Source organism: Burkholderia sp. L-4, assembly GCF_056856535.1.
Genome location: NZ_JBXEOX010000001.1, coordinates 1866610 through 1923016, shown reverse-complemented (window position 1 = coordinate 1923016; position 56407 = coordinate 1866610). Strand labels below are relative to the sequence as shown.

Sequence of the window (56407 nt, the reverse complement as noted above, 5' to 3'; positions counted from 1 at the left end):
GTTCAGGATGTGGCCGATTTCCCACGACGTCTTGCCGGCCGCATGCCAGCGCAGACACTCGACTTCCCGCCGGCTCAGCCGCGGCACGCTGTCGGGCGGTGCGTGGCACGGCGTGCCGGCGATCGCTTCGCACGCGACGTCGCGCAGCAGCGTCAGCGCCGCGAGGTGACGGTCGCAGCGCTCGCGCGTGGCGGCAAGATCGTCCGCGCTCGCGCACGACAGCATGCCGACCTCCCCTTTCGCGCCGCGCACGGGCAGCACGACGCCGCTGCGCATGCCGTACGCGGCCGCCGCTTCGTAGCACGGCCGCTGCCCGGGCTGCGCGAACAGCGCGTCGTCCCATACGAGCGGCAGTGCCGAACGGAAGCAATGCCGCAGCATCGGGTCGACGCGGTCGAACTGGCGCTGCCGATACAGCGCCGTCCAGCCCGGCACGCCGCTGCTCCACTTGCGCGCGAGATCGAACGACGCGCCGGTAAACGGCAACACGATCAGCACGACCTTGTCGAATCCCATTCCGGCGGCCGCGTCGGTCATCCGCTGCCATGACGCGTCCGTGTCGCCGGGTACCAACCATTTCAGACAATCCAGTCCTTTCATACAAGCCACCCCGTTTATTAGTTGGAATCTGCAGTCAGGCGGACTTGCGCAACCGGTTCGAGGCGTTGCGCGCGAACGGGCCGCGCTAGAGCGCCTCGGTCAGACGTCGCCGACCCGCGTGCTTCGCGTCGTCGAGCGAAGCCGTCACGTCGAACGGAATCCCGAACGCCTTTTCGATGCCGGACGCGTTCGCGATGGCCGCTTCGCGCTCGGTCGGGTCCGGTTCGACCGACACGAGCGCGCGGCAGACCGCGGCAAGCGCGGCACGGTTCTGCTTGAGCCACATGCCGCGTTCCTTGCGGTCGTCGTGCGGCTCGTCCGGGCGGGCCGGCGGAAAGATCATGACAAACGGCTCGCCGTGCCGCATCAGCGCGTGCATGTCGTCGAGCCAGCGCTGCGCGTAGCCGCCGGATGCGATCGCGTCGTTGCGCACGACGACGAGCGGAAATTCCGTGACGTCGAACACGGCGAGCGTCGCCAGTTCGGGCGGCGTGTTTCCAGCGTGAGAGGTAGGCATCGGGTCAATCTCCATCGAATTGAACAGCATGGGTCGGAACGGGCCGCGCAGCGCCCGCTTCATCGTTTCGCGGCCGCGCCGGGGCCGAACGGCGGGCGGGCGAGCCACACCACCGCGATCACGGCGAGATACACGCAGCCGAGCGCGAACGACACGTCGTTGAACGAGATCTGGTACGCCTGCGCATCGACCAGGTTGCCGAGCAGCGTCGCCGCGCGTTGCGGATCGCCGCCGCCGAGCCGTGCGACCTCGGCACGCACGGCCGGATCGAAACCGCTCAGGTGTTCGCTGAGCTGCGCGTGATGCAGGATGGCGCGCCGGTCCCACAGGAACGACGTGATCGACACCGCGAAGCTCGCGCCGAGCGTGCGCAGGAACGTCGACAGGCCGGAGCCCGCGGCGATTTCGTCCGGCTTCAGGTCGGACAGCAGGATGCTGTTGATCGGCATGATGAACAGCGCAAGGCCGAGGCCCTGCAGCAGCTGGATCAGCGCGATGTGCGTGAAGTCGATGTCGGGTACGAAGCCCGCGCGCAGGAACGACGACGTGCCGAGGATCGCGAACGCGCAGCACACGAGCACACGCATGTTGAAGCGCGGCGCGTACTTGCCCATGAACGGCGTCATCAGCACGGGGATCACGCCCATCGGCGCGACCGCCAGCCCGGCCCAGAACGCCGTGTAGCCGAGCGTGCGCTGCAGCCACTGCGGCACGATCACGTTGACCGCGAAGAAGGCCGAGTACGCGAGCACGAGCGTCAGCGTGCCGGCCGCGAAGTTGCGATGCGCGAACAGCCGCAGGTTCACGATCGGATTCGGTTCGTTGAGCTCCCAGATCAGGAACAGCGCGATCCCGAACGCGGCGACCACCGACATCACGACGATGAACGTCGAGTTGAACCAGTCGGCCTCGTTGCCCTTGTCGAGCACGATCTGCAGCGCGCCGACGCCGACGATGAGCGCGGCCAGCCCGACGTAGTCGACGCGCGCGGCGACCGTCGTCTCGACGCGCGCCCGCATCTGCGCGAACACGCACATCGCGGCGAACACGCCGATCGGCAGATTGATCAGGAACGCCCAGCGCCACGAGTAATGTTCCGTCACCCAGCCGCCGAACACGGGGCCCGCGATCGGCGCGACGACGGTGACCATCGCGATCATCGACAGCGCGAAGCCGCGCCGCTGCGGCGGGTAGATCGACAACATCAGCGCTTGCGTGGTCGGAATCATCGGCCCGGCCACGAGGCCCTGCAGCGCGCGGAACGCGACGAGCTGCGGCAGGTTCTGCGCGAGGCCGCACAGGAGCGACGCGAACGTAAACGCCAGCGTCGCCCATACGAACAGCCTCACCTGGCCGACGCGCTTGACGAGAAACCCGGTCAGCGGCAGCGCGATCGCATTGCTGACCGAGAACGTCGTGACGACCCAGGCGCTCTGCGTCGTGCTCACGCCGAAGTTGCCGGCGATGGTCGGCAGCGACACGTTCGCGACGGTGCCGTCGAGCACCTGCATGAAGACCGCGAGCGCGAGGCCGAACGTCGTCAGCGCGACGCTCGACGGACGAAAACCGGCATCGGCGGCCGGCATCGGGCCGCTCATTGCGCACGCTCCGTGCGTACCGCCGCCGGCAGGTTCGCGTGCACGACGTCGGCGATCAGGCCGTCGGCGCGCGCGAGTTCGTCGCGGTACACGTCGGTGCGGAACACCGGCGAACGCTGCTCGCGGCGCGACAGCATCGCGCCGCCGCGGTCGTGCTGGTCGACGCGCGCGTGCATCGACAGGCCGATGCGCAACGGATGCGCGTCGAGCTGCGCCGGATCCGTCAGTTCGATGCGCACCGGCAGCCGCTGGACGATCTTGATCCAGTTGCCGGTCGCGTTCTGCGCGGGCAGCAGCGAGAACGCGCTGCCGGTGCCGACGCCGAGGCTCTGCACGCGGCCCGTGTAGCGCACCGCGTCGCCGTACAGGTCGGCCGTCAGCTCGACCGGTTGCCCGATCCGCATGTGTTCGAGCTGCTTCTCGGTGAAGTTCGCGTCGACCCACAGCTCGCGCAGCGGCACGACCGCAAGCAACGGCACGCCGGGCGACACGCGCTGCCCGACCTGTACCGTGCGTTTCGCGACATAGCCGGTGACGGGCGCGACGATATCGGTGCGCGCGCGGGCGAGATACGCGGCGCGCAGCCGCGAGGCCGCGGCCTGGACATCGGGATGCGACGCGACCGCGGTATCGTCGACGAGCGCCTTGCTCGTCTGGTGCTGTTCGCTCAACGTGGCGAGCGCGCTTTGCGCGGCGGCATATGCGCTTTGCGCGGACGTCAGCGTGTCGAGCGCGTGCGCAAGCTCCTCGCGCGAGATCGCGCCGGAACGGCCGAGGTCCTCGCGGCGCCGGTAATCGGCCTTCGCCTTGTCGAGCGCGGTACGTCGCGCGTCGAGGTCGGCGCGTGCGCCGTCGATGCTGTTCGCGAGCCCGCGTTCATTGCTGTACAGGCCGCGCACCTTGCGGACCGTGGCCGCGAGATCGGCCTGCGCGGCCGCGAGCGCGATCTGCGCGTCGCTCGCGTCGAGACGGACGAGCGGCGTGCCGGCGCGCACGAGGTTGCCGTCGTCCGCGTCGATCGACACGACGGTGCCCGTTACCTGCGGCGTCAGCTCGACGACGTTGCCTTGCGCGTAGGCGTTGTCGGTGGCTTCGTACCAGCGGCCGACGAGCGCGTACCAGATGCCCCAGCCGACGATGCCGAACGCGAACACGCCGACGAGCGCGCGCACGAGGTGCTTGCGTCGCGCGGGCGGCGGCGTCGCCGGTGCGGCGCCGCCCGGCGACGGTTGCGCGCGGGCGTCCGGTGCGCCCGGCGCGCGCGGCGCACCGGTGTGGTCGGCCGCGGGTTGCTGGCGGGCACTGGCGGAATCGGCGGCTGCCGGTCGCGCGGGAGTCTGCAAGGTGTTGTCGCTGCTCATGGTTCGATGTCAAGGACGGTGGGAAGGAGTGGCGGCGAGCGCGACGTCGTCCGGCTCGGCGCGGAAGCCGCCGCCGAGCGCCGCGACGAGCTGCAGCGACTGGTCCGCGCGCTGGGCGCGCAGCGCGGCGACCTCGCGGCTCGCGATCAGCAGCTGCTGGCGCACGACGAGCGCATCGAGATAGCTGCCGACGCCGGCCCGGTAGCGCGCGTCCGCGAGCCGCCATGCATCGGCGGCGGAGTCGAACGCACGTTGCTGCGCATCGGCCTGCTGGGCGAGCGAACGCAGCCGGTGCAGATCGTCCGCCACCTCGCCGATCGCGCCGATCAGCGTCTTGTTGTAGCCGGCGACCGCGAGGTCGTATTGCGCGTCGCGCTTGCGCAGCACACCGCGCCGTTCGCCGCCGTCGAAGATCGGCAGGCTCACGGCCGGGTTGACGTTGTAGGTGCGCGAGGCGGCCTGGAACAGCGATGCGCCGCCGCGCGTCGCGAGCCCGATCAGCGCGGTGAGACTGACGTCGGGCAGAAAATCCGCGCGGGCGGCCGCGACGTTGCGGCTCGCGGCCTCCACGCGCCAGCGCGCGGCGACGAGGTCGGCGCGCCGGCCGAGCAGCGCGGCCGGCAGGTCGGCCGGCACCGCGAGCGCGGCGGTCGGCAGCGGCGCGGGCCGCGCGAGCGCGAGGCCGCGATCGGGGCCGGCGCCGAGCAGGATCGCGAGCGCGATGCGCGCGCTGTCGATCGCCTGCGCCGCGCGGGCCTGCTCGCGCGTCGCCGCCGCGACTTCGCTTTCCGCCTGGCGCTGCTGCGCGACGTTGTCGATGCCTTTCGTGACGCGCTGGCGCGTCAGCGACAGCGCTTCGTCGGCGCGGTCGAATTCGGCCTGCGCGACATCCTGCTGATCGAACGCATAGGCGAGATTCACGTAGGCGCGCGCGACGTTGACGGACAGCAGCACGCGCGCGGCCTGCGCATCGATCCGCGCCGCACGCGCTTCGCCGAGCGCGGCTTCCCACGTCGCCCGGCGGCCGCCCCACAGATCGAGATCCCAGCTCAGGCCGAGATTGATCTCGCGTGTGTGGCTGAAGACACCGCCGCCCTGGTCCGTCGAAAACTGCGTGCCGGACGTGCGTTCGCCCTTCGCGCTCGCGCGGCCGACGAGGTGCGGCAGTCGCGCGGCCTGCGCTTCGATCACCAGCGCCTGCGCCTCGCGCGCGCGCGCATCGGCGGTCGCGAGATCGGGATTGCCGGCCAGCGCTTCGTCGATCAATGCATCCAGCTGCGCATCGTGCAACGCAAGCCACCAGTCGGCGGCCGGCCAGTCGGCGATCGGTGCATGCGCGAGGCTGCGCGACGCGGCGAGCGTATCGGCGCCGCGCAGCGTGCCGGCGGGCGCGAGCCCGTCGCGGCTCGCGCAGGCGCCGAGCAGGGCGAGCGCCACGGCAACGGCCGTTCGCGACAGGACGCGCAGCGCGACGGCATCGCGTGGCGAGGGAGCAAGTGCTGCATGCATCGCATTCCTCTGCTTCGATTGGGTTTGAACACGACACGCATTGTTGGACGCTCCCGGGCAAAGCTGATAATGTTGTTTAGACAAAAAATAATGAATTCCGGCCATGCCCATCCGAGAAGCTTCTCCCTCCCGTGCCATGCCACGCGCCGACGCCGATCCGAGCGAACGCGCGGACGGCCCGTCGCTGATCGCTGTCTGGGGCGAGGACGACGGCAGCAACGCGTATCAGCTCGGCACGCGCGAGGTCGACTGGCACAGCCATCTGCGAGGCCAGGTGTTCTGCGTGGAAAGCGGTTTCGCGCACGTGCGCACGCCGCACGGTTCGTGGCTGCTGCCGCCGCATCGCGCGGGCTGGATTCCGCCGGGCGAGCAGCACAAGGTCAGCATCAGCGGTGCGTTGAGCGGCTGGAGCGTCGTGATCGCGCCGGCCGCGAGCCGCCGGATGCCGGATCAACCGTGCGTGATCGCGATCACCGACCTGATGCGCGCGCTCGTGCGGCGCGCGGTGTCGTGGGCCGACCAGGACCGGCTCGACATCGAACAGGCGCGCATCAGCGTCGTGCTGCTCGACGAGATGCGGCGCGCGCCGCACGAACCGCTGCACTTGCCGATGCCGCACGACCGGCGGTTGCTGCGCATCGCGAACGCGATCCTCGGGCAGCCGCACGACAGCCGCACGCTCGACGCGTGGGCCGAATGGGCCGGGTTGTCCGCCCGGACGCTGAGCCGGCTGTTCGTCGCGGAAACCGGCACGAGCTTCGCGCAGTGGCGGCAGCAGGCGCGGCTCACGCACGCGCTCGAACGGCTGGCGAACGGCGACAGCGTCGCCAACATCGCCGACGCGCTCGGCTATGCGACGCCGAGCAATTTCATCGCGATGTTCCGCCGCGCGTTCGGCGATTCGCCCGCGCACTACTTCGCGAAGCGCAAGCAGCCGTAACGCGGCGCGGAATCGCACGACGCCCTATCACCCCTGCCAGTACTGCGCGCGCGGCGACGTCGCTATAGTCGCCGTGCGACCGGCCGGTCGGTCGCTCAATGTGACCTGTGGAGGATGTCGATGTCGAATGCCGTCGGATCGGACAACACGCCGATCGTCTCCGAGCAGCAGCTCGCCGATCATCTGGCCGCCGGCTGCAAGCCGGCCGCGCGGTTCCGGATCGGCACCGAGCACGAGAAGTTCGTCGTGGCCCGCGCGACGCACGCGGCCGCGCGTTACGAGGGATCGTCCGGCATTGCCGCGGTGCTCGAGCGGCTGCGCGGCGACGGAACGCCGATCGTCGATGCCGGCCAGGTCGTCGGCGTGATCCAGCGCGACGGCGCGGCGATCTCGCTCGAGCCGGCCGGCCAGCTCGAACTGTCGGGCGCGCCGCTCGATACGCTGCACGACACGCACGCCGAACTGCATGCACACCTCGCCGCGGCCCGCGCGGCATGCGATCCGCTCGGCCTGCGCTGCGTGCCGCTCGGTTTTCACCCTCACCTGTCGCGCGAAGCGCTGCCGTGGATGCCGAAGCAGCGCTACGGGATCATGCGGCGCTACATGCCGCGCGTCGGCACGCGCGGGCTCGACATGATGCAGCGCACCTGCACCGTGCAGGTCAACCTCGATTTCGCGTCGGAAAGCGACATGGCGCGCAAGATGCGCGTGTCGCTCGCGCTGCAGCCGGTCGCGACCGCGCTGTTCGCGAATTCGCCGTTTCGCGACGGCCGCCCGTCGGGCCTGCTGTCGACGCGTGCGCACACGTGGCTCGACACCGACGAGGATCGTTGCGGCGCGCCGGCCCTGTTCCTGTCGCGCAGCTTCGGCTTCGAGCGCTACGTGAGCTGGCTGCTCGACAACGTGCCGATGTATTTCGTGCGGCGCGGCGATCGTTATGCGGAGGCGACCGGGCACACGTTCCGCGATTTCATGCGGCGGCGCATTCCGCATCTCGAAGGCGAGACGCCGACACTGGGGGATTTCGCGGACCACCTGACGACGGTGTTTACCGAGGTCCGGCTCAAGCGCTATCTCGAAATGCGCGGCGCCGATGCCGGCTCGCCCGACATGATGGTCGCGTTGTCCGCGTTCTGGACCGGCCTGCTGTACGATCCGGCCGCGCTGTCGGAGGCCGAGACGCTGGCGGCCGGGATCGACCGCGGCACGCTGCTCACGCTGCGTCGCGACGTGCCGCGTACCGGGCTCGACACGCGCGTCGACGGCCGTTCATTGCGCGCGCTGGCGGCCGACGCGCTTGCGATCGCGCATCGCGGCCTGCGTGCGCGGGCGCGCCGGGACGCGGCCGGCCACGACGAATCGAGGTATCTCGCCCCGCTCGACGCGATCGTCGCCGGCGCGCCGACCCAGGCCGAGCACTGGCTGGCCCGCTATCGCGACGCATGGGCCGGCGACGCGACGCGGATTCATGACGAAGCCGCCGTCTGAGCGCAGCGCGCCGGGCCGCTCACGCGCAGCACGCGAGCAGCGGCTCGTGTGCGAACTCGACGCCGGGCGGCAGCGCATGGCCGCGTCGCCGCGTACGCACGGCGTGAGCGAGCGTCTCGAAGAGCCGCGCGGTATCGGCGAACGACAGGCACGCGTCGGTGATGCTCTGCCCGTAGCGCAGCGGCACGCCGGGCACGAGGTCCTGCCGCCCTTCGATCAGGTTCGACTCGATCAGCACGCCGACGATGCGCGTATCGCCGGCCGCCACCTGCGCGGCGACTTCCGCGCCGACACCGAGCTGGTTGCGGTATTGGCGGCGGCTGTTGCCGTGACTGACGTCGATCATCACGCGCGGCGCGACCTGCGCGCCGGTCATGCGCTCGCATGCCGCATTCACGGCGGCCGCGTCGAAATTCGGCTCGCGCCCGCCGCGCAGCACGACGTGCGTGTGCGGATTGCCGGGCGACGCGGCCGCGCATAACCGGCCATCCGCATCGATCGACAGGAACCGGTGCGGATGCGCCGCCGCGCGCATCGCATCGACGGCCACCTGGACGTTGCCGTCGGTGCCGTTCTTGAAGCCGATCGGGATCGGCAGCGACGACGCCAGCTCGCGATGCACCTGCGACTCCACGGTGCGCGCGCCGATCGCGCCCCACGCAACCAGATCCGCGAGGTAGCGCGGCGACAGCGGATCGAGAAACTCGGTCGCCGCCGGCATCTCCGCACCGTTGATGTCGCACAGCAGCGCGCGGGCCGCCTGCAGCCCGGCATCGATCCGGTCGCTGCCGTCCAGCAGCGGATCGTTGATCAGCCCTTTCCAGCCGATGGTCGTGCGCGGCTTCTCGAAGTACACGCGCATCACGATTTCCAGCTCGTCGGCGAAGCGCGCGCGTTGCAGCGCGAGCCGTGCCGCGTAGTCGCGCGCGGCGGCCGGATCGTGCACCGAGCACGGACCGGCGATGACCACGAGCCGGTCGTCCGTGCCGTCGAGCACGTCGACGATCGCACGGCGGGTCGTATGAACGGTGCGCGACGCGCGCAAGGCCGGCGGCAGCGCGCGGGCCAGATCCGCAGGGGACGGCAAGCGCAGCACGGCGTCGCGGTTTGTCGTCCAGGCGTTTGCATGCATGGGGACTGCCCTCCTGTCGATAATGAACGGGACTTTTTACTACAGCGCGACTGTATTGAATGGCGCTTTTGGTGCGCAACTAACACATTTATCAGTTTCTAATTCATAACCTTATGAATGAGGGAAATAAGCGTCGAATTCGATAATTCCGGCATCTGTCGTGCTGGGTTGCAGGAGGCGAAGGCGGTCGGTCATTCGATTTTCATTTGGAAATCAGGGGAGCGATCCGGTTGAAGGGAAGTCTTGATTTTCCGGGGCTCCACGCGGGGTTGCTATTCGTTCTGATAGTGGCGGCCCGATAGTCGTTCGATTAATTTTCGGATGCCCGACAGGCCACTCGGGCAAGAAAATATAAATCAACCCAGTCATTGCGGAGAATCACCATGGCGAAGCGACATTACGAAACGCCCATTCACGTCAAGTATCGCGATACGGATTCGATGGGGCATGTGAGCAGTCCCGTCTATTACGACTATCTGCAGCATTCGTACCTCTGCTACATGTTCGACCTGCTCGGCCTGCCGCGCAGCGAGAAGCTGCCGCACATCATGGTGAAGACGCAATGCGAGTACCTCGCACCGGCGCAATTCGGCGACAACCTGACGATCCGCTCGAGCATCGTGCGCTTCGGCAGCAAGAGCTTCGATCTCGAACACCTGATGGAGCGCGACGACCAGACCATCGTCGCGCGCGGCGTGTCGACGCACGTGATGTTCGATTACGCGAACAACACGACGCTGGCCGTGCCCGACGAATTCAAGACGCGCGTGCTCGAATTCCAGGGTTCGCTGTGAGCCGCGCTCACGCGGTCGGGAGCGACACGTGAACTGCCCGGTGGCGCGCGCCCGGCGCCGGATCGGCGCGATCGTCGAGCGGCGTGACGATCGTGCGATCGTGATCGTCCGTCAGGCGGCGCAGGCGCTGCTCGAGCCGGCTGCGCTCGAGCGGCACCGTGTGCTCGCGTACCGCCACGAGGACGAGCTGGAGGTGCTGCTGCAGCCGTGCGGCGGCGCGCACGACGGCGTGCGGCCGCTGCTCGGCCGGTTGCGGGACGCCGGCGTGGCCGTCGCGCTCGACGCGGCGACGCTCGCGCACGATGCGTCGCTGCTCGAGTTCGCGAGCTGGGTCACACGGTGTACGACGCCGGACGGCCCGGCGGCGGCACGTGACGACACGGTCGTGCCTGGCGGTGCGCTGCTCTACGGGCTGGTCGTGCGATGGCGCGACCGGCACGGGCGACGGGGGGGCGGACCGCACGCCGCGGACCATTGCGGCGGAGGCGGCCGAACACCTCGCAGCGGGCAATCCCGACGAACAGGTGCTCGGCGCGCTGCTGGACGCCGACGACGCGTCGACCGGCGCGGCGCTCGATACGCTGTCGGACGCGGTGCGCACGCGGCGGATCTGCCTGGCGACGCGGGCCGGCTGGCCGCTCGCCCGGCGGCTATGAGCGCCGTCGTCGTGACGGCCGGTGCGCGTGCGCTGCCCGCTCGCGCGTTCCTGGTCGGCATGATGGGCGCGGGCAAGTCGACGCTCGGCCGTGCACTGGCGGCATCCCTCGGCTGGGGGTTCGCCGACAGCGACGACGAGATCGAGCGGCGCACGGGCCGCTCGGTCGCCGCGCTGTTCGACAGCGTCGGCGAACGCGGTTTCCGGCTGCTCGAAACGCATATCGTCGACGAACTGACGCAGCGCGCGAACGTGATCGTGGCGACCGGCGGGGGCGCGATCCTGAATCCGCGCACCCGCGCGCGCCTGAACGAACGCGGCTGCGTGGTCTACCTGCATGCGGATCCCGATGCGTTGTGGCGCCGGACCCGCGACGACACGCGGCGGCCGCTGCTGCAGGTGGCCGAACCGCGGCAAACGCTCGCCGCGCAATACCGGATGCGCGACCCGCTGTATCGCGAATGCGCGCATGCGCTGGTCGACACGACCGCTCACGGTGTCGCGCGGGCGACGGCGGACGTGCTGACGGTGCTGTTGGCGCGGCTGAACGCGCCGGATTGACGGCGCGTGTTCGCTGCCCTGCCCTGCGAGGTGACCCCCTGTTCGATGTCGGAAGCGTTTTTGAAGTGACGAGTTTGGATATTCAATCGTGGTGTTGTGATAAGAAAAGTTATCTCGCTGCCATCACTGAAATTCGCATCCCTCTCTCTGCCATCGCCGGCGCTAACCGGCCGCCGGCGCCGGAATCGGCGAATGTTTGCCGCTCGCGATGAAGCGCTGCAGTTGCTCCCACGCCTCTAGGTAGCGAAGCCAGTTGCTCGTCGTGCAGCACTAGCACGCGCTCGACCACCATCTGCTCGTGGTCGAGCAACAGGCAGGGCTGATCCTGCTCGATGCGCTTGATACACGCGTCGAGCGCGGCCTCGGCCTGGCGGTGAGTGGACATCATCGCCCGCCGCGGTCTCGCCCCGCATAAAGTACGCGAGGTAGACGACCCGGATCAGGCAACAAATCTGGCCGAAATCGCCGCGCCCGGCGCGAACCGTCGCCAGGGCGAGATGGTTTTCGAGCGACAGCGCGCGCACCTTGGTCGTTGCCAGCGGAAACAGCATTTCCTTCGTGCGCGGTGGCCGCGGGGGCCGGGATAAAGCTTGCTTGCTCATCGATCAAAACGATTCGTTCTTTCAATCCGCCCGGCATGGCCAGGCGCCCCGATACGTTACGCTTCAACGGCCATGATTTGCAACCGGCCGTTGCGGTCGGTCACCTTGCGTCGCATCGAGAACAGCCGCCCGCAACCCGCGCATGCCCACCCGCGACCATCGACCTGCTGCGCACTGCCGACGCGACCGCAAAACGGACACGGCGTCGCTGCTGTCGGTTCGACGCCCAACCGGATCCGCGCCGAAAGACTGCCACTCGGTTCGAGCCGATCCGCAAATTCGGTGAACATGTTGTGCCACTTCTGGACCATCCCATGGCTCGTGCCGACAAGGTCCGCCACCTGCATGACCGACAACGGCAGCGACAGGTGCCGAATGAACAGGCGCATGCGCTCGAGCGAGCTCATCTTCGTGTTGACGAACGGTGTGCCCCGGCGCCGAGTGAATTTGGTTCCGCAATTTGCGCATTTGAACCGCGGGAAGGCGCCGTTCGGGCATTCATCGAAACGCGTCTGGTGACTGCCGCAGTCCGGACAACGCGGGGGCCAATGGCTGAGCGAATTCAGTTCGTCGAATTCGCGCGTCAGACGGGCCGTCAAGGCGAGGTCTTCGCATGCGCCGATTTCGGTGAAGGCCAGTGGCGCAGGTTCCAGTTCGGTGGGGCGGCCACCGAGCTTCACGCGGCGCTCCCACTTGCCGCTCGGGTCGAGCCGCAACAGCCACGCGCGCCAGGCCGCCACACGTTGGCTGATGTCATTCGACAGGCTGCCCATGCGTTCACCCGCATCCGTGCACGAGATCGGCTGCGACAGCAGGGACACGAACAAATCGAGCTTCTTGAGGTGCTTCTCGCCGAGCGGGGTGTTGGCGGTGCGGCTAAAGTAACGCCGGCAAGTCTTGCACTCGAACATCGGTAGCCGACCGATGGGCCGCGTTCGAAATCCCGCGCTGGTGATGTGGCCGCCGCCACAGCGCGGACAGCGGGGACGCGGTTCGTGACTCGCGGACAAGATCTTGTCGAGCTGGGCGGTCAGAAATGCCGTCAGTTCCTTGTCCTCGCCAGCGGTATCGGATCGGCGAAGTGTCGGGTGGCTCGATCGGGCGTTCATCAGAACTGGGCGGTTAGCTGGAATCCGAGCGTGACCCGGTTCGTCGGAAAACCGGAGGGCTTGTACACCGGCGTGCCGGCAAACAGGTCATAGCCGTACCCGCCGAAACGCGTCGCGACGCTGCCCTTCACGCCGATCACCGCGCCCGCCAGTTGCGTGCCGACCAGCGCGACCGGCTGCGGGCCCCATACGCGACCATAGTCGAGTCCCGCATAAACTGCCTGCCCCGTCTGCCCGATCGGCGCCTGCAATTCGTTGCGCCAGTAGAATCCGCGTGCTGCGGCGAGCATCGTCTCGCCATCGAACCCGCGCACCGTATAGCGACTGCCAATCGTCAAGTCATCAATGTAGTAAAGCGTGTTTCCGGTGTACTGACCGTGGAATGTGCCGACATAGCGAAATGGCTGCTTGCAGATGGCAAACGGCATCGACAAGTTCGCGTCGAGCACCGCCATTTTGAAGCGATAGGCCGGCCCGCCACCCGCCGCCAACGTATCGCCCTGAGCGCCCAATCCACCGACACCTTGACGATATGCAAGTGAGCCGTCGAACTGCGCGCCGCCGAAGTAGTGGCGATCGGTCAGGCCGAGTTCGATCATCGTGTTATTGCGGCGCTGCTGCGAGATCTCGGTGTCTTCGATAAAGCTTTGTCCAAAACGGCGCGACAGGCGAGCGTAGGCGCCGAACACGTCGTTCTGGCTGCGCGCCAATACGCGGGCAAGCTTGAAATCGACCGTCTTCGAATTGCCGCTCGCGACGAATGTCTGATTCACGCCAGCAATCTGCTGGTAGTACGTGTTCGTGTAAGCGGACAGCGTGGCCGTCCAGTAGCCCCACGGAATTGAATAGAAGCCGTTCCAGCCGTGCGAGCCGAGGCGCTTGTCACCAAATTCCAGATCCTGGCTCACGCCGACGTTGAAAATGTCGTTCAGGCCGAGCGGATTGTCGATGCCGAGCGACAGATTGCCCTGCAGCTTGCCAGTCGCACGCGTGCCGGAGTTGTCTACGGACGCAACGACGGTCCACGGTTTGCCGCGCTTCACGTCGAGTACGACATCACTTTCGCCTGGCAGCTCGGCCGGCACGATCTGCATCGAGACGTCCTGGCTCGACACGCGTTTCATTTGCTCAAGGCCTTGTTCGAGATCGCGAACGTTCAGCAGTTCACCGTCGTCCGTTGGAAACGCGGTCTTCCACGTGCCGCGCAGTTTCTCGTCGGCGAAGCGCACGTGGCGGATCACCCCGGGGATCAGCGAAAACTTGAGGGTGCCGGTCGAAAGATCTTGTTCTGGCAGCAGCACGCGCGTCGTGACATACCCGCGCGCCAGGATCGCTTGCGACAGGCCTTTGACCAACATGTCGAGCCCCTGTTTGCCGACACACTGGCCGGTGTAGTGCTCAAGCCATTCGCGCGCGAAGGCGAAGCGGTCCATCGGCAACGTCGACGCGCCCTGCGCCTTCGCTGCGCTGGGCAGCGCGTCCGGTACGTCGAGAGCAAACCGGTCAACGCGAAAACACGGAGTTTCGGCCGGAATCGCGGGATATGCTTCGATGCGCGGCACCTCAGAACGAACCGAAGGCGCATGCACCGCGGCGTCGCGCTGCTGCGCATCGCGTTGCTGTTGCGCCTGGCGCTCCTGCTCCGCATTCGCGCGCGCAGCAGCGGCTTGGTCTGTCGGCGTCGGGGCTTGCTGCGCCTGCACGGCCACCACCATTAAGGCGACGAAGGGTACGGCCGCCAGCTGTCTGGTTATTGTCATTTGATGGTTAGTTTTTTACTGGCCCTATACCGTGGCTATTTGGCCACTTTGCCGATCTCAATCGTAAACACAAGGCCTTCAAAATCCGGATCACCCATCCCGTCGCTGCAATGGAATGTGATATGCCGATCGTCTTTTTTCACCAACATTCCAGCATTTGCATTCCATGCATGCGAAACGTCATCACATTTCAAAACATTCCAAACTTTAAGGACGGCCTTCCCACCACTCTTAATCATGACATTCATCGGAATATGTTTCGGGCCATGATCCGCCCATATAACAAAATCCGTCAGAATTTGATTGTTAATCTCAATGCCACAATTCGACGCCTTTATATTTGTCGTTTTTTATAAAAATCAAGGGGCAGCACTGTTTCACCAGAAGATTCATCGATCTCATACAAACCGTATATCTCCCGACCGTCAACTTCAATTTTGGGTGCTCTAGCTTCTTGGAAACGCTGAGCTAATGAGAGGTTCGTCATGTCAATATCCCGGTCTGCGATACGGATCTACTTTTGCACGGTCTTGCGGCCACCGAGGCACGAATTCTTTCCCACCATCACGGGCGGGGACGGGCTCGTGACTCGGTTCGATCGGAATGTCGTTCAAGACATCGATTGGCTCTCCATCACCTCTATTGAAGTTGCGACCCCGAAAATACAAACATAGCCTTACAGCCATCTTCTACGGCAAGGTACTTCACCATCATTTGCCTCATCTAATACCCTACTCACTCAATAGGATTTTCTTCCAAATATCTTTTAATATCAATTTCTGAAATTCCAGGCGCACCCGCGCTTAACCACCTATCGAATTCGTCAGGATATGATCTATACACCCTGCCGCCAGACGATTGAATCGATACATCACCTCCGAATTCTGCTAAAAAACGCAGATGATGTACCACCATAATCCAAATTCGCTTGAGTTCAGGATCCTGCGGCACGCCGCCAGACGCTTCGGAAAGATAACGCGACTCGCCCTCAACGAAGTCCAACATATCCTTTGCCCTTCCAGCGCTCAGCATTAGCCTTATAATTTCCACCTTTCCCATGATCATCTACCGATAGAATTTAACGTTATACCCATTGATCTCAACACCTTTAAATCCGAGAGAGTTCATCGATTTCCCTAGCGGAGTAGCCCAAACTGCTTGAGCCGGCGAAATCCCAGAAGAGGTCGCCGAATTGTAAGCATCACGGTTTGCATTACCCAACTGAGCAGACACTGTTTTCACCTTACCTGCTCCAACGGATTCTATTGCCTTGGAAATCATATCTGTTCCAACACCTCGCCCAGACACCGTAGTCCCGTACCAGTCTATGTGAAAATTCCCATCTGGAGAGTAACGACCAATCAGATCACTTTGCGCAAACTTGCTGTCAACAACGGAGCCATTTTTATCAAACTTCTGTCTGGCGGATAACTCGACATCTACATAACCGCCATCCTTGGCTTCAACTTTCGTGTCAAAATTCAATCCTTCCTTACCGGATGACGATGATCCATTCGAGTGAAGGACATAGTCAACGAGCCCCTTCGCCTGATCCGGAATGATTTCCGTGATCCAGTCACTGATCTTCTTGGCATCAGGCAACGGCGAAATCAACGAACCCGGTTTGATACTTGGATCCAGCTCCGTTGCCGGATCAGCAATCACACCATCACCCTTGCCTGTTGTCTCGCCCTTATACCCCGGCAGCTTGAATCCAGCGAACCAGCCTGGAACCGGTGCCATCGGTGAAATCTGATTGTTCTCCACCTCGATTTTGCCAGCACCGGTCGCCGTGGCCACATTCTGGCCCGACACGGCCGCGACGCCGGCAACCAAGCTGGCCACCAGATTGTCACGCGCTTCGCGCTCCGATGCCGACAAGTTCGTCGACGGCGCGAGCAGACTACCGAGCACGGAGCTGGTCGCCGCGCCCATTGCGCCCGCACCGCAGCTCTGGCTGCCGGCGGCCGCGCCGGCACACCCAGCAATCGCATGAAGTGCTGCACGCGCTTCTTCGCTGCCGAGGTTGTCGGCAATCTGCTTTATCTGGTTCGCACCGAGCTCTTGCAAATAGGCCACCGTGGCGTTCTGCGCGAATTGGCCCAGGCCACCTGTCACATTGCCGCCTGCGGCCACCGACAGGGCCGTGAGCACTTGTCGATACGTGCCGCTCGGTCCCCAATTGGCGTTCAGTTCGTCGGCGCGCTGCTGGGCGGCCGCGCGTTGCTCCGGCGTCAGATTCGGATTTTTCGCGGCGGCCTTTGCTGCGTCGGCTTCTGCCGCGCGATTCGCGACGAATGTCCCAGCCTGATTAGTGAACTGACTCGTAATGTCGAAGCCGGCCTGAATCTTGTCCTTGTCGAAGATCGGGGCGAGCGCACCGCCAGTGTTCGACGTATCGCGATTGACGCTGGCGACCGCTTCGGCGGCCGTCTGCCCCATCAATTGCTGCTGCTTCGCACCGTCGGTGATGGTAATGGCGCCGCCGCTGATACCGCTCTTCGTGGTGGAATTGGCATCGCCCGACGCACTGAGGGCCACCGGAGGCGCTACCTGCAATCCGCCGTCGCCCTTCGGCAGCGTCGTCCCCGGCACCGGATTCACGTTGGTCGCCGTGCCTTTCTGATCCTTGCCGATCTGCCCGCCGACACCGCCAGACAGTCCGATCGAAGACGCGTCGTACGACGCATGGTTTTCGATGTCGCTGTGCGTGAGCGTCGCAGTCGTCAAGCTGTTGACGCCGTCCTGGACGGCCTTGTCGCTGCTCGCGATGACGCCACCCTTGAGATCAGTGTTGCCTTTGACGTTGACCTGGAACCCGCCGTCGCCAGCCTTGATGCCGGACTGCTCACCTACCGCGGCGTAGTCGCTGTGCATTTTCTGCTGGTCGAAGTTTGCCGCCGCGCTGGACGAACCGCCATAACAGAAGGGCGGCACGCAGACGCTGACCGACACGCCTGCGCTTTGCTGCTTCGAATCGTAATGGTCCTTGTCCTGCAAGCTCTCGACATTCAGGTTACCGCCTACTTCGGCCACGACCTGCTTGCCTGACGCCACGGCGCCTTTCAGATTCGTATCGCCGCCTGATTTGATCGTCAGCGTATCGCCTGCGGTGACATGCGTGTTCGTCCACGTCGTCGAATCGCCGTCCGCATGTCCACGATTGCCGGCTACACCCGCATTGAGTGAGAAGCCGTTTTGCGAACCGACGGTAAATGCAATACCGACCGACGCGCTCGATCCGCTGTTGGTGGAATGCTGACTGCTGGTGCTCTGTGCGGCTTGCAGGCTCACGTCGCCGTCGGCGGCCAACAACGCCTTGTTGCCGGCCGACACCGTGCTGCCGATCACATTGATATTGCTGGCGGCGCCTGCGCCTGACGCTGCGATCGTGACGTTTCGACCTGCCGATACCGTGCTGCCAACGGCTGTGCTGGCCTGCGCCTGCGACTGGTTGTCGCTCTTGCTTGCGCCCAACGAAATACTGACCCCGACGCTCGTCGGCGATTGCGCCGGGTTACCGCTCGCGGCGCCATCATAGAGGTTCTTCGCTGCCAGCCCGGTGGTGGCCGCTGCCAATGCCGTCAGGCGGGCATCGCCTTTGGTGTGCTGCGCGGCCTCGGCCATTTGCCGGCCCGTCTGTACCGCGGCCACAACCGGATTGGTGAATCCGACCGACAGGCCGGCCTGGCGGAACTGTTGCTGCTCCGCCTGGCTCATCGTGTCGTAAGCCGAATCGATCGTGACGGTCTTGCCCACCACGGCGAGATCGTTGCCGGCATGGAGAAGACTACCTGTCGCATGCATATCGTTGCCGGCGCTCACAGTCAGATTGCCGTCGAGCGCGCCGATCGCGCTGCCGTTGTTCTTCACGCTGGCGGACTGCTGCTTGTCCGATTGCGACCGCGAACCGATTGAAACCGACAGGCCGCCATTCGACAGCAGGCCGGACTCCTGCTTTTCGTAGTACGTGAACGACCGGATCGTATCTTGCGAGGTCTTAATGTTGACGTCGCGCGTGGCCTTCAGGGTCACGTCGGTCGTGCCGACGATGTTGCTGCCCGTCACGTTGATGTCTCGGCCGCTTGCAACCGTTACACCATCCGCCGAGACCGTGCTGCCCTGGCTGTAGGTTGCCGTCTGGTCGATCCCGCTGGCGACCTTCACGCCGCTTACGACATTGCTGTGGCTATGCGTTTCGTGCGAATTCAGCTCGTGCGTCTCGGTTGCCGCACCGACGTTCACATCGCCGGCCGCCAGCAGGTTCGCGTTGCCCTTATCGAGGCTGATCGTGCTACCGGAGAGCGTTATATCCTTGCCCGACACGATATTGACCGTGTCGCCACCCTTGAGCGTCGTACCGGTCAGCGCCTGATCGGACGTGTGCAACGTCTCCGCGTAGCTGCCGTGACTGTCGCTGCCCGAACTGTTGCTGTTCACCGTCGACGTCGTGCTCGCCGCGCCGAGCGTCACGTTGCCCTTGGCCGCGATCGTGCCGCCCTTGCCGAGGTCGATTTGTGCGCCTTTGGCCGTCAGATCACCGCCCACGACGACGTTCGACTGCCCACCGACCGTCACCGAGCTGCCGGTGACCATGTTGATGTCGGTGTTCGACACACCGTTGGCCCGCTGCACGATCTTGTGCTCGCCGGTCTGGGCCGCACCGAGATCCCAGTTGCCGCCGACGTTCATCCCGAGATTGCCGCCGACCGACAGGTTGCCCGCGTTCTGCTGGAAGTTGCCGCCGGTGACGATCGACGCATTGCCCGCGACGTCCAGTTTGGCGGTTGGCCCGAGCGTCGTCACCACGCTCGTCGCGCCATCGCGGCTCACGCGTGTGTTCGTCTTCGTCGCCGTATCGAGAATCAGGTCCTTGCCGGCGTCCAGCTGCAGACTGCCGGCTTTGACGCTCGCCGACGTCAGATCGATGTTGTTCTCGGTCTTCAGCGACATCAGCCCGCCGCTTTGCAGCGCGCCGAACGCGTTGTCGATCTGCTTACCCTGGATCGCCAGCGTGTTGTCCGCCTTGATCGTTCCACTGTTCGTGAACGACTGCGCGTTCTGGAAATCGATATTCGTCGCGCTAATCAACGGACCGTTGACGTTCTGCTGGCTGGCCTTCGCGAGATACACGACCGGCACCAGCACCGACTGACCGTCGACCACGCGCGTTTCAATCATGATCACGTTGCTGGTCAGCTTCGACACCTGATCGGCCGACAGGCTCGCGCCGATCGGCAAATCGAGCGACTTCGACAGATCCGCGCCTGCTGCCATCAGCGATTGATACATCGTCTGCAAGTCTGCGTACGGTCCGAGCACTGCCTTGCCGGTCAGCGCCGTGACTTCGTTGCGCACGAGCTGCTGCTCGTAGAAGCCGTCACCAAGTCGCTTCGGAATGTGCGTGAGATCGACGCCGAGCTGCCCGAAGAAGTAGTCGCTCGAAATGAAGTTCTTCTGGTTCGTGAATGCCGGGTTCGTCTCGATCACGTAGTTCGCATTCGGCGCGGTAGTCGGCCGGTAGAGCCCACCCTGCGGAATCGTGAGGTTGTTCAGCACGTTCAGCGCCGTCGCACTGGCGATGATCGGATCGACCGGCGCCGACGGACCGCCATGCACGGCCGATGCACCCGATTTCGCGCCGTCCGCGTTACCGCTCAGGTTGGTGGGCGTGAGGCCCGGCACCGACTGTCCCGGCAGCAAGCCGAGCGACGGAATCGATGCGTTGCCCGCCGTGTTGCTGACGCTGACGCCCGTGCCCGAAATCGTACCGTTCGAGCTCATCGTCGAAAAGTAGCCCGGCAGCTTGTAGTCCTTGATCGACGCCGGTGCTGCCTGCGTATAGCCGCCCGGGCGGCTACCGACGAACGGCGCATTGCCGAACGGCAATTTCCAGTCGTATTCGCTGTTGTCGTAGTTGTTGTAGTGATACTGCCCGGAGTAGGAAACCGTCACGCCCGGCAGTTTCTGCCCGGACGCGGCCCAGCCATCGGCGTCGTAGTGGACCGGCATGTTGATGTCGTCGACCGCCGTGATGTTGCTCCAGTAGTTTTGCAGCGTGCCGACCGACGACGCATCGATCTTGCCACCGGACACGATCTGGGCAGCCGGGCTGATGTCCGTCACGGTCGTCGCCGTCGCGCTGTCCGCATAGTAGGTCGTGAACTGATACGTACTGTTCCACTGCCCGCCGTGAGGCGGCTCGGTGTAGACGCCGCCGATGCTGTCCGGATCCTTCACGCCGACTTGACCCGTGCGGCCGCTGATCGGAATACCGAACTAGCCGAGCAGCGACGGATCGATCGCGCTGGTCGACGTCTTCATCACGCGACGCGTGCTCGTTATCTTGTCCGCATGCAGGTCCATGTCGCCTTCGGACTGGATCAGGGCAGACACATTGTTGACCAGCGCGGCGTTCGTGTAGTTGCCGTTCGCGTCCTTGCCGCCGCCCAGCACGACCTTGCCCATGCCGAAGATAGCGGTCGTCGCCATCGAATCTGTCGCAGTCGTGTCGTCGCGGTTTTCGATGTCGTGCGCGAGGATCTCCAGCGTGCCGTTGCTGTCGGATGCACCGATCAGCGCGGTCGGCCCGAGGTTCGAGATCGTGTTCGTCGCGTTGAGCGAGGCGCTGGCGCCCACGAGCGCGCCGGTATTGATCAGGTTGGTCGATTGCGTATGCAGCAAGCCGCCGGCAGTCAAGGCGCCCACGTTGACGATGTTGCCGGCGTTGACGCTCAGGTTGTTGACCGATTGCAGGTTCGCGTTGTTCGTGAAAGTGCCGGGCAGCGTGAAGGCGAGATCGTGACCGACGTTGAACTGTGTGTCGGATGCCGCCGTGTAATCGCCCTGCAGGTTCACGTTGGCGTCGTGCGTCGCGCTGTATGTGCCGCCGCCCTGCAGCGTGGCCGCCGCGACCGACAGATCATGCGTCGAGCTGATCTGACCATTGGTATTCGTGATCGCGCCGGTCGTCGCGACGTCCACGTCGCCATTCAAGTTCGTGACGTTGCCAGCGACGTTGCCAATGCGGCCGCCGCTGTTGTCCAGGGTGTTGCCCTGAACATGTAGCGATGCGCCGCTGAGTTGACCGCCCTGCGTGTTGCTGATCGACGCTGCGCTGACCGTCACATCGCCGTTGCCGGTAATCGCGCCCATGCCCGCTACGCCGCCGGCATGGCTGTTCGTGATCTGGCTGCCGCCTTGCACCGTCATCTTGCCCGCACCGAGACCGACAATGGCGCCGTCCGCGTTGTCGATCGAGGCCGATTGAATGGCGAGCGTGCTGGTGTCGCCCGCAACCGATTGCCCCGCCTGAATGTGGCCGCTTCGGTTTGACAGAGCACCGCCGTTCTTCAGCGACAGCGATGCGTCCGATCGCAGCAGACCCTGTGCGTTGTTCACGTCACCCGCAATCGTAGCGTTGATGCCGCGCTGCGCGGCGAGGATACCGCTCGCGTTGTTCCAGGCAGCTGCGTTGACGATCGCTTGCCCTTTCGTCACGATGGTGCCCGACGCGTTGTTCAGCGCGCTGGCTCCATTGCCCGGCGCAATCGTCAGCGTGCCGGCGCCGGCATGCGTAATGGTGCCGCCTGCGTTGTTCAGCTCGGCCGGCGTGAGCGTCAGGTCCGTCGCGTTGGTCTGGATCACTCCGGCCGCCGAGTTGTCGAGCGTGCCGCTGACGTTCATCCGCATCGCCGACGATCCATACTGCGTGATCGTACCGCCGTGGTTCACGAGATTCGCGGCCGTCAGCGCGAGGTGATTGGCCTCCAGCTTGCCGCCGCTGTTGTCCAGCGTCGAATCGGCGGTAACCGACAGGTTCGGCCCGACGATCGAACCGCCCTGGTTCGTCATCGAGTCCGCGTGGATCGTCGCGTTCGTGCTCGCGCCGATCTGGCCGCCATCGTTCGCGAGCGTACCGCTCGCGACGTTCAGATCCGTGTTCGACAACAGCTTGCCGCTCGCATTGTTCAGCGTGCCGACGACGGTTGCCGTCAGTCCGTTCTGCGCGTTGATCGAGCCCGCTGTGTTGTTCAGCGTGCCGGTTTGTGCGACGACGCGCCCGTTGCTGGCGATCGCGCCACCGGCGTTCGACACCGAACCCGTACCGCCGCCAAGCGTCAGCGTGCCGTTGCCCGCATGCGTGATCGTCCCGCCATCGTTGACGAGCACGGCAGGCGCGAGCGTCAGGTCAGTACTGTTGGTTTGCAGCGTGCCGCCATTCGAGTTGTCGAGCGTGCCCGACACGTTCACGCTCGTCGCGCCCGCGCCGGTCTGCGTGATCGTGCCGCCGTGGTTCACGAGGTCGGTCGCGTTCAACGACACCTGGTGAGCCTGCACGGTGCCCGCGCTGTTATCGAGCGTTGTTCCACTGACCGTTGCCGTCTGGCCGACGATGGAGCCGCCGTTGTTGATCAGGCGCGCGCCCGCATCGACAGCGACGTTTTGCGCAGCCTGCAGCGTGCCGCTGCCGTTGTCGACCGACTGGCCCGATACCCGCAGATTCGTGTTGGATGTGATCGCGCCGCGATTGACAACGTTTGCGCCTTGGACCGACACATCGCCGTTGCCGCCGATGACACCGCCTTGCGCACCGTTCGCGGTGGTACCCGCCGCATTGGTCAATTGGCCGCTCGTCGTCACCGACAGGCCATCGCCATTGAGCAACGTGATACGACCCGCCGTGTTGTCCAGCGACGCACCGGCCACCGTCATGCCAGCCGCACTTTGAAGAGTGCCCTGGTTGTTTGCAATAGCGCCGCCACGCAGGTCAGCCGTGCTTTCGGATACCAGTTCGCCGGACTGGTTGGCGATCTGGCCAGCCACGTTGACTGACAACCGCCCCTGCGATGAAACCTTGCCATTCTGGTTCGACAGATTGCCGCCGGTCAGCGTCGTGCTGCTGCCGCTCGACAGGCTACCGTGATCGTTGATCACGGTGCCAGATGCGTTCGCCTGGATGGCGCCCTGCGCACTCGTCGTCGCGTTCGACAGGTTCAGGTCGCCGGCTGTCGCGTTCAGCGACAGATTGCCGTTCGCTGCCGTCTGGGAACCGGCGAGATTCACGCTGGCGCCGGTCAGCGACGCGTTGCCGCCCGCTACGTTCTGGCCGATCGCGCTCAGTTGGCCCGACGCCGTCAGGCTCAGGTCGCCACTGTGCCCAACGGAGCCGTCGCTGTTCACGCCAGCACCGAGGGTGCCGGTCGAATTGACGCTGCCGGCATTTACCGTCGTATTCTGCTGCGCCGCGAGCGTCCCGCTGTTCGTGAGATCGGCGGTTGTGCTGGCCGACAGCGATTGCTGCGCGTATGTCGTGCCGCTATTCTGGACGCCACCCGCTGCCGACAGCGCCAGATTGCCGCTTGCCGTGGTCTTGCCGGTGAGCACGAGCCGGCCGTTCGACTGCAGCGTCAGGTCGCCTGCCTGCGCCGCGATTGTCCCGGCGTTGGCGACCCCCACACCAAATTCGTTCGACGCGAGGACGATCCTGTTGGCATACATGCCGCCCAACTGGCTCACGTCGATCGCGACCGCCGGGGCTGGGCCGTCGCCGGTGATCGGCGTCGCGGCAAGCGTGTCGTGACTGACCTGAGCCGCGCCTGCGATCACATTCAGGTTTTTCGCATAGATCGCGGCATTGGCCTGTACCGCGCGGGCAATAAGATCGACCTGATCGGTACCGGTTGCATTCAAGCCGGCACCCGAGACGGTCACGAGCCCGCGGTTGACGTTGTATCCGGCGAGCGAACCATCGGCGCCGTAGAACGGCACGCCGGTCGTCAAGGTCGCGCGACTGGTATTCAGGAACGTTCCCCCGTCCACGAAAATCCCGGACGGGTTAGCGATGACCAGCTCCGCGCGAGTGCCTGCGATCTCCACGGCGCCGCGAATTTGAGAGGGGTTCGGGCTGTTGACCTGGTTGACGATGATCCGCGCGGCCTGCCCGGCTCCGTAATTCGGGTTGCCGTTGATCCAGCCCGCTTGCTGCGTCTGAACCATCGTGGCCGAGTTGTTCAGGATCGCGCCAGCCTTTTGGACATCGAACTGGTTGTAGGTGTTGACGGATACGCCGGCCCCCGAAGGCTTGGCCACGTTGACTTGGGGCAAGCCGTTTGGCGTCTGGATCACCTGCGTGCTGGTGCCGGGCGTCGGGATGATCTGCGCATCGGACAGCGTAGGTAGCATGCCGAGTGCGGCGACGCCCGCCACCACGACGCGTGCGCTGGACGTCGACGACCGCCGCCGCCGCGCGCGAGCTTCGCCTGTTGCGGATTTCCCTTCAGCTGCCGCTGTCTCCGCGACAGCCACCACCATACCCCGACACCTGGAAAACACCAGGCGATGCGTATTCTTGTTCATTCTCGTCGACGCGGCCCGCGTCCATTCGTTGGTTTATTGGACGCGAGCTTACCGAAACGCTGACAAACGACTCTCAACAATTGCCAAACCGTTGACGGAAAACCACAATTTCCGTCTTTTCAGACGTATCTGATTGACGCGGCGCCTAGACTTTCCGGCCGCTCTCCGGAGTCTGCGCTGAGGGCCAACACGTGCGGCTCATCATCGAAGCGTGGCAAGAGCCTTGTTGATTTGCGCATCGATCTCATCGGCGAGGTTAACCCATTCGGCGGTCACCCGCCGGGCGCTCGGCGCCGTCTGTATCGAATGCAAGCATGCGGACACCTCGCGGCATCCGACCAGTTCGACGCGCATCATGCCGCCAATCGCCGCGGCTTCACGCTTTGCGTTATCGGCCAACTGTCCATCGCGACGCAGCCGATCCACCCAATCGGCAAGATCGTCAGTCCAGTCGCGCAAGCGATACAGGCGTCGCCCGAATGACGGCGTTCCCGTGAAATCGGGATTGAAATGAGCTAAGCGCGCTTCTTCCCCAACCGAGGTCGTCACCACGAGTCGATCAGCTTTGTCGTCGATCGCTTCGAGTCGAACGCTGTCAACGAAGGTGATCACGTCCGGCAACAGCTCTCGCTTGAGGCGCGACCAGCGTCCGGACGTCACGCGTGAAACTGGCTGCCATGTCCTGCGACGCCTGTTCGGGTGTCAACGGCTCGCAGGTTTGCCACAATTGTTCGACTTGTTGCTCACGCATCGTCGCGTCTGGGAACAATGCGATGTCCCATGCGTAGAGGCAGATCTGAGTCCCTTTGCAACGCAACTCGAAAATCACGCATTCCGAGCACGCGCGCCTGAACATAGGTGCGGAGGCAATCGGCAGGGTTGCGAGCGGCAACGTTGGTTTCGTGATCTGCGAAGTGATCTTCTTGCCCATGGGATTTCTCTTGTCGAGGACAGCAGGCGGCGCAACCTTAAGCGGATCTTTCCAATGCGTGTCGACGGGCTTCACGATCCATCCGGACAGCGCCGGGCTATCCCAAGTGTCGTTCGTAATAGCGTCGCGTCAACGCCTTGCGGTACTCAGACTTCATCGGGCGAGCCCTGTCTGGCGACCAACCGCCGCCTCCGTAACTGCCACCACAGAACGCGCATCGATACGGCGACTCGAGCAGCCGAACATTCACGACGTAGGGGGCCTCGTAGCCACAGCGGCGGCACGCGGTTTCCAGTTGCCGATAATGAGCCGGACAGGTGTTGAATTTCAGCATCTGGTGCACCACGCTATGATAGTCGCGCGCAATACATCTGCGGCAGTGACGAAACAGCGAGCTGTATTGGCGCCGCTGACTCGGGTGCAGCAGCCCGATCTCGAGCGACGCATAGGGAATACCGAGGACGCTGTGCAGTCGCGCAACGCTGACACCCCCGAGCTGCGGTACTACGCCCTCGTACGGATCGATGTCGGGACCCATCACACGCGCCACAACGTGGCCGGGTAATGCATTTACCTTCTCGAATTTCCACAAAATCGATACGAGCGATTCGCAGAGATCCAGCCAGCGCTTATTGAACACGTAGCCCATCGACGGTGTCAGCTTTTGCTCGTCGAGCGTCAGGATCGGCAGGCGCGGCGGTTGGAGCGACGCTCCACTACGCCGTGGCGAGGGCGTGGCCGGTCGTATCGAGCGAGCGATAGCCGGCGTCGAAAGCCTGCTGCAGATAGAACCGCGTAAAACTCCAGCCGCTCGTCTCCGGATACGCAGTCTGGTCGTAACCGTTCAGACACATCGCGACATCGTCGACGTTGCGAATCCCGTAAAACGGCAGCTCTTCCACCATCAGGCGCGCGACGATCTGCGTCTTACCGGCAATCTGCAGAGCGGTTTTCTGGAAGAGCAGTTCTTGTTGGCCGACAAGGAGCGTAAACAGCTTGATCTGCTGACGATCGAGCGCATCGTGAACATCGCGCAACCATTCGTACTCGTTTTCGTTGTACCGCTGCGCCTCGTCGCAAAACAGCAGCACACTACCGCTGCCGGCGCGGGCGGCCGCTTCGCGAATGCGCAACGTCAAACGCATGCGCTTGGCCGAACCGACGCCTGCGTTCGGGTTATGGTCTCCGACCGCCTCGAGCAGGTTCACGAAGAATGGGCCTTTGGCGTGCCGCGGCTTGTGTTCGCACTGCGCGTGGGAGCTGGTGATTTTTGGCAGATCGCGGGCCAGCAGCAATCGCAGATATTCGATTGTACGGGTCTTGCCAATGCGCGGCAGTCCATAGATAAGCGCGCCCATGATGCGATAACGCAAACATTTCGTGACAAGATCGTAGAAAGCCTCAATGGCCGGCGTAGCGATCCGGTAATTGCCGGTCGCCAAGGGATGCAACGCCGGATCGATGGGACGTGGAACCTCGACTGACATGGTGTCCTCCTCTCGGAAACGGTGGATCAACCTACCTGACCGGTGCCGATCTTCAGCTTGCGCGGATGTGCCCGCACCCGTGGAGTTTCGGGCTGCACGACACTGGTAGCCGGGTAGGCTACAGCGGTCGACGTGGACATCGATGTCGACATCGGTCTCGGCGGCGTCCGAACAATCGGCGCGGCCGCCAGGATGCGAGCCGCCTGCGCCAAATCGGACGCAGCCCGACGGGTTTTCCGGCCTGCTCGAACTTGACTCGGATGTACTTTTCGATCCCGCGGGCATCCAGCGATGCCCGCAGACGCTTGCGGCCTTGGGCCTTGCGAATCTCCTGTCGCAAGGTCAGGTTGTGCGGCACGACGTGCCACGCACCTTGCGCGTCAAGGACACCCAATTCGGTGCCATCGAGCAGGAACGCGCGGACACTGCGCAAGTCGTCCACGTTCAGATAGACGAGCAGCTGCTGGCCGATGAGACCTATGCTGCAAGCCAGAACGGGACTCGAATACCGCACACCGTAGAGGTTGATATGCGGTCGGGTACCCTGATTCAGATAGGCGTGGACACGACAGCGTTTCGCCGACTGCATCAGGCACAGCGTGCGACGGTGGGCCGCCGGCAACCAGTTCACGAGCGTGTGTCGGCCACGGACGAACATTTCCATCGCCTTGAGCGGCGAGACGTTGTTGAGTCCAGTGTGCGGCGCGCCGTTGTAGCTCGCGATCGCGTATTCGACCAACTCTTCGAGCTCGTCGAAGGACACGAACAAGCGCAGATTGCCCTTTGGGTCCGACAAAGCGCGACGCAAATCGCGAGGATGGCTGCCGGTGTAGCCCGGCAAGCGCGAGGACAACCGAGTGGCGATCGTGCCAAAGAACCGCTGGATGTAAGGGCGCTCATCTGGACTGTGCTTCGGTCCGGCCGCGACCTGACAGCCAACGAACTCGCATAAAGCGGCCGAGCGTCTCGGTAGCGAGATTTGCCTTCGCGTTGTCGAGCTTGATGTGCTCCCACGTCACGTAGGCCAGCTCCGGCATGCGTTGAGACGGGTACCCATCCATGGGACCGTAGCCGAGTTCGCGAATCGTGAAGGACCGGGCTCGATGCGGCTCGAGCGCCGCTTCGATCGCTTTGATGACATCGTAGCGACGGGCCAACTGCCGCTCGTCGACGGCAAGGTCGCTTATACCGGCCGCGTCGGCGAGCAATTGAGCGTCGACGAAGGCAAGCACGCGGCGCGGCTGGCGGCGCTAAACGTGCTCGCGCAGACTGGCCAGCATCTGGGCGGGTTCGACCGGCTGCGCAAGATCGTGCGCGTCGAGGGGCACGTCAGCTCGGCCGACGGATTTTTCGGGCAGCCGGCCGTGATCGACGGCGCGTCCGACCTGTTCGCCGCCGTGCTCGGCGACAAGGCCAGACACGCGCGTTCGGCGTTCTCCCCGCGCCAGTTGCCGGCCGATGCGGCCGTCATCCTCGTCGTGATCGCCGAGATTGCCTCAGCCTGATGGAACGGCCGCCCTGCGGGGCGGTCATCCCGTCTCCCGGGCGTTTTCGTGTGCCCTGCCCGGAATCCGGCACGTTTGCCGATCTGCTCGGTATCAGGGCGCGATCGTCGGAAAGGCGCGACACGTGCCAGATACATTGAAATACAAAATATCGCATGCGATTTAATCGAATGCGCTTGACTAGGGAAATCATCTCGACCAAACTGCATCGCATGCGATCGAATCGCATCTGAAACAAACCCCACTGACGGAGCCAATGATGAGCAAGATCGAAACAGTGCTGTACACGGGCAAGACGCATACGACTTCCGGCGGCCGCGACGGCGCGGCGCGCAGTTCCGACGGCCGCCTCGACATCCAGCTGTCGTCGCCGGGCAGCGCCGGCACCGGCACCAACCCGGAACAGCTGTTCGCCGCCGGCTGGTCGGCCTGTTTCATCGGCGCGATGCAGCTTGCGGCGCGTGCCGCGAAGGTGACGCTGCCGGCCGATCTCGCGGTCGACGCCGAAGTGGATCTCGGCACCGGCGGCAACGCGTATTTCTTGCAGGCCCGGCTGAACGTGAGCGTGCCGGGGCTCGACCGCGACGTCGCGCAACGGATCGTCGACGCCGCGCACCAGACCTGCCCGTACTCGAAGGCGACGCGCGGCAACATCGACGTCGACATCCGCATCGCCTGAACGTCGTATTGGGCGGCCGAACGCCGCCCGCCCGAATTTCCGATTTCTTTTCTATCGAGGTGAATGATGAAAGTCCAATTGATCGCTGCCCTGCTCGTCGCCGTCTCGGCCACCGTTGCCGCCCCGGCGTTCGCCAACGAAACCGCCGTGACGCGTGCACAGGTACGCGCCGAGCTTGCCCAGCTTCAACAGGCCGGCTATCCGCTGAACCGTGCGTCCGACGCGACCTATCCGAACGATCTGCAGGCCGCGCTCACGCAGATCCATGCCGACGATGCCGTCGTTGCCCACGTGCCGGCGTCCGGCTACGGCAGCAACGGCGACGCCGCGACGCAATCCGGCCGCCGGCCCGCGCTCAGCGTGGCCGCGCGCTCGGTGTACTTCGGTCATTGAGCGGCGCGCCGGTGTGCGAACTCTGAATCCTTTCCCGTTTCCAGATTGTCGAGGTGAATGATGAAAACCCAATTGATCGCTGCGCTGCTCGTCGCCGTTTCCGCTTCCGCCGCCGCCCCGGCGTTCGCCGACCAGGCCGCCGTGTCCCGCGCGCAGGTGCGCGCCGAACTCGTCCAGCTCGAACAGGCCGGTTACGGTCCCGGCCGGGCGAACGATCCGCATTACCCGGACGACCTGCAGGCCGCATTGACGCGCGTTCACGCGAACGACGCCGTGGCGGCCGACACGTCGGCGTCGTCGGGTTATGGCCCCGACGCTGCCGCCGCGGCGCAGTCGGGCAGCCGGCCCGCGACGCGCATCGCCGAACGTTCGATCTACTTCGGTCACTGAATGAAACCGCGAACGGCGCCGATGGCCGGCGTACGGTACGCAACCCCTGAATGCCTGTTTCCCTGTCGAGGTAAATGATGAAGACCCAACTGATCGCAGCCCTTCTCGTCGCCGTGTCGACCTCCGCCGCCGCGCCGGCGTTCGCCAGCGAAAGCACCGTCACGCGCGCGCAGGTGCGTGCGGAACTGGTCGCGCTGCAAACGGCCGGCTACCTGCCGAACCGCCCCAACGACCCGAACTATCCGGACAATATCCAGGCGGCGCTGAGCCGGATTCACGACAATGGCGCCGATGCGGCCGACACGCAGGCAGCCGGATACGGCAGCGACGCGAGCGGCGCGGCGCAGTCGGGCAGCCGCGACGGGGTTCGCATGGCCGGGCGCTCGGTTTATTTCGGCCATTGAGCGCGGCACGACGAAAACGGTCGCCCTCTATCGCCTTATAAAGCGCATGCGATGTAATCGCATGCGCTTTTGTCATAGGGAAGCCGGTGTCTGGATCGACGCTGCTACCTGCCTCGCGCATCCGGTCTATGCTGTGCGTCCCCCATCTTCATTCGAGGAGCAGCCGATGCCGGATGCCACGACCGGAAACGCGACAGGCGATACACACGTGCTCGATCGGGTCGCCTGGAACGCACTGACGGGCAAGCAGCGCCACCTGGCGCTCGGCAATGACCGCGCGTGGCGGTTTCCGTCGGCCATTGCGCCATTCGCCGCGATCGCCGACACGAGCGCGGCTTCGTTCGACGCGCTGCGCGAACTGGTCGCCGCGCACGGGCCAGCGGCCCTCGTCACGCCGGACGAAATCGAGCCGCCGGCGGGATGGGCGGTCGTCCGGCGCGCGACACTACTGCAAATGGTCTGGCAAGGCGCGCCCGATCCGGCCGACGAATCGGAGCATGTGACGCTCGGCGAAGCCGATGTGCCGGACATGCTCGCGCTGACCACGGCGGCGCAGCCGGGCCCGTTCGGCCCGCGCACGGTCGAGCTTGGCCGCTACATCGGCGTGCGCAGCGCAGGCCGGCTCGCCGCGATGGCTGGCGAGCGGATGCGGGTCGACGGGTATACGGAGATCAGCGCCGTGTGCGTGGATGCCGCGTTTCGGCGGCAAGGCCTTGCGGCGCGCCTGATCCGGTCGTTGATCGCGTCGATCGGTGCGCGCGCGGAAACGCCTTTCCTGCACGTCCTCACAACGAACCAGGTGGCGATCGAGCGCTATGTCGCGCTCGGTTTCGTCGTGCGCCGCGAGATGCGCCTGCTGGTGCTGGGCGACGCGCACGCATGACGACGCGGCCGGCGCGATGCACGCGCCGGCCGCCGGCGGTTCATCGTCTCATGCTTCTTCGGTCGAACGGATCAGGTTGCCGCGCAGCGTGACGATCGCCTTCTGCACCTTCGCGAATTCGTCCGGCTTCAATCCGGTGGCTTCGACCAGATTCATGTCGAGCCCCTTCTCGCGCACGCGGCGGCCGCTTTTCGTCAGGCTGACGAGCACCTGGCGTTCGTCGGACGGGTCGCGGTGCCGCTCCAGGTAGCCCATCGCTTCGAGCTTCTTCAGGATCGGCGTCAGCGTATTGGATTCTAGGAACAGCTTCTCGCCGAGCTGGCCGACGGTCTGGTTGTCCTGCTCCCACAGTGCGATGATCGTGATGTATTGCGTATACGTGAGGCCGAGCTCGTCGAGGATCGGCTTGTAGGCCTTGCCGAACGCGAGATTCGCCGAGTAGATCGCAAAGCAAAGGAACTCGGACAGCTTCGGCGTGGCGGGCGATGAGGCTTCGGTCGGTTTCATGGGCTTCCTCCAGCGACGCGAACGGTCGCAGACAACCGCATTATATATCGCATGCGATCTTATCGGAAGCATGATAATCGGTCTCGATGAACCGGTGCGGCCTCAGCCGTGCCCGCGGCGCTTGCCGGTCTGCTGACGGCTGACCGACAGCAGCGAGCATTGCACCGGATGCGCGATTTCAGTCACGAGCCCGCCTGCGGCAAACAGCAGGATCATCAGCCAGCGTTTCATGCGTCCTCCACGACCGACAGGCTTGCCCCGTTGGCGACCGTCGCGTCGAGCGCATACGGATCGACGCCGTCGAGGCAGCCGAGATTGACGCGCCAGCATGCCGGGTCCTTGCGCGTCTGATGGAACGGATAGACGCCGCACCGGCTGCAGAAATAGTGACGGGCCGTGCGCGTGTTGAAGCGGTAGCACGTCAGCACGTCCTCGCCTTCGACGATGGTCAGACAGGCGGCGGCGAACATCGGGCTCATCAGCGCGCCGCGGCGGCGGCACAGGCTGCAGTTGCAGCGAACGGCCGGCGTAATGGCCGCCCTGACTTCGAATTTGACGGCCCCGCAATGGCAGGATCCCTTGAACCACGTTGCAGACATGATGGACTCCGGAAGCGGTCATGCCTGCTTTATAGCGAAGCCGCGCGGGGCCGTTGTATCGCTCTGTATCTGCAGTTCGTGCCGATACAAAGCCTTGCAAATCCGTGGTGCGCGCGATCAGGCCAGCGCGTGCCGAAGCCGCTCGATCGCCGCCCGCGCTTCGCTTTCGAGTGCGGCGAACAACTCGGCGGCCGGCAGCGTGCGCACGAGCGGCGCCGCCTGCCCGGCCCACTGCGCGCCGTAGCCGAATTCGCCCTTCGCCTTCGCGGCCGCATGCAACGCCTTGCCCGCGTCGTAGGCGATCGGATACGCGGGCGTGGCCGGCGCGTGCGGATCGTCGCCGAGCGCGGTCAGCCGGTTCGCGATGCCGCGTGCGGCTCGGCCCGAGATCGCGGCCGTCAACGTCGTGCGGCGCGCCGCGTCGCCGAGGATCGCGCGGCGATAGCCGTCGTCGATCGACGTCTCCGGGCACGCGACGAACGCGGTGCCGAGCTGCGCGGCCTGCGCGCCGAGCGCGAGCGCGGCGGCAATGCCTGCGCCGTCCATGATGCCGCCGGCGGCGATCACGGGCAGCGCGCATTCGCGCACGATCAGGCGGGTCAGCGCGAACGTGCCGAGGCGATCGTCATGCGCGGTCGAATCGAACACGCCGCGATGCCCGCCGGCTTCGATGCCCTGCGCGACGATCGCATCGATGCTGGCGGCGGCAATCTGCCGTGCCTCGTTGAGATGCGTCGCGGTCGCGAACAGCGTGATGCCCGCGCGTTTCAGCGCGGCGATCACGTCCGCTGGCGGCAGCCCGAAATGGAAGCTGACGACGGCCGGTTTCTCCTCGACGAGCATCGCCTGCATCGCATCGTCCGCGACGAAGCTTGTATAGATCTCCGACAGCGACGCGGGCGGCGTCGCGCCGTATTCGCGGAACGCCGGCGCGAGCCAGTCGAGCCACGCGCGTTCGACGGCTGCGTCCGCGCGGGCCGGGGCATGGCAGAACACGTTGATGTTGAATGGGCGGTCGGTCAGCGCGCGTGTCTCGCGGATCATCTTGCGTGCGCCGTCGGCATGCGTCGCGCCGACACCGAGCGAGCCGAGCCCGCCGGCGTTCGACACGGCGGCGGCCAGCGCCGGCGTGCTGACGCCGGCCATCGGCGCCTGGACGATCGGTGCGCGGATACCGAGCGTGCGCAACAGCGCCCGGTTGTCGGTCGGTTGATTCATGTCGCTTGTCTCCCCATAGCCGTGATCGAAAGGCGCCGGTCGCCTGCGCGCCGACGCGCGTGAGTCCGGTTCGGCCCGGCGCGTGCAAGTCGTGCTTCGCGCGCACCGGTCACGAGAAAAAGGTGGGCGCCCGTGCGGTGCTGCCTGCGTCCGGATGCGGTACCGGCAACGCTATCCATCCTACGCCAGACGTCGGCCCGCGGGCCGGCGGCTAGCGGCCGCGTGCCCAGTGCGCGAGCCCGGCGCAAGCGGCCAGCAGCGCGCCTGTCACGAAGAACACCGAATGCAGGCCGAATGCGACGCCGATCTGCCCGCCGATCACGGGGCCAATCACCTGCCCGCTGAACTGTGCGGACTGCAGGTAGCCGAGCATCTGCCCCGTCGAGCGCTCGTCGACCGATTGCCGCACGAGCTTGCCGATCGACGGCAGCAGCCCCGCGAGCGTCATGCCCATCAGTCCGCGCAGCGCGGCAAGTTGCCACCAGTGCGTGACGAACGCTTGCGGCACCATCGCGAGCGCGGTCAGCAGCAGGCAGCCGACGATCACGTTCCAGCTGCCGATCCGGTCGGCGAGCGCGCCGAGCCGCGCGGCGGTCAGCATGCTGCCGAGCGCCGAACACGCCATGACGACGCCGGCGACCCGCGCGAGAGAGGCACCGGCGACGCCGAGTCCGCCGATATAGACCGTGATGATCGGCTCGATCGACATGTTCGCGAGCAGCACCATCATCGCCGTCACCAGCAAGGCGGCGACCGCTGCGCGATTCGTCCGGTGCGTCGTGCCGGTGGCCGTGCCGGCGCTGCGGGCTTGCGCGTCGGTGCCCGCGTGGAAGTCCTCCTTCACGACGAAGATCGTCAGCAGCGCGGCGACGGCGATCATCGCGCCGCCGGCGAAGAAGGTGCCGCGAATGCCGACCCAGCCGGGCAGCAATCCGCCGACGAGCGGGCCGACCAGATTGCCCGCGAGCGCGCCGGTCGACAGCATGCCGAGCGCCCAGCCCGCGCGTTCGCGCGGCGCCTGCGTGCCGACCATCACGGTCGACGCCGACGCGTAGCCGCCGACGAGCCCTGCGATCAACCGCAGCGCGACCAGTTCGACCACGTTGTGCGCGACGCCGATCAGCGACATCACGATCGCCATTCCGATCGCCGCGCGCACGAGCATCGGCTTGCGGCCGAAGCGGTCCGCGAGGCGGCCCCACAGCGGCGCGGTGGCGGCCGTGCCGAGAAACGTCGCACCGAACGCGACGCCCGACCACTGGATGACGGCCGACTGCGCGTCGACGCCGAGCTGCCGCACGTACAGCGGCAAGAACGGCAGCAGCATGCTCAGGCTGACGAGCGTCGTGAACGACCCGAACACGCAGACGGCGAGATTGCGCCGCCAGTAGCGCAGGTTGCGTTCGGCATAGCTGACGGCCGGACGCTCGGCGCGCGCGGCGGCCGGTGCGTGGACGGTCGTGCTCATCGCGCCCTCGCCGCAGGCGTCGCGCCCGCCGTGCCGGGCGACGCGTGGACTGCGCGCCCGCGCGGTTGATCCGGAAGTGCCCGATGCATGTCGACCTCCATTCGCTGGACGGACGCCAGGCGCGTCCGTCGGTCGAGGAAAGTCTAGATTGAGTCGAATGCCGGGAGAATCGCCGTCGTGCGAAAGTCATTCTTCCGCATGGCGGTTCAATCTCCGTCGGTGATGGCCGCCAGCCGCGAGAAATGCTCCCGCAGGCGCGGCGCCGCGAAATCGACGAACGCACGTACCTTGGGGACCGACAGCCGCCCGTACGGCGTCACGAGATGGATGGGTAGCGGCGCATGCTCGCTGTCGCGCAGCACGATTCGCAGCGTGCCGTCGCGTACCTGTTCGGCGACGTGATACGAAAAGAGCCGCGTGACGCCGTGGCCGGCGACGGCCGACGCGACCGCGCCGCGGATCGTGTTGATGATGAAGCGCGGCGCGAACTGGACGACCTGCGGCAGTGCCGACGGCGCCGCCGGCGGGAAGCTCCACGAGTCAAGCCCGAAGTGCGTCATCGAGATGATCCGGTGCCGCGCGAGATCGGCCGGTGCGTCGATGGCCGGATGCTTCGCGAGGTAAGCGGGGGATGCAACCACGACCCGCCGCACGGAGCCGACCGGAATCGCGACGAGCGTCGAATCGGACAGGTGCGCGATGCGCAGCGCGACGTCCATCCCTTCGTCGACGAGGCTGACGGGACGGTCGAGCAGTTGCAGGCGGATCGACACGGCCGGATGGCGTTCGATGAATGCATCGAGCAGTGCACGCAGCACGTCCTCGCCGGCGGCGACCGGCGCGGTGACCGTCAGCATGCCGCGCGGCGCGGCGCGTTCGTCGGCAACCAGCATGTCGGCCTCTTCCAGATCCGACAGGATGCGGCGGCACGCGGCCGCGTAGCGTTCGCCGGCCTCGCTCAGTCGGATCGTCCGGGTGGTGCGGTACAGCAGCGCGGTGCCGGTGTGTTCCTCGAGAAACGCGATCGCGCGGCTGACTGCCGCCGGCGACCGGCCAAGCCGTCGGCCCGCGCCCGCGAGGCTGCCCTCGTCCAGCGTGGCGACGAACACCTTCATCGCATCGATTCGATCCATGGCGTGTGTGCGGGGCGCGGGCGGTCGTGTAATGGGCGGCGGGCAAGCGAGCGTGCAGTCTACCGCACGCGGGCAAGCCGTCCGGCCGCGGGGATGCCATATCGCTGATTTGGCCCTGCAATGCGCGAGCGAAGAAACCGCACGGACGGCCGTCAGGGCACCGCGTTCCTCGAACGCCGGGCCCGACATTCAAGCGGTTGCGCTGAATAACCAACAACACAACTACAGCACCTATGAAAAGAAGAACATTCCTCGCGCTGCCCGCCGTGGCGGCGGCCGGCATGCTGACCGGCTGCACCGACGTCAGCATCGGCCCCGTCACCGATCGCATGATGAAGGATCCGGAATACCGGGAAACGCTGTCGGCGTTTCTGATCAGCGCGGACGGGAAGAAACTTGTCGTGATCGGCAAGCGGTATCACTACATCTTCGATGTGCCGCCGGCGCTTGCCGTCAACCTCACGGCGCCCTATCGCCCGAAGCTGTATACCGATTTCTACGATTTCGAGACGCATGGCGACCAGATCGCCGGGCGTTACGTGCTGCGGCTTTCGCGCGAGGACGCGCCGCCTGGCTCCGAGCTTCGCGAGCGCGCGCTCGCCGACGGTTTCAAGGACCAGCGCCACCAGTTGACGGAGAGCGGCACGATCAGCGGCAAGCGTTACCAGCCGAACGACGTCACGCCGGCGACGCTCCCGCAGGCGTTCAATCATGCGTACGACGTCGAGGTCGTCGAGCGGCCGTCGATGCTCGGCAAGGGCGCGAAGCTCGCGCTGTCGCCGATCACGATGGCGGCGGACGGCGCGCTGGGCCTGCTGGGCCTCGCACTGTTCCCGATCGCGCTGACGGCATTCATCGTCATCGCGAGTTGAGAAATGATGTACGTCGCCGGTGTGCCGCGCAGACATGCGGCGCACCGGCGCGCGACCGCTCCGTCGTGTTTTCCGCGAGCATGATTCTCGCAGCCATGCGCGGCGCGGTCTGACGGCCGAAGCCTCATGGTTTTCCCGGTCCGCTCGACTGCGCGGGCACACCGTTGCCGGCGCGGCATCACGTGCCGCGCAAGCCGCAGCGGCCCGCTGCGCGAATCCGGGCCGCCGCACGCGCCCTACCCTTTCTGCCCGGGAAAGGATGCTTGAAGCATCCGCAATTATCACGCGCCGCCGATATGCCCACCATGTGTCGGACGATCGGTGCAGCGCGCATGTCCGGCCCTTTGAGGGCCTTGCGATGCCTGCCGCCGCGTCGTGCGGCCGGGCGCGTCACGCCGGCTGCGAACGGCCGGGCCGCGCGCCACGGCATATCGACAATCAGGAGACACGATGAACAGCCCATCCCTCGATCTCGGCGGCCCCGCGTCCGCCCGACTGCCGGCCGCTTCCTCCGGCGTCGGCGCCGATGCGGCGGCCCCTGCCGCCCGTCGCGTCACGCTCGGCGATTTCATGGACGACCTGCCGGTCGGCGCATTGCACCGGTTCGTCGTCTGGGTGATCGGCATCGGGCTGTTCTTCGACATGTACGAGATCTTCCTCGTCAGCACGATCGGCTCCGCGCTGCAGAACGAATACGGGCTGAGCCGGCAAAGCGCCGATTTCAAGCTGCTGCTGGCGTCGGCCTTCATCGGCATGTTCGTCGGCGCGATGTGCCTGGGCAGCCTCGCCGACCGCATCGGCCGGCGCAAGGCGTTCCTGCTGACGCTCGCGTGGTACAGCGCGTTTTCGCTGGTCGGCGCATTTTCGGTGAACGCCGACATGCTCGTCGCATGCCGGTTCCTGACGGGTATCGGCGTCGGCGCGATCTATCCGGTCGCCGACAGCTTCCTGTCCGAGATCCTGCCGAAGGAAAAACGCGGGCGGCTCGCCGCGTGGGCCTATACGACTTCCTACGTCGCGGTGCCGCTCGTCGGCTTCCTCGCGCTGTGGCTGAACCCGCTGCATGTGGCCGGTGTGGCCGGCTGGCGCATCATCCTCGCGATCGGCAGTCTCGGCGCCGTGTACGTGCTGCTCGTCCAGCACCGCTTGCCCGAGAGCCCGCGCTGGCTGCTCGCGCAGGGCCGCACCGCCGACGCGCACGCGGCGTTGCGGCGTTTCGCGGACGGCGCCGGCGTGCGCGTGCCCGAGCAGTTCGCGGAGCCGGTCGAGCCGCAGCGGCCGCTCGGCCTCCGCGAGCGCATCGCGCTGCTGCGTCGTGAGCCCTACGGCGCGCGCTACCTGATGCTCGCGATCTTTCACCTGTTCCAGGGCTTCGGCTACTACGGGTTCGGTACGCTGGCCGGCACGGTCGTGAAGAGCCGCGGTTTCGACGTGACGGACAGCACGCTGTTCATCGCGCTGTCGTTCATCGGCTACCCGATCGGTTCGCTACTGTCGATTCCGCTGCTGAACTGGATCGAGCGCCGCACGCTCGTGATCGTGTCGATCCTGTCGATCGCGGTATTCGGGCTGTGCTTCGCGTATTCCGGCCATACCGTGCTGATCGTCGGCTTCGGGTTCCTGACGACCTGCGCGTCGAACGTGTTCAGCAATGCGTATCACGTGTACCAGGCGGAAATCTTCCCGGCACGCGTGCGCTCGACGGCGATCGGCAGTACCTATGCGCTGTCGCGCATCGTCAGCGGCGTCTTGCCGTTCGTGCTGCTGCCGGTGCTCGGCAACTACGGCGCGGGTGCGATGTTCGGTGTGATTTCGGTCGCGCTCGGTATCGTGGCGGTGACGCTGCGCGTGCTCGGGCCGCTGACCACGCGGCGCAGCCAGGACGAGATCAATCCGGTGTAATGCGGTGACGGGGCCGGGGTAGGCAGGCGCGCGCCCCGTGTTTCGTCGTGCCGGCGCCTTCACCGCGCCGACATGAAATCGAACAGTTTCGCGATATCGGTGGTCAACACGCTGCCCGCCTTTACGCCGACCCACAGCGTGCGCGTCGCCCACGCGTCGTCGAGTTTCACGACGCCGAGCCGGGCCGCGCGTTCGCCCGTCACCGCCTCGCGCGGCAGTACGCCGATACCGAGCCCAGCCTCGATCATTCGGCTCACGCCGTCGAAATTCGATACCTGGATCCGCAGCTTCAGCGAGCGCTCGGCCGCGAACGCGGCGTCGGTCATGCGCGCGAGCAGCGAACTGCCGTCGCTCAGGCCGACGTAGTCCTCGTCGAGCGTCTCCGCGAAGCGGATGCTGTCGCGCGTGGCGAACCGGTGCGTGCGCGGCACGAGCAGCACCAGCTCGTCGCGTCGGTACAGCCGCCGATCGATGCCGGGTGCCGGCACGTTGTCGGCGAACACGCCGAGATCGGCCTTGCCGGACGCGAGCGCGTCGACGATCTCGTGGCTCAGCCGCTCCTCGAGACTCACCTTGATACCCGGGTTGTCGGTGAGGAACGCGGCGAGATCGGCGGGCAGGAACTGGACGATCGCGGACGTGTTGGTCCACACGTGGATGTGCCCGCGCACGCCGGCGGCGTAGTCGCTCATCTCGTGCGCCATCCGGTTGACCTGCTCGATCACCTTCGCCGCATGCTCGAGCAGCGCACGGCCCGCGGGCGTCAGCTCGACGCCCCGCGCATGCCGGACGAACAGCGCGCTGCCGGTCACGTTTTCGAGTTCGGCGATGCGCTTGCTGACCGCGGACAGCGTGAGCTGGCCATGCTCGGCCGCCTTCGTCAGGCTGCCGTGCTCGGCGACGAGCGCGAACACGCGCAGCGACTGCAGATCGAAATGAAGCGGGTTCACCATGTCGTGGGTCCTGGGAAAACCGTGCGGCGCACACGTTGCCGCGACGGCCTGACGCCGATCATACGCCGGCCGTGCGGGTGTGAAGCACTGCGGCTAGCGCGGCGTGATCGACCGCAGCGCGGCGAGCATCGCCCCGTCCGGCCGCGCGAGATCGTCGAGCACCGCGAAGTGCTGCATGCCGGGCAGCCAGACGCGCGCGATCCGTTCGCCGGCCGCTTCGCATGCCGTCGCGTATTCGTCCGCCTGCCGGATGAGTTCGGGCAGTTCGGCGTCGCCGACCGCAACGACGGTCGGCGCGCCGGGCCCGACATGACGCAGCGGACTGTACGCGTCGACTTCGTGCGCGGTGAGCTGCAGCTTGTCGTTCAGGCAGCACAGCGAAATCGGTTCGAGATCGACGAGCGGGCTGATCGCGAGCGCCGACACGACGGCCGGATGCGCGCGATGCATGGCCGTCAGGTGGCCGCCAGCCGAGTGGCCGCTCAGGTGGATCGGGCGTCGCGCGGTGCCGAGGCGGTCGGGGTCGGCGGCGAGATGATCGAGCAGCATGCCGATTTCGGCGACGATGCCGGTCATCGTCGCGACGGGCGCGAGCGTATATTCGGCCAGGATGACGTCGAAGCCGCAGGCGAGCGGCCCGCTCGCCGCATACGCGAAATCCGCTTTCGTGCAGTGCTGCCAGTAGCCGCCGTGAATGAACACGAACAGCGGCGCACCGGCCTGCCCGCACGACAACCAGTCGAAGCGTTGCGCGGGCTGCGCGCCGTAGCGCAGGTCGCGGCGGCCGGGCGTCGCGTCGTACAACGCGGCGCTGCGCGCCTGGCATGACGCGAGCAGCGCCGGGAAATCGGGAACGGCCTTCGTGTTCAGGTACGCGGCATCGAGCGCCGCGCGGTCCATGCCGCGATAGAGGATCGTCATTCGGGGAGCGCCTGGATCGGGTTGCGGATGCGCGGGAAGCAGGTTCGCCGTGCGCGTTGAGCAGGCGACGGCCGGGCCGACGCCGTTGCGCCATTATCCGCGGCGCGGCCGCGTCCGGCTATCCGGAATCGGCGGGCGCGGCGCCCGCCTGTCCGCTTTCGGCGAAGGACTGCGAACGCCGCGTGCGCGCGGCGACGGGCTGCCTCGGCTCAGATCGGCTCGGCGATCTCGATCAGGTTCAGGTCGGGATCGCGCACGTAGACCGAGCGGATCTTCCGCGTGGCGCCCGTGCGCTCGACAGGCCCTTCGACGATCGGCCATGCGACGCGCCGCAGGTGCGCGATCACGTCGTCGAGCGGCACCGATGCGATGAAGCACAGGTCGAGCGCGCCGGGCACCGGCACGTGCGCCTTCGGCTCGAACTCCGCGCCGCGCACGTGCAGGTTGATCTTCTGGTTGCCGAAGCGGAACGCGAGCCGGCCGGCGCCGAACGTTTCGAGCTGCATCTGCAGCACTTCGGTGTAGAAATGCCGGGTCTTGTCCGGATCGACGCAGGTCAGCACGAGATGGTCGAGGTGGTCAATCAGCGCCATGGAATTCGCTCCGGTTGTCGTTCATGAGAAAGCGCGTTGCGCGGGCATCTCGCCCGCGTCGGCGCGCGGCGGCGGATGCAGGTCCGAGCGGCGGCCGGCCTTCAGGATCTGGCTCGGCACATCGTGCCCGATCAGCGCGGGCAGCCGCGCCGACGCGGCCAGCACGGCCGCGAGGTCGACGCCCGTATCGTAGCCGTCGAGTTCGAGCATGTGCACGAGTTCCTCGGTGCATGCGTTGCCGGTCGCACCCGGCGCATACGGGCAGCCGCCGAGCCCGCCGAGCGATGCGTCGAAGCGGTCGATGCCGGCGTCGAGCGCCGCGAGCGTATTGGCGAGCGCCATCCCGCGCGTATTGTGGAAATGCAGCGTGAGCGGCAGCGCGCGGAAGCGTTCGCGTGCGCGTTCGGACAACGCGCGCACCTGCGACGGAAATGCCATGCCCGTCGTGTCGCACAGCGTGAAGCCGTGCACGCCGAGATCCGCGAAGCGCTGCATCCACGCGAGCACCGTTTCGGCCGGCACGTCGCCTTCCATCGGGCACCCCATCGCGGTCGACAGCGACACGTTGATCGCGACCCGCGCGCCGCGTACCGCGTCGATCACGCCGCGCAGCTGCGCGAACGACTGCTCGCGCGTCATCCGCAGGTTCGCGCGGTTGTGGCTTTCGCTCATCGACATCACGAGGTTCACTTCGTCGACGCCGCACGACAGCGCGCGCTCGGCGCCGCGCACGTTCGGCACGAGCACCGTGTAGACGACGCCCGGTGCGCGCACGATGCCGTGCATCACCGCCTCCGCGTCGCGCAGCGCGGGGATCGCCCTCGGCGACGTGAACGACGTGACCTCGATCTTCGCGTAGCCGCATGCGCTCAGCGCGTCGACGAGCGCGATCTTGTCGTCGGTGTCGACGAAGGCCGCTTCGTTCTGGAAACCGTCGCGCGTCGCGACTTCGTGGATATGGAGCCGTTTGCGTTGCCCGCTCATGTCGTCTTCTCCCGGGTCCGGTTCAGATCACGCCGCGCGTGCGCCAATCGTCGCGCGTCGCGGCATCGATGCCGAGCGATTCGAGCACCGCGTCGGTATCGGCGCCGAGCGCGGGCGCCGGACGCTCGATGCGCCCGGGCGTGACGTCGAGTTTCGGCACGATGCCCGGCACGAGCACGGGCGTGCCGTCGGGCAGCGCGGCGTCGACGATCATGTCGCGTGCGCGGTAATGCGGGTCGGCGGCGATGTCGGCCACGTCGTAGATGCGCCCGGACGGGATGCGCGCCTCGTTGAGCGCCGCCAGCACGTCGTCGAGATCGTGGCGCGCGCTCCACGCGCCGATCGCCGCGTCGATGCGCTCGACCTGCGCGACGCGCCCGTCGTTGTGCGCGAGCGCGGGATCGTGGCCGAGGTCGGGCCGGCCGATCAGGTCCATCAGGCGCCGGAAGATGCTGTCGCCGTTGCCGGCGATCAGCGCGTACTTGCCGTCGCGGCAACGGTACGCGTTGGTCGGCGCGATGCCGGGCAGGCTGCTGCCGGCCGGCTCGCGCACCGCGCCGAACGCCGCGTATTCGGGCAGCAGGCTTTCCATCAGGTTGAACACCGATTCGTACAGCGCGACGTCGACGACCTGCCCCTTGCCGCCCTGCTGCTCGCGATGCCGCAGCGCGAGCAGCACGCCGATCACGCCGTGCAACGCCGACAGCGAATCGCCGAGCGAGATGCCGACGCGCACTGGCGTGCGGCCCGGCTCGCCGGTCAGGTGCCGCAAGCCGCCCATCGCCTCGGCGATCACGCCGAAGCCCGGCCGGTCGCGATACGGGCCCGTCTGCCCGAAGCCCGACACGCGCAGCATCACGAGCCCCGGATTGAGCGCGGACAGCACGTCCCAGCCGAGCCCCCAGCCTTCGAGCGTGCCGGGCCGGAAATTCTCGATCAGCACGTCGGCCTCGGCGGCGAGGCGGCGCACGACGTCCTGCCCTTCAGGCGTGCGCAGGTCGAGCGTGAGCGACGTCTTGTTGCGCGACTGCACGGCCCACCAGACCGACGTGCCGTCGTGCAGCAGCCGCCACTTGCGCAGCGGATCGCCGAGGCCGGGCGGTTCGACCTTGATCACGTCCGCGCCGAATTCGGCAAGCATCCGGCCCGCGAACGGCCCGGCGATCAGTTGGCCGAGTTCCAGCACGCGAATACCGTCGAGCGGTCGTGTCATGGTTGTCTCCGTTCAGATCGTGGAATCGATGACGGCGATCATGACGGCGTTCGCGCACCGCGAAAATCGATCGATGCTCAACCAGGCTTTCCGAAACGGAAAGGCGCGCGGCAGCACGAGCGTCGCGCCGGCCACCGTGCGGTGCGCCGGCCTTTCCGTCCGGGAAAGCGCGCTCGCGCAACGGTCAAACGACGGCGCGCGCGCCGCCGGCAGAATCGAAGCCGTTCCGCGCCACCGGGCGCCTGTCAGCGAGACCCGCCATGTTTTCCGTTTCCGCTCCCGCGAAGATCGTGTTTCTCGACCGTGCGACGCTGTCGCCGCAGACCGTGCTGAAGCCGTTCCCGTTTCCGCACGTGATGCGAACGTTCGACCGGACGGCCGCACACGACGTGGCCGCGCGCATCGACGACGCGGACATCGTCGTGATCAACAAGGTGCGGCTCGACGCGGCGGCGCTCGCCGACGCGCGGAAACTGCGGATGATCGCGATTGCCGCCACCGGCACGGACCTCGTCGATCTCGCTGCGTGCGCGGCACGCGGTATCGTCGTGAGCAACATTCGCGGTTATGCGGTCCGCACGGTGCCGGAGCACACGTTCGCGCTGATCTTCGCGCTGCGACGCAGCCTCCTGGCGTATCGCGACGCGGTGCGCGCGGGGCGCTGGCTCGACAGCGGGCAGTTCTGCTTCTTCGATCACCCGATCCGCGACCTGGCGGGCGCGACGCTCGGGATCGTCGGCGACGGGGTGCTCGGCCGCGCGGTGGCCGGGATCGCCCGTGCGCTCGACATGCGCGTACTGTTCGCGGCGCACGGCGATACCGCGGATGGTGACCATGTGCCGCTCGACACGCTGCTGCGCGACAGCGACGTGATCACGCTGCACTGCCCGCTCACACCGGCGACGCGCCACCTGATCGATGCGCAAGCATTCGCCCGGATGGCGCGCCGGCCGCTGCTGATCAACACGGCGCGCGGCGGCCTCGTGGACGAACGCGCGCTCGTCGACGCGTTGCAGTCGGGGCGGATCGCGGGTGCGGGATTCGATGTGGTGACACAGGAGCCGCTGCCGGCCGCGCATCCGTTCCACGCGATCCTGTCGCATCCGGCGTTCATCCTGACGCCGCACGTCGCGTGGGCGAGCGACGAGGCGATGCAGGCGCTCGCCGACCAGCTGGTCGACAACGTGGCCGCGTTCGCCGGCGGCGCGCCGCGGCATGTCGTGTGAGGCGGGCAGAAACGGAACGGCCCCGCTCGATTGCTCGAAGCGGGGCCGGCTGGATTCGGGGCTGCTTACGCCAGCGACTCGGCTCGTGGCGGGTTCGTGCATCCGCCCTGTCTTGCGGCCGGTTTCCGGATACCCGATGAGCGCGGCTTCAAGGGATTCAGATCGACGACGATGCAGGGCAAGCCCGCAAAACCGCTCAGTACGCGGACATCTCGACGCAAGGATCGACCTTGGACGGCGAGCAGATCACCGAGTACTTCGCGCTCTCGCGCATCAGCGCTTCGCCTTCGTGCAGCGCGATCTTGATCTCGGGGTGACGCTCGTACGCGAGGAATGCCGAGCACACCACGGCGGACATCACGACGAGGGAAAACACAAATTTTTCAAGGGTTTGGAAGCGTTCAGGCATGGTCCGACCTTTCTCTTAGGCCGCCATTATATCTCGAAATAAGGGTTTTCCCTATAAGCCGGCCCGCATACCGAGGATGCCTTCGATCGGAATCGGGCCAGTGTTCGCGCCCTTTTTGGGGAGGGGGAGCAGCGAGACCGCGAGGCCGATCAGGACGCGGCCGCGTACCGGCAGAAGGTGCCGAAGGCGTGCCGCCAGCCCATCACTGCGGCGCCGACGCGCCGCTTGCCGCATTGCCGGGCCACGCGTTGCCGATATGGTCGATCAGCGATTTCGCGGTGCCCGTCACGAGCGCCGCATCGACGCCCGACGTTTGCCACGAGCCGTCGGCGGCCTTCACGAAGGTCAGGTTCGCGCGCGACGGCGAGTAGTCGGCATTGCGCCACGTGACGACAACGTCGCACGCGTACGTACGATCGCCGAGCTTCTTGCAGTCGCCGTCGGGTTTGGCCGACACGACATCGGCCGAGACAGGCAGCGGCTGGCCGAACAGCGCGTTCAGGCCGCCGTGGTTTTCCGCTTCGAGCGCGCGGCGCACGGCCGCGTCGACGTCGCTCGATCCGGGACCGTCGTGGAGCAGGTTGCAGGCGGCCAGCAGCGTCGTTGCGCCGGCGAGTGTCAGCAGCGTTTGAAACTTCATGGAGATCCGTCGATCGAGTGGAACGCCGCGTAGTCTGCAACGTCCGCGTGCCGGGCGCGGTATCCATTTGTAACCAATTGCACGGATGCCGCGCGCGACCGCTTGCCCCCTCGTCTACTGACGCTCCTGCTTCACGCGGCTGACCAGTTGCGTCGGGCTCACGAACTGCAGCGCGATCACGACCCAGACGAGCGTGATGGCCATGTAGATCATCGCCATCGCGTCGATCGACTGCGGCGCGCGCACGCCAGTCGAGAACACCGCGTAATACAGCGCGACGACGAGCGTCTGCGTGCTCGGCCCCGCGGTGAAGAACGTCAGCTCGAACATCCCGATCGTGCGCACCAGCACGAGCAGCCCGGCCGCAAGCATGCCGGGCACCAGCAGCGGCAGCAGCACGTAGCGGAAATAGCGCCACGTGTTCGCGCCGAAGATGCGCGCGGCGGCTTCGAGGTTCGGATCGATCTGCTCGATGAACGGCGTCATCACGAGGATCACGAACGGCAGCGCCGGCACGAGGTTCGCGAGGATCACGCCCGGCAGCGTGCCCGCGAGCCCGATCTTGTACATCACGGTCGCCATCGGGATCCCGTACGTGACGGGCGGCACCATCAGCGGCAGCAGGAACACCAGCAGCGCGAAGCGCTTGCCGAGAAACCGCACGCGTGCGAGCGCATATGCCGCCGGCACGCCGAGCGCGATCGACAGCAGCACGACCGCGCCGACGACTTCGACGGTCACCCACAGCACGCTCGCGAGCTGGAAGTCCGCCCAGGCCTTCGCGTACCAGTGCAGCGTGAAGCCTTGCGGCAGCGGCGTGCCGAACCAGCGCGTCGCGACCGAGTTCACCGCGACGGTCGCGATCAGCAGCAGCACGTTCAGCAGGAAGAACGCCATCAGCCCCCAGACGAGCGCCTTCCAGGCGCGGCCGGCGAGGTTGCCTTTCATCCGGTGCGGTTTCCTTGCGTCGACGGGCCGTGCATCCGGCGCGTCGTGCTTCGGCGGCCATGCGCGCGCGGCATGATTGTCGGTTGCCATCAGCCCTTGCCTCCCGTCACCGCGCCCGTATAGAAGAAGCGGCGCGCGCCGAGCATCGACGCGACCACCAGCAGCTGGACGAAACCCATCACGATGGCGATCGCCGACGCGAGCGAATAGTCGTAGCTCTCGAACGCAGCCTCGGCGGCCGCGATCGAGATCACGCGCGTCGGCCCGGCCGGCGCGCCGAGCAGCACGGCCGACGGAAATACCGAGAACGCCTGCACGAACGACAGGCACGCGGCCATCGTGAGCCCCGGCACGAGCAGCGGCAGGTAGATCTGCCGGAACTGCTGCCACGGGTTCGCGCCGAGCGTGGCCGCGGCGCGCGCGAGCGTCGGGTCGATGCCGCTGATGTACGACAGCATCAGCAGGAACGCGAACGGAAAGCCCGACACGATCAGCGACAGCAGCACGCCCCAGTAGTTGTGCGTCAGGCGCACCTCGTCGGTGTACAGGTGCAGCCCCTGCAGCGCCTGCGGGAACCAGCCGTTCGGCCCGAAATACGTGAGCATCCCGTCGGCGACGAGCACCGTGCCGAGCGTGACGGGAATCACGAGCAGCGTCGTGACGAGCTTCTGGTACGGCGAGTGGCGGCGCAGCGCGAACGCGACGGGTACCGCGATGCCGACGTTGAGCAGCGTCGCCGGCACCGCGAGCTTCAGCGTGACGAGCACGGTCGGCCACATCGCGGTGTCGGTGAAGAACTGCACGTAGTTCGCGAGCGCGCCGCCGCCGTTCATCGGCTGGAACGACAGCACGAGGCCGTACGCGAACGGATAGACGAACAGCGCGGCGATGAACGCGAGCGCGGGCGTGACGAGCCACGCCTTCGCGTCGCGCGGCGCGCCGGACGCGAGCGTGCTCATGCCCGCTCCGCCGCGTAGACGAGCGTCCGGGCAGGCGCGACGCGCAGCCGCAACCGCTCGCCTTGCGCGAAATCGCCGGCGACGCGCGCCCAGATCGCGCCGAACGGCGTGACCGCGCGGAGCAGCGAGTCGCGGCCGCCGTATTCGACCGTTTCGACGGTCGCGTCGAACGCGTTGTGGCTGCCTTCGTCCGCGCGCTCGATGTCGTCGGGGCGCAGCGCGACCACGACGTCCTTCGTATCGAAGCCGGCCATCGGGACGCCCGTGAGGCTGACGCCGCCGGCCGCGACCCGGACGTCGTCGCCGGCCATCCCCTCGAGCGTGAACGGCAGCACGTTGCGGTAGCCCATGAAGCGCGCGACGTGCAGGTTGCGCGGGCGCGTGTAGACGTCCTTCGGCGACGCGACCTGCTGCACGACGCCCTCCTTCATCACGACGATGCGGTCGGCCATCGACAGCGCTTCGTCCTGGTCGTGCGTCACATAGATCGTCGCGCGCTCGAGCTGCGTGTGGATGCGGCGGATCTCGGCGCGCATCTCGATGCGCAGTTTCGTGTCGAGGTTCGACAGCGGTTCGTCCATCAGCACGAGCGGCGGCTCGATCACGATCGCGCGCGCGATCGCGACGCGCTGCTGCTGGCCGCCCGACAGCTGCCCGGGCAGCTTGCCCTCATGGCCGACGAGCTGCACGAGTTCGAGCGCCTGCTGCGCGCGCCGCCGCGTTTCCTGCTTCGGCACGCCGCGCATCTTGAGGCCGAAGCCGACGTTCTCGAGCACCGACATGTGCGGAAACAGCGCGTAGTTCTGGAACACCATCCCGAAGCCGCGGCGCTCGGGCGGCAGCACGTCGATGCGTGTGTCGTCGAGCCAGATGCCGCCGCGCGTCAGCGGCTGCAGCCCCGCGATGCAGTTCAGCGCGGTCGACTTGCCGCAGCCCGACGGGCCGAGCAGCGCGATGAACTCGCCGCGCCGGATCTCGAGATCGAGGCCGTTCAGCGCGGCGACCCGCGCCCCTTGCGCATTGGTGAAACTGCGGCACACGCCGTCGAGCCGCAACCGTTCGAAACTGTGCTTCATTGCACGGAACTCCCTCGACGCGGGCGCCGCGGCGCCCGCCGGTTCAGGCGTCACTTCGATTTCTGCGAACCGATCTCGCGATCCCACTTCTGGAACGCGGCGACCATCGCCTGTGCGCTGAGCGGCTGCACGTGCGGGCGATCGGCGAGCAGCTTCGCGTACTCGGGGCGGCCGAACTTGCGGACCACGTCCTGGCTGTGCGCGGGCGCCATCTCGAGCGTCACGCCCTTCACCGCCGGGCCCGGATAGAAATAGCCGTCGTCGTAGGTCATCGCCTGCTGTGCCGGTTCGAGCAGGAAGTTCATCAGCTTGAACAGCACGTCGAGCTTGTCCTTCGGCACGCCCTTCGGAATCACCATGAAATGCGCGTCGTTGACCCACGTCATGTCGTCGAATGCCTGGATCCGGAACTCGGCCGGCACGATGCCGAGCGCGCGCGGGTTGATGTCCCAGCCCGTGACGGTCACGGTCATGTCGCGCGTGCCTTCGCCGAGCTCCTTCATCACCGCCGACGTGCCGCCCGGGTAGTACGGCACGCAGTCGTTCAGCGCCTTCAGGAACGCCCAGGTCTTGTCCCAGCCGTTGATCGGGTCCCGCGGATTCTTGTCGCCGAGCACGTACGGCAGCCCCATCAGGAACGTGCGGCCCGGGCCGGAGTTCGCCGGACGCGCATAGATCAGCTTGTTCGGGTGCGCCTTGCACCAGGCGAGCAGTTGATCCGGCGTCTTCGGCGGGTTGCCGACCTTCGCCGGGTTGTATTCGAGCAGCGGACCGGCCGGCATGTAGGTGACTTCGAGGCCGAAGCCCTGCGCGAGATCCTGCATCTTGCGCGGGCCGGGCGCGTATCTGTCGAGCACGCCGGGGAACGCGGCTGCATTGTCGGGCAGGAGCTTGAGCCACAGGTTCTGTTCGATGCCGGCGGCCAGCGCGTCGGTGCCCGTCAGCACGAGGTCGATGTCGGCGCGCCCCGCCGCCTGCATCGCCTTGATCTTGCCCGGCAGCTGAGGCGCCGGCGCATTCGTGAACGTGACGTTCGACACGAGGGTCGGGTTCTTGTCCCGGAACGCCTCGATGGCCTTCTGCGTGAGCTGGAGGTTGCCCGCGACGTCGACGATGTTCAGCGACACGGGCGCCGCAACGGCCGCCGCGGCAGACAGCGAGAAACCCAGTGCGAGTACGATCCGGCGGACATGGCGAGCGATCGTGGTGGTGTTCATGTCTCCTCACTTCGGTCGGTGGATGGGACCTTTCTTTTCAGGAAATCATGACGGCGTTATACGATGTCGGTCAACAAAAAACCGTGGCGCGCGGGACGGGACTTTCCCTGACAAAAACCTTCCGCCGAGATACGATCCGACTGGCAGAGACTATTTCGGGGATCGCCATGCCGCGTGACGCGATACGTGTTAGGACATCATATGTCGCGCGGCGGATCGACTCATGCTGGACGACCGCCAAGGGCCTGCCATGTGATCCGGTAGAGAACGCTTTCAGCGCGGCCGCAACAATTCCCAGAGCGCATGGAAATATTCGGCCCGTTCCTCGCTCGTGACGCTCGCGTTGGCCATGTCGACCATGAGGTCTTCAAGGTCGGCGACGCGCGGAATCGAGATGCCCTGCCCCACCATGTCCGTCGACGCGCAAGTGAGGCCGGTGCGCGTGTTTGCGTCATCGAACGCTGACGGCTGCCTGCGTGCGGGGTCGACCGACGCCTGCATCGATTCCGGGGATCGGCTACAGTGGGCGTTTTCGGCGCGCCCCGGCCCGCCGCCGTGCGTGGTCCATCGGAGCGCGCGGCAGTACGGACGGAGCGCGGAACATTCCCTTCGACGAGCGAACCTTCATGCCCGATCTGTCCGCCTTCCCGATCACGCAAAAGTGGCCGGCCCAGCATCCCGACCGTCTCCAGCTCTACTCGCTGCCGACGCCGAACGGCGTCAAGGTGTCGATCATGCTCGAGGAAACCGGCCTGCCGTACGAGCCGCACCTCGTGCGCTTCGACACGAACGACCAGTTTTCGCCCGAATTCCTGTCGCTGAACCCGAACAACAAGATCCCGGCGATCATCGACCCGAACGGCCCCGACGGCAAGCCGCTGCCGCTGTTCGAATCGGGCGCGATCCTGATCTATCTCGCGGACAAGACCGGCCAGTTGATCCCGAAGGATCTCGCCGGCCGTTACGAGACGATCCAGTGGGTGATGTTCCAGATGGGCGGCATCGGGCCGATGTTCGGCCAGCTCGGCTTCTTCCACAAGTTCGCCGGCCGCGACTACGAGGACAAGCGTCCGCGCGATCGCTACGTCGCCGAGTCGAAACGCCTGCTCGCCGTGCTCGACGCGCATCTCGCGAACCGCCAGTGGGTGATGGGCGACACCTATACGATCGCCGACATCGCGATCTTCCCGTGGGTGCGCAACCTTGTCGGTTTCTACGAAGCAGGCGACCTGGTCGGCTTCAGTGAATTCCGGCATGTGGCACGCGCGCTCGACGCGTTCGTTGCCCGCCCGGCCGTCGCGCGCGGGCTCAATATCCCGGCACGCGGCTGAATCTGGGCGGCCACGCTGCAGGTGGCCGCTGTGTTGCTCAAGCCCGCCGCATTGTGCGGCGGGCTTTTTTTGTTCTTCGTGGATGTCCGGGGGGACGCTGGGGAGGAATGTCGGCGTTCGGCCATCTACAGCCATTGGCCTGTATTTTCCCAAGCACATTCGGACGTCGCTTATCGTCGAGGGAACGGCCTTTTGCTGGCTTCCTCCACTCTGTTGTGGCTGCGCAAGTATGCCTCGCCCATTCTACTACTTCGCTGGCGCTTCTATTCTGATACGCTAGAAGCCTGTCACAAAGGGGGTGGGCTTGGAGATTGTTGAAATCCAGAAGAGCGTCAACACGCTTCTTCAAAACGACTGGGTCAAAATTTTAGCTCTCCCGTCCCTCGGCGGGATTTACTTATTTTTCAAATATCTGCTTGAAAGAAAAATAGAAGGGAAGCCCGATGCGGAAAATATTTCGCAATTGAACGAGCTTGCCGATCTCAAGGAGAAACTGGACAAAAATGGAATGACTCTGGAGGAACTTCAGAGCTTTCGTGCTCAGGCTCTGGGTAAATCTGCCAGCATAGCCATCGTCACTGCGCAGCAATATACAGATGCTGCTTCACAATTGGTTGGCGACGCCGAGAAAGCAGAGCATGACCCAGATTGGGAGCAGGCTCTGACGCAAACAGACATGAACTTGCTGTCGATGAAAAAGGCAACGCAGGCTGACGATGAATTAGCCGCGATAATTAATAGCAAAATTCGAGAGCTCGACGGAGATGACCGCCTGTTACTTCAGCAGTCACAGTCAGCATGGGAGTCCTTCCGCGAGACGGAGACAACACGGGAGTCTCGACGCTGGGAAGGTGGAACGATCAGGCCGCTCATGGTCAATCTGAGATATGAAGCAATTACGCGAGAGCGCATCGCTGGACTATCAACAGAAGGAAAAATGGAGGTCAACGGGGACTTAGTAGTAAAAATTCATACGACACCAAAGAACCTTCTGCAACATATTGTTCCTGGTGTACCAAAGAAGCGTGTGCAAGATATTCTGGGTACACCCAGCTTTGTTTCAGCCAATCACAGCTATTATCGCTATGAGGAAACCCAGGTAGAGATTTCATACAACGATGAAGATATCGCCGACGATGTCATTGTTATATTGCTCCACGACCAAGTCTATTCGGGTTCGTCCCCAGCCTTTTTTACCGATATACCTCTCGGAAAATTGACGTTGGCAGACATTCTCGCGAGTGACCATCAGTTGGAGATTGAGTTTCGAGATAGCCTGAGGACGCAGGAAGTTTATGTGCGCGGTCGGAGTGGGCCCCCTGGAGCCTGGACATACTTTTGTTTCGGAGCACTGTCAGTGTTCAGTGGTGTAGGCCTTCTTCAAGAGACTCAATTTGAATGGGACAAAGAGGCTGGCTGTCTACGAACCGACCCCAAAGACATATTGGTCAATTGGATGGCACTCCCCGGCTCAACTCTTGACGCACCGTATTTCGACTGGTTCATCAAGTGATAAGTCGACCCAGGACAGGCAAACGGCCGCTCCGATTCGTGTAGCGGTCGTTGGAGACTGGCGGCATCGAACGACTGCTTCGGGTCGATCTGCGCCGGTCATGTGTCACCGAGCGGAGGCCGACCACATTCGATCAGGAAGCGACATCATGAGCGACGCCTGATCCCACGTTCGTAGATCCGTTCACCGCGAAACGCGGCCGTCCGTACCTCGCCGAGACGAAAGTCCGCAAAGTCGACTTGCTCGATGCGGTGGCTATGCCGGCAGAAGACCCGCAATGCGATAACTTTCAATCAACCCGTCGTAGACGGAAATATCGGAGCGACTCCTGGCAACGAGCTGAGCGCCGGCGACCGCGGCATAGATCGCGCGAGCACGCCGTTCGCTATCCTCGGCGCTGACCACGGCCGCAGCGGACAGCACCTTGCTCAGCCACGCAACATTCACATCGGCAAAAGTCTGGACCTCTTTCGTCACCGTTTCCGGCAGGTCATCGGATTCGGCAGCCATGAAGCTGCACAGGCATATGCGATTGCCACGCTCAAGCGCCTTGCGAAACGTATCGGGATAGCGGCGCAGGCAATCGATCGGATCTGCGGATTCGGCCAGGATCGCATCCAGCGTAGCTGCCGATTCCTCCCAATACCGCCTCGCCACCGCTGCGCCAAGATCGGCCTTGCTTGCGAAGTGGTGGTAGATGCTCGCAGCCTTGATACCGACGGCTTCAGCGAGATCACGAAAGTTCAGCCCGCCGTAGCCGTGCGCCTGGGCAATCTTTGTGGCGGCCACCAGGATTCGCTCCCTGGAACTCAGGCCTGACTCGTTCTTCACTCTGCTACCGCCTCCACGACCGTTGACACCCGCAATTATACCTTCTATGGTAAACCTAACGAACGTTAGGTAGGCATGAGTGACCATTCCCCTTATCGTCCAATCCCGTGTGACAAACCGCATAGAGAGGCACGCATGACTTTCAGCACCACCGATTTCGACGTAACCCAACTCCCGATCATGACGATTTACGATTTCCCCAAGGGACCTTATCCGACACGCGTCCGTATCGCCCTGGCCGAGAAAGGTCTGCGATCGCGCGTCGAGTTCGTGATGGTCGACCTTTACAAGGGGGAGCACAAAAGGCCCGAATTCATCTCCGAGAAAAACTACTCGGGAACGCTGCCGGTCCTTGAACTAAACGACGGAACGTGCATCGCCGAATGCACTGCCATTACCGAATACCTCGATACGCTTGATGGCGCACCCACGCTGACCGGCAAGACACCACTCGAAAAGGGCGTGATCCACATGATGAGCAAGCGCGCCGAGCTGGAGTTGCTCGACGCAATCAGTGTCTATTTCCACCATGCCACGCCAGGATTGGGACCGAACGTCGAGCGCTATCAGAACGCCGAATGGGGGCTTCGTCAGCGCGACAAGGCCTTGAGGGGCATGCACTACTTCAATGACGTTCTGAAAAAGCAGCCGTTTGTCGCTGGGGATGCCTTCTCCATGGCCGACATCACCGTCATCGGCGGTCTGGTCTTTGCGTCAATCGTGAAGTTGACCGTGCCCGCGGAGTGCGAGGCGCTGCTGGATTGGTACACGAGAATGCGGGAGCGCCCCAGCGTCAAGAACCAGCCGGCGTTCGCCTGAAACAGAAGTCGTGCCCGCCCGTCATCGACGTTCGACCAATCCTTGATTGCAAATCCGAGACGACCTGCCCGCGCGACCTCGACGACTCGCCTACTCGATCGATACCGGATGGCCGCACAGCAAATCGGTCAATCGTAGGGGCGTACTGCGCGCGGTGCTCGCGTAGCGATGCGGAGTGGAAGGACGCGGTCGTGGCACACGGCTTCGCGTACGACCACCGTGTTGGCCGTTCCAGTTGGACAACGGTCGCTGACGACCCACTGAGTCGAATGGCGGCTCGGGGTCGGCAAGCGACGTCCACGACGCCTTTGTCGCCCGCACCGGGCACCCGCATCAAGCCGCCGTCGCCGCACCTTCGAGACCGGCCAGCAGCTTTCCCAGCAGGTGCGACAACTGCGCCTGCTCCGCCTCCGACAGCACGGCCAGCAGCGCGCGCTGGTTCTCGATGTGGGCAACGACCGCATCGTCGATCAGCGCGCGACCCGTATCCGTCAGTGCGACGAGCGTGCCGCGCCCGTCGGCCGGATTCGGCCGCCGCTCGACCCAGCCGGCCTTCTGCAGCCGGTCGATGCGTGCGGTCATGCCGCCCGACGACATCATCAGCGCGTCGTACAACGCGGTCGGCGTCAGCGCGAACGGCGCGCCGCTGCGCCGTAGCGTCGCGAGCACGTCGAATTCGCCCGGCTGCATCCCGTAGCGCGCAAACAGCGGATTGAGACGGTCGCGCGCGATCACGAGCGCGGCTTCCTGCAGCCGCCCCATCACGACCATCGACGACGCGTCCAGATCCGGACGCTCGGCGCGCCATTGCGCGAGCGCATGCGCGGCTCGATCCATTAACCCTCCTCGGCTCACCAGTTATCTTGACGTCGAGATAAATCGGCATTTATCTTGATGTCGAGATACTTTACCTGAAAAACGCGCGGCGTCTCGACGGCAGCCGCGCACCGATATCGAGGGCCTCGTCGATGAATCGCTTCACTTCCCCGGGATGGCGGCTGGCCGTCATCGTGCTGGTCGGGCTGAACCTGCGTCCCGCGCTCGCCGCGGTCGGCCCGCTGCTCGACATGATCCAGCGCACGACCGGTATCGGCGACGGCGCGGCCAGCCTGCTGACGACGATTCCGATCCTGCTGATGGGGCTCGGCGCACTGGGCGCGCGGCGCCTGCAGCGCGTTACCGGCATCGCGGGCGGTGTCTGGCTCGGCGTCGCGCTGATCGGGCTGGCCTGCGCATCGCGCATCGGCGCGCGGCACGCGTGGCTGCTGCTCGCGAGCGCCTGCTGCGCGGGCGTCGGGATCGCGATGGTGCAGGCGCTGCTGCCCGGTTTCGTGAAGGCGCATTTCGCGACGCGCATCGGCGGCGCGATGGGCGTCTATTCGACGTCGATCATGGGCGGCGCGGTGCTGGCGAGCGTG

The 56407-nt window shown here is 65.6% G+C and carries 51 protein-coding genes and 5 pseudogenes (2 of these 56 running past the window's edge); 18 read left to right on the top strand and 38 right to left on the bottom strand.

Going from position 1 to position 56407, the window contains the following annotated elements:
• The 5 genes from AC1VVG_RS08935 to AC1VVG_RS08915 all read right to left on the bottom strand — a co-directional run.
• On the bottom strand, nt 1-600 hold the 5' portion of the coding sequence (locus AC1VVG_RS08935) for an autoinducer binding domain-containing protein (protein WP_059557651.1). The gene continues 135 nt to the left of window position 1, outside the view; 600 of the gene's 735 nt are visible here — the first part of the coding sequence; it begins with the start codon at nt 598-600; its stop codon lies off the left edge, out of view.
• 85 nt (nt 601-685) lie between these two features.
• The gene (locus AC1VVG_RS08930) at nt 686-1117 is read right to left on the bottom strand and encodes a hypothetical protein (RefSeq protein ID WP_049034540.1); all 432 of its coding nucleotides are present in this window, start codon (nt 1115-1117) and stop codon (nt 686-688) included.
• A gap of 59 nt (nt 1118-1176) precedes the next feature.
• The gene (locus AC1VVG_RS08925; RefSeq protein WP_069706256.1) at nt 1177-2715 is read right to left on the bottom strand and encodes a DHA2 family efflux MFS transporter permease subunit; all 1539 of its coding nucleotides are present in this window, start codon (nt 2713-2715) and stop codon (nt 1177-1179) included.
• A complete protein-coding gene (locus tag AC1VVG_RS08920) occupies nt 2712-4076 on the bottom strand; it encodes an EmrA/EmrK family multidrug efflux transporter periplasmic adaptor subunit (RefSeq protein WP_482835523.1) in 1365 nt (454 codons plus the stop codon). Before AC1VVG_RS08920 ends, AC1VVG_RS08925 begins: the two co-directional genes overlap by 4 nt.
• A gap of 9 nt (nt 4077-4085) precedes the next feature.
• The gene (locus tag AC1VVG_RS08915; RefSeq protein WP_051700916.1) at nt 4086-5585 is read right to left on the bottom strand and encodes an efflux transporter outer membrane subunit; all 1500 of its coding nucleotides are present in this window, start codon (nt 5583-5585) and stop codon (nt 4086-4088) included.
• Nucleotides 5586-5688: 103 nt separating this feature from the next.
• Between AC1VVG_RS08915 and AC1VVG_RS08910 the strand changes: the two genes are divergently transcribed.
• Together AC1VVG_RS08910 and AC1VVG_RS08905 are read left to right on the top strand one after the other, a co-directional pair.
• Nucleotides 5689-6525, top strand: coding sequence for an AraC family transcriptional regulator (locus AC1VVG_RS08910; RefSeq protein ID WP_059557657.1), 837 nt, complete (start codon nt 5689-5691; stop codon nt 6523-6525).
• Nucleotides 6526-6645: 120 nt separating this feature from the next.
• Nucleotides 6646-8013: a glutamate--cysteine ligase gene (locus tag AC1VVG_RS08905; protein ID WP_059557851.1), complete on the top strand. Its 1368-nt coding sequence runs from the start codon at nt 6646-6648 to the stop codon at nt 8011-8013.
• Nucleotides 8014-8032: 19 nt separating this feature from the next.
• Here the strand turns inward: AC1VVG_RS08905 and AC1VVG_RS08900 are convergent, their stop codons facing one another.
• Entirely contained in the window at nt 8033-9145 is a 1113-nt protein-coding gene (locus AC1VVG_RS08900) for a 3-deoxy-7-phosphoheptulonate synthase (protein WP_063896725.1), read from the bottom strand.
• Nucleotides 9146-9528: 383 nt separating this feature from the next.
• On the opposite strand from AC1VVG_RS08900, the gene AC1VVG_RS08895 reads away from it, so the two are divergent.
• Nucleotides 9529-9939 carry an acyl-CoA thioesterase gene (locus AC1VVG_RS08895; protein WP_034186859.1) on the top strand — a complete coding sequence of 137 codons (411 nt, stop codon included), beginning with the start codon at nt 9529-9531 and terminating at the stop codon, nt 9937-9939.
• 7 nt (nt 9940-9946) lie between these two features.
• Here the strand turns inward: AC1VVG_RS08895 and AC1VVG_RS08890 are convergent, their stop codons facing one another.
• Nucleotides 9947-10240, bottom strand: coding sequence for a hypothetical protein (locus AC1VVG_RS08890; protein ID WP_482835522.1), 294 nt, complete (start codon nt 10238-10240; stop codon nt 9947-9949).
• Between the two features lie 94 nt (nt 10241-10334).
• On the opposite strand from AC1VVG_RS08890, the gene AC1VVG_RS08885 reads away from it, so the two are divergent.
• Nucleotides 10335-10595, top strand: a complete 261-nt coding sequence (locus AC1VVG_RS08885) for a hypothetical protein (protein ID WP_482835521.1) — start codon at nt 10335-10337, stop codon at nt 10593-10595.
• A complete protein-coding gene (locus AC1VVG_RS08880) occupies nt 10592-11155 on the top strand; it encodes a shikimate kinase (RefSeq protein ID WP_051700918.1) in 564 nt (187 codons plus the stop codon). Before AC1VVG_RS08885 ends, AC1VVG_RS08880 begins: the two co-directional genes overlap by 4 nt.
• A 162-nt stretch (nt 11156-11317) precedes the next feature.
• Here AC1VVG_RS08880 and AC1VVG_RS08875 read toward each other — a convergent pair.
• The 11 genes and pseudogenes from AC1VVG_RS08875 to AC1VVG_RS08825 form a co-directional block, all read right to left on the bottom strand.
• Nucleotides 11318-11757: pseudogene (locus AC1VVG_RS08875) on the bottom strand (hypothetical protein).
• 56 nt (nt 11758-11813) lie between these two features.
• On the bottom strand, nt 11814-12866 hold the full coding sequence (locus AC1VVG_RS08870; RefSeq protein ID WP_425551634.1) for a DUF746 domain-containing protein: 1053 nt from the start codon (nt 12864-12866) through the stop codon (nt 11814-11816).
• Nucleotides 12866-14581 carry a ShlB/FhaC/HecB family hemolysin secretion/activation protein gene (locus AC1VVG_RS08865; protein ID WP_482835898.1) on the bottom strand — a complete coding sequence of 572 codons (1716 nt, stop codon included), beginning with the start codon at nt 14579-14581 and terminating at the stop codon, nt 12866-12868. Before AC1VVG_RS08865 ends, AC1VVG_RS08870 begins: the two co-directional genes overlap by 1 nt.
• 80 nt (nt 14582-14661) lie before the next feature.
• Nucleotides 14662-14874, bottom strand: coding sequence for a hypothetical protein (locus tag AC1VVG_RS08860; protein ID WP_482835520.1), 213 nt, complete (start codon nt 14872-14874; stop codon nt 14662-14664).
• Between the two features lie 86 nt (nt 14875-14960).
• Nucleotides 14961-15113 (bottom strand): hypothetical protein, encoded by a 153-nt coding sequence (locus AC1VVG_RS08855; protein ID WP_482835519.1) that lies wholly within the window; start codon nt 15111-15113, stop codon nt 14961-14963.
• Between the two features lie 248 nt (nt 15114-15361).
• Nucleotides 15362-15685, bottom strand: a complete 324-nt coding sequence (locus tag AC1VVG_RS08850) for a hypothetical protein (protein ID WP_146124186.1) — start codon at nt 15683-15685, stop codon at nt 15362-15364.
• A gap of 6 nt (nt 15686-15691) precedes the next feature.
• Nucleotides 15692-24985, bottom strand: a pseudogene (locus AC1VVG_RS08845) (hemagglutinin repeat-containing protein).
• Nucleotides 24986-25390: 405 nt separating this feature from the next.
• Nucleotides 25391-25664: pseudogene (locus AC1VVG_RS08840) on the bottom strand (Imm75 family immunity protein); the annotation flags it as partial.
• A gap of 349 nt (nt 25665-26013) precedes the next feature.
• Nucleotides 26014-26565, bottom strand: a complete 552-nt coding sequence (locus AC1VVG_RS08835) for a hypothetical protein (RefSeq protein WP_343726738.1) — start codon at nt 26563-26565, stop codon at nt 26014-26016.
• Between the two features lie 106 nt (nt 26566-26671).
• Nucleotides 26672-27403, bottom strand: a pseudogene (locus tag AC1VVG_RS08830) (AAA family ATPase); the annotation flags it as partial.
• A gap of 26 nt (nt 27404-27429) precedes the next feature.
• Nucleotides 27430-28551 (bottom strand): annotated as a pseudogene (locus AC1VVG_RS08825) (integrase); the annotation flags it as partial.
• Between AC1VVG_RS08825 and AC1VVG_RS08820 the strand changes: the two are divergent.
• The 6 genes from AC1VVG_RS08820 to AC1VVG_RS08795 all read left to right on the top strand — a co-directional run bounded on the left by AC1VVG_RS08820 (nt 28507) and on the right by AC1VVG_RS08795 (nt 31657).
• Nucleotides 28507-28908, top strand: a complete 402-nt coding sequence (locus tag AC1VVG_RS08820) for a RidA family protein (protein ID WP_482835518.1) — start codon at nt 28507-28509, stop codon at nt 28906-28908. The pseudogene AC1VVG_RS08825 and the gene AC1VVG_RS08820 sit on opposite strands and share 45 nt — an antisense overlap.
• 259 nt (nt 28909-29167) lie before the next feature.
• On the top strand, nt 29168-29587 hold the full coding sequence (locus AC1VVG_RS08815) for an organic hydroperoxide resistance protein (protein WP_034187020.1): 420 nt from the start codon (nt 29168-29170) through the stop codon (nt 29585-29587).
• Between the two features lie 66 nt (nt 29588-29653).
• Nucleotides 29654-29980, top strand: a complete 327-nt coding sequence (locus AC1VVG_RS08810) for a DUF4148 domain-containing protein (RefSeq protein ID WP_059557853.1) — start codon at nt 29654-29656, stop codon at nt 29978-29980.
• Nucleotides 29981-30040: 60 nt separating this feature from the next.
• A complete protein-coding gene (locus tag AC1VVG_RS08805) occupies nt 30041-30370 on the top strand; it encodes a DUF4148 domain-containing protein (protein WP_482835517.1) in 330 nt (109 codons plus the stop codon).
• A 74-nt stretch (nt 30371-30444) separates the two neighbouring features.
• Nucleotides 30445-30774, top strand: coding sequence for a DUF4148 domain-containing protein (locus AC1VVG_RS08800; protein WP_482835516.1), 330 nt, complete (start codon nt 30445-30447; stop codon nt 30772-30774).
• A gap of 166 nt (nt 30775-30940) precedes the next feature.
• Complete coding sequence (locus tag AC1VVG_RS08795) at nt 30941-31657, top strand: GNAT family N-acetyltransferase (protein ID WP_034186862.1); 717 nt, start codon at nt 30941-30943, stop codon at nt 31655-31657.
• 48 nt (nt 31658-31705) lie between these two features.
• On the opposite strand, the gene AC1VVG_RS08790 is transcribed toward AC1VVG_RS08795, so the two are convergent.
• The 6 genes from AC1VVG_RS08790 to AC1VVG_RS08765 form a co-directional block, all read right to left on the bottom strand.
• On the bottom strand, nt 31706-32164 hold the full coding sequence (locus AC1VVG_RS08790; protein WP_034186863.1) for a MarR family winged helix-turn-helix transcriptional regulator: 459 nt from the start codon (nt 32162-32164) through the stop codon (nt 31706-31708).
• A gap of 102 nt (nt 32165-32266) precedes the next feature.
• Nucleotides 32267-32395 (bottom strand): hypothetical protein, encoded by a 129-nt coding sequence (locus AC1VVG_RS08785; RefSeq protein ID WP_482835515.1) that lies wholly within the window; start codon nt 32393-32395, stop codon nt 32267-32269.
• A complete protein-coding gene (locus AC1VVG_RS08780) occupies nt 32392-32763 on the bottom strand; it encodes a GFA family protein (RefSeq protein ID WP_059557666.1) in 372 nt (123 codons plus the stop codon). Before AC1VVG_RS08780 ends, AC1VVG_RS08785 begins: the two co-directional genes overlap by 4 nt.
• 117 nt (nt 32764-32880) lie before the next feature.
• Entirely contained in the window at nt 32881-33981 is a 1101-nt protein-coding gene (locus AC1VVG_RS08775; protein WP_482835514.1) for an NAD(P)H-dependent flavin oxidoreductase, read from the bottom strand.
• A 211-nt stretch (nt 33982-34192) separates the two neighbouring features.
• Nucleotides 34193-35449 (bottom strand): MFS transporter, encoded by a 1257-nt coding sequence (locus tag AC1VVG_RS08770; RefSeq protein ID WP_034186866.1) that lies wholly within the window; start codon nt 35447-35449, stop codon nt 34193-34195.
• Nucleotides 35450-35655: 206 nt separating this feature from the next.
• Nucleotides 35656-36582 carry a LysR family transcriptional regulator gene (locus AC1VVG_RS08765; protein WP_034186867.1) on the bottom strand — a complete coding sequence of 309 codons (927 nt, stop codon included), beginning with the start codon at nt 36580-36582 and terminating at the stop codon, nt 35656-35658.
• A 233-nt stretch (nt 36583-36815) separates the two neighbouring features.
• Here AC1VVG_RS08765 and AC1VVG_RS08760 point away from each other — a divergent pair, with 233 nt between their 5' ends.
• Both AC1VVG_RS08760 and AC1VVG_RS08755 read left to right on the top strand, forming a co-directional pair.
• Nucleotides 36816-37454 (top strand): 5-formyltetrahydrofolate cyclo-ligase, encoded by a 639-nt coding sequence (locus tag AC1VVG_RS08760; protein WP_482835513.1) that lies wholly within the window; start codon nt 36816-36818, stop codon nt 37452-37454.
• Nucleotides 37455-37904: 450 nt separating this feature from the next.
• Nucleotides 37905-39356 carry an MFS transporter gene (locus AC1VVG_RS08755; protein ID WP_482835512.1) on the top strand — a complete coding sequence of 484 codons (1452 nt, stop codon included), beginning with the start codon at nt 37905-37907 and terminating at the stop codon, nt 39354-39356.
• Nucleotides 39357-39415: 59 nt separating this feature from the next.
• On the opposite strand, the gene AC1VVG_RS08750 is transcribed toward AC1VVG_RS08755, so the two are convergent.
• From AC1VVG_RS08750 to AC1VVG_RS08730, 5 genes are all read right to left on the bottom strand, one after another.
• Complete coding sequence (locus AC1VVG_RS08750; protein ID WP_069705120.1) at nt 39416-40309, bottom strand: LysR family transcriptional regulator; 894 nt, start codon at nt 40307-40309, stop codon at nt 39416-39418.
• A gap of 93 nt (nt 40310-40402) precedes the next feature.
• Entirely contained in the window at nt 40403-41230 is an 828-nt protein-coding gene (locus AC1VVG_RS08745; RefSeq protein ID WP_482835511.1) for an alpha/beta hydrolase, read from the bottom strand.
• 209 nt (nt 41231-41439) lie between these two features.
• On the bottom strand, nt 41440-41823 hold the full coding sequence (locus AC1VVG_RS08740; protein WP_034186872.1) for a VOC family protein: 384 nt from the start codon (nt 41821-41823) through the stop codon (nt 41440-41442).
• Between the two features lie 21 nt (nt 41824-41844).
• Complete coding sequence (locus AC1VVG_RS08735) at nt 41845-42807, bottom strand: hydroxymethylglutaryl-CoA lyase (protein ID WP_124607927.1); 963 nt, start codon at nt 42805-42807, stop codon at nt 41845-41847.
• Nucleotides 42808-42829: 22 nt separating this feature from the next.
• Nucleotides 42830-44020 (bottom strand): CaiB/BaiF CoA transferase family protein, encoded by a 1191-nt coding sequence (locus AC1VVG_RS08730; RefSeq protein WP_034186874.1) that lies wholly within the window; start codon nt 44018-44020, stop codon nt 42830-42832.
• A gap of 260 nt (nt 44021-44280) precedes the next feature.
• Here AC1VVG_RS08730 and AC1VVG_RS08725 point away from each other — a divergent pair, with 260 nt between their 5' ends.
• Entirely contained in the window at nt 44281-45246 is a 966-nt protein-coding gene (locus tag AC1VVG_RS08725) for a D-2-hydroxyacid dehydrogenase (RefSeq protein ID WP_049032495.1), read from the top strand.
• Between the two features lie 196 nt (nt 45247-45442).
• Here the strand turns inward: AC1VVG_RS08725 and AC1VVG_RS08720 are convergent, their stop codons facing one another.
• From AC1VVG_RS08720 to AC1VVG_RS08690, 7 genes are all read right to left on the bottom strand, one after another.
• On the bottom strand, nt 45443-45655 hold the full coding sequence (locus tag AC1VVG_RS08720) for a hypothetical protein (RefSeq protein ID WP_006497261.1): 213 nt from the start codon (nt 45653-45655) through the stop codon (nt 45443-45445).
• 202 nt (nt 45656-45857) lie between these two features.
• Complete coding sequence (locus AC1VVG_RS08715) at nt 45858-46295, bottom strand: hypothetical protein (protein WP_034186876.1); 438 nt, start codon at nt 46293-46295, stop codon at nt 45858-45860.
• A gap of 114 nt (nt 46296-46409) precedes the next feature.
• Nucleotides 46410-47333, bottom strand: coding sequence for an ABC transporter permease (locus tag AC1VVG_RS08710; protein WP_482835510.1), 924 nt, complete (start codon nt 47331-47333; stop codon nt 46410-46412).
• Nucleotides 47333-48202: an ABC transporter permease gene (locus tag AC1VVG_RS08705; protein WP_034186878.1), complete on the bottom strand. Its 870-nt coding sequence runs from the start codon at nt 48200-48202 to the stop codon at nt 47333-47335. The genes AC1VVG_RS08710 and AC1VVG_RS08705 overlap by 1 nt, the downstream gene beginning before the upstream one ends.
• The gene (locus tag AC1VVG_RS08700; RefSeq protein ID WP_482835509.1) at nt 48199-49278 is read right to left on the bottom strand and encodes an ABC transporter ATP-binding protein; all 1080 of its coding nucleotides are present in this window, start codon (nt 49276-49278) and stop codon (nt 48199-48201) included. Before AC1VVG_RS08700 ends, AC1VVG_RS08705 begins: the two co-directional genes overlap by 4 nt.
• A 50-nt stretch (nt 49279-49328) precedes the next feature.
• Nucleotides 49329-50495: an ABC transporter substrate-binding protein gene (locus AC1VVG_RS08695; protein ID WP_482835508.1), complete on the bottom strand. Its 1167-nt coding sequence runs from the start codon at nt 50493-50495 to the stop codon at nt 49329-49331.
• 273 nt (nt 50496-50768) lie between these two features.
• Nucleotides 50769-50996, bottom strand: a complete 228-nt coding sequence (locus AC1VVG_RS08690) for a hypothetical protein (RefSeq protein WP_482835507.1) — start codon at nt 50994-50996, stop codon at nt 50769-50771.
• A gap of 125 nt (nt 50997-51121) precedes the next feature.
• On the opposite strand from AC1VVG_RS08690, the gene AC1VVG_RS08685 reads away from it, so the two are divergent.
• Nucleotides 51122-51826, top strand: coding sequence for a glutathione S-transferase N-terminal domain-containing protein (locus tag AC1VVG_RS08685; RefSeq protein ID WP_034186882.1), 705 nt, complete (start codon nt 51122-51124; stop codon nt 51824-51826).
• Between the two features lie 304 nt (nt 51827-52130).
• Complete coding sequence (locus AC1VVG_RS08680) at nt 52131-53339, top strand: lysozyme inhibitor LprI family protein (protein ID WP_482835506.1); 1209 nt, start codon at nt 52131-52133, stop codon at nt 53337-53339.
• Between the two features lie 255 nt (nt 53340-53594).
• On the opposite strand, the gene AC1VVG_RS08675 is transcribed toward AC1VVG_RS08680, so the two are convergent.
• Nucleotides 53595-54170: a TetR/AcrR family transcriptional regulator gene (locus tag AC1VVG_RS08675; protein ID WP_059557685.1), complete on the bottom strand. Its 576-nt coding sequence runs from the start codon at nt 54168-54170 to the stop codon at nt 53595-53597.
• A 135-nt stretch (nt 54171-54305) separates the two neighbouring features.
• Between AC1VVG_RS08675 and AC1VVG_RS08670 the strand changes: the two genes are divergently transcribed.
• Nucleotides 54306-54989 carry a glutathione S-transferase gene (locus AC1VVG_RS08670; RefSeq protein ID WP_482835505.1) on the top strand — a complete coding sequence of 228 codons (684 nt, stop codon included), beginning with the start codon at nt 54306-54308 and terminating at the stop codon, nt 54987-54989.
• A 333-nt stretch (nt 54990-55322) separates the two neighbouring features.
• Here the strand turns inward: AC1VVG_RS08670 and AC1VVG_RS08665 are convergent, their stop codons facing one another.
• Nucleotides 55323-55826, bottom strand: coding sequence for a MarR family winged helix-turn-helix transcriptional regulator (locus AC1VVG_RS08665; protein WP_226253655.1), 504 nt, complete (start codon nt 55824-55826; stop codon nt 55323-55325).
• A gap of 131 nt (nt 55827-55957) precedes the next feature.
• Between AC1VVG_RS08665 and AC1VVG_RS08660 the strand changes: the two genes are divergently transcribed.
• On the top strand, nt 55958-56407 hold the 5' end (the start) of the coding sequence (locus AC1VVG_RS08660) for an MFS transporter (RefSeq protein ID WP_482835504.1). The gene runs 729 nt beyond the window's last position; the window shows 450 of its 1179 coding nt (coding positions 1-450); the start codon lies at nt 55958-55960; its stop codon lies off the right edge, out of view.

Bases quoted from the DNA above. Each gene is read 5' to 3' on its own strand.
- AC1VVG_RS08930 (WP_049034540.1), bottom strand. From the start codon at position 1,117: ATGCCTACCTCTCACGCTGGAAACACGCCGCCCGAACTGGCGACGCTC.
- AC1VVG_RS08925 (WP_069706256.1), bottom strand. From the start codon at position 2,715: ATGAGCGGCCCGATGCCGGCCGCCGATGCCGGTTTTCGTCCGTCGAGC.
- AC1VVG_RS08920 (WP_482835523.1), bottom strand. From the start codon at position 4,076: ATGAGCAGCGACAACACCTTGCAGACTCCCGCGCGACCGGCAGCCGCC.
- AC1VVG_RS08915 (WP_051700916.1), bottom strand. From the start codon at position 5,585: ATGCATGCAGCACTTGCTCCCTCGCCACGCGATGCCGTCGCGCTGCGC.
- AC1VVG_RS08910 (WP_059557657.1), top strand. From the start codon at position 5,689: ATGCCCATCCGAGAAGCTTCTCCCTCCCGTGCCATGCCACGCGCCGAC.
- AC1VVG_RS08905 (WP_059557851.1), top strand. From the start codon at position 6,646: ATGTCGAATGCCGTCGGATCGGACAACACGCCGATCGTCTCCGAGCAG.
- AC1VVG_RS08900 (WP_063896725.1), bottom strand. From the start codon at position 9,145: ATGCATGCAAACGCCTGGACGACAAACCGCGACGCCGTGCTGCGCTTG.
- AC1VVG_RS08895 (WP_034186859.1), top strand. From the start codon at position 9,529: ATGGCGAAGCGACATTACGAAACGCCCATTCACGTCAAGTATCGCGAT.
- AC1VVG_RS08880 (WP_051700918.1), top strand. From the start codon at position 10,592: ATGAGCGCCGTCGTCGTGACGGCCGGTGCGCGTGCGCTGCCCGCTCGC.
- AC1VVG_RS08870 (WP_425551634.1), bottom strand. From the start codon at position 12,866: ATGAACGCCCGATCGAGCCACCCGACACTTCGCCGATCCGATACCGCT.
- AC1VVG_RS08865 (WP_482835898.1), bottom strand. From the start codon at position 14,581: ATGGTGGTGGCCGTGCAGGCGCAGCAAGCCCCGACGCCGACAGACCAA.
- AC1VVG_RS08860 (WP_482835520.1), bottom strand. From the start codon at position 14,874: ATGAATGTCATGATTAAGAGTGGTGGGAAGGCCGTCCTTAAAGTTTGG.
- AC1VVG_RS08855 (WP_482835519.1), bottom strand. From the start codon at position 15,113: ATGACGAACCTCTCATTAGCTCAGCGTTTCCAAGAAGCTAGAGCACCC.
- AC1VVG_RS08850 (WP_146124186.1), bottom strand. From the start codon at position 15,685: ATGGGAAAGGTGGAAATTATAAGGCTAATGCTGAGCGCTGGAAGGGCA.
- AC1VVG_RS08835 (WP_343726738.1), bottom strand. From the start codon at position 26,565: ATGGGCTACGTGTTCAATAAGCGCTGGCTGGATCTCTGCGAATCGCTC.
- AC1VVG_RS08820 (WP_482835518.1), top strand. From the start codon at position 28,507: ATGCGGCTCGAGCGCCGCTTCGATCGCTTTGATGACATCGTAGCGACG.
- AC1VVG_RS08815 (WP_034187020.1), top strand. From the start codon at position 29,168: ATGAGCAAGATCGAAACAGTGCTGTACACGGGCAAGACGCATACGACT.
- AC1VVG_RS08810 (WP_059557853.1), top strand. From the start codon at position 29,654: ATGAAAGTCCAATTGATCGCTGCCCTGCTCGTCGCCGTCTCGGCCACC.
- AC1VVG_RS08805 (WP_482835517.1), top strand. From the start codon at position 30,041: ATGAAAACCCAATTGATCGCTGCGCTGCTCGTCGCCGTTTCCGCTTCC.
- AC1VVG_RS08800 (WP_482835516.1), top strand. From the start codon at position 30,445: ATGATGAAGACCCAACTGATCGCAGCCCTTCTCGTCGCCGTGTCGACC.
- AC1VVG_RS08795 (WP_034186862.1), top strand. From the start codon at position 30,941: ATGCCGGATGCCACGACCGGAAACGCGACAGGCGATACACACGTGCTC.
- AC1VVG_RS08790 (WP_034186863.1), bottom strand. From the start codon at position 32,164: ATGAAACCGACCGAAGCCTCATCGCCCGCCACGCCGAAGCTGTCCGAG.
- AC1VVG_RS08785 (WP_482835515.1), bottom strand. From the start codon at position 32,395: ATGAAACGCTGGCTGATGATCCTGCTGTTTGCCGCAGGCGGGCTCGTG.
- AC1VVG_RS08780 (WP_059557666.1), bottom strand. From the start codon at position 32,763: ATGTCTGCAACGTGGTTCAAGGGATCCTGCCATTGCGGGGCCGTCAAA.
- AC1VVG_RS08775 (WP_482835514.1), bottom strand. From the start codon at position 33,981: ATGAATCAACCGACCGACAACCGGGCGCTGTTGCGCACGCTCGGTATC.
- AC1VVG_RS08770 (WP_034186866.1), bottom strand. From the start codon at position 35,449: ATGAGCACGACCGTCCACGCACCGGCCGCCGCGCGCGCCGAGCGTCCG.
- AC1VVG_RS08765 (WP_034186867.1), bottom strand. From the start codon at position 36,582: ATGGATCGAATCGATGCGATGAAGGTGTTCGTCGCCACGCTGGACGAG.
- AC1VVG_RS08760 (WP_482835513.1), top strand. From the start codon at position 36,816: ATGAAAAGAAGAACATTCCTCGCGCTGCCCGCCGTGGCGGCGGCCGGC.
- AC1VVG_RS08755 (WP_482835512.1), top strand. From the start codon at position 37,905: ATGAACAGCCCATCCCTCGATCTCGGCGGCCCCGCGTCCGCCCGACTG.
- AC1VVG_RS08750 (WP_069705120.1), bottom strand. From the start codon at position 40,309: ATGGTGAACCCGCTTCATTTCGATCTGCAGTCGCTGCGCGTGTTCGCG.
- AC1VVG_RS08745 (WP_482835511.1), bottom strand. From the start codon at position 41,230: ATGACGATCCTCTATCGCGGCATGGACCGCGCGGCGCTCGATGCCGCG.
- AC1VVG_RS08740 (WP_034186872.1), bottom strand. From the start codon at position 41,823: ATGGCGCTGATTGACCACCTCGACCATCTCGTGCTGACCTGCGTCGAT.
- AC1VVG_RS08735 (WP_124607927.1), bottom strand. From the start codon at position 42,807: ATGAGCGGGCAACGCAAACGGCTCCATATCCACGAAGTCGCGACGCGC.
- AC1VVG_RS08730 (WP_034186874.1), bottom strand. From the start codon at position 44,020: ATGACACGACCGCTCGACGGTATTCGCGTGCTGGAACTCGGCCAACTG.
- AC1VVG_RS08725 (WP_049032495.1), top strand. From the start codon at position 44,281: ATGTTTTCCGTTTCCGCTCCCGCGAAGATCGTGTTTCTCGACCGTGCG.
- AC1VVG_RS08720 (WP_006497261.1), bottom strand. From the start codon at position 45,655: ATGCCTGAACGCTTCCAAACCCTTGAAAAATTTGTGTTTTCCCTCGTC.
- AC1VVG_RS08715 (WP_034186876.1), bottom strand. From the start codon at position 46,295: ATGAAGTTTCAAACGCTGCTGACACTCGCCGGCGCAACGACGCTGCTG.
- AC1VVG_RS08710 (WP_482835510.1), bottom strand. From the start codon at position 47,333: ATGGCAACCGACAATCATGCCGCGCGCGCATGGCCGCCGAAGCACGAC.
- AC1VVG_RS08705 (WP_034186878.1), bottom strand. From the start codon at position 48,202: ATGAGCACGCTCGCGTCCGGCGCGCCGCGCGACGCGAAGGCGTGGCTC.
- AC1VVG_RS08700 (WP_482835509.1), bottom strand. From the start codon at position 49,278: ATGAAGCACAGTTTCGAACGGTTGCGGCTCGACGGCGTGTGCCGCAGT.
- AC1VVG_RS08695 (WP_482835508.1), bottom strand. From the start codon at position 50,495: ATGAACACCACCACGATCGCTCGCCATGTCCGCCGGATCGTACTCGCA.
- AC1VVG_RS08690 (WP_482835507.1), bottom strand. From the start codon at position 50,996: ATGCAGGCGTCGGTCGACCCCGCACGCAGGCAGCCGTCAGCGTTCGAT.
- AC1VVG_RS08685 (WP_034186882.1), top strand. From the start codon at position 51,122: ATGCCCGATCTGTCCGCCTTCCCGATCACGCAAAAGTGGCCGGCCCAG.
- AC1VVG_RS08670 (WP_482835505.1), top strand. From the start codon at position 54,306: ATGACTTTCAGCACCACCGATTTCGACGTAACCCAACTCCCGATCATG.
- AC1VVG_RS08665 (WP_226253655.1), bottom strand. From the start codon at position 55,826: ATGGATCGAGCCGCGCATGCGCTCGCGCAATGGCGCGCCGAGCGTCCG.